General features: G+C 62.5%; 51 protein-coding genes and 2 tRNA genes. 32 read left to right on the top strand and 21 right to left on the bottom strand.

What is annotated here, in order from left to right:
• Positions 1-29 precede the first annotated feature (29 nt).
• Positions 30-656 carry a hypothetical protein gene (locus tag V5B44_RS09465; protein ID WP_332358812.1) on the bottom strand — a complete coding sequence of 209 codons (627 nt, stop codon included), beginning with the start codon at positions 654-656 and terminating at the stop codon, positions 30-32.
• On the bottom strand, positions 640-1287 hold the full coding sequence (pyrE, locus tag V5B44_RS09460; RefSeq protein WP_332358811.1) for an orotate phosphoribosyltransferase: 648 nt from the start codon (positions 1285-1287) through the stop codon (positions 640-642). Before pyrE ends, V5B44_RS09465 begins: the two co-directional genes overlap by 17 nt.
• A gap of 42 nt (positions 1288-1329) precedes the next feature.
• Here pyrE and V5B44_RS09455 point away from each other — a divergent pair, with 42 nt between their 5' ends.
• The gene (locus V5B44_RS09455) at positions 1330-2130 is read left to right on the top strand and encodes an exodeoxyribonuclease III (protein ID WP_332358809.1); all 801 of its coding nucleotides are present in this window, start codon (positions 1330-1332) and stop codon (positions 2128-2130) included.
• A 319-nt stretch (positions 2131-2449) separates the two neighbouring features.
• Here the strand turns inward: V5B44_RS09455 and V5B44_RS09450 are convergent, their stop codons facing one another.
• The 8 genes from V5B44_RS09450 to V5B44_RS09415 all read right to left on the bottom strand — a co-directional run bounded on the left by V5B44_RS09450 (position 2450) and on the right by V5B44_RS09415 (position 10761).
• Complete coding sequence (locus tag V5B44_RS09450) at positions 2450-2902, bottom strand: TerB family tellurite resistance protein (protein ID WP_332358808.1); 453 nt, start codon at positions 2900-2902, stop codon at positions 2450-2452.
• Positions 2903-2912: 10 nt separating this feature from the next.
• Entirely contained in the window at positions 2913-4844 is a 1932-nt protein-coding gene (locus V5B44_RS09445; RefSeq protein ID WP_332358807.1) for an ATP-binding protein, read from the bottom strand.
• Positions 4845-4893: 49 nt separating this feature from the next.
• A complete protein-coding gene (locus V5B44_RS09440; RefSeq protein ID WP_332358806.1) occupies positions 4894-5604 on the bottom strand; it encodes a PspA/IM30 family protein in 711 nt (236 codons plus the stop codon).
• Between the two features lie 108 nt (positions 5605-5712).
• On the bottom strand, positions 5713-6597 hold the full coding sequence (locus V5B44_RS09435) for a hypothetical protein (RefSeq protein WP_332358804.1): 885 nt from the start codon (positions 6595-6597) through the stop codon (positions 5713-5715).
• A 2-nt stretch (positions 6598-6599) separates the two neighbouring features.
• Positions 6600-7463, bottom strand: coding sequence for an ABC transporter ATP-binding protein (locus tag V5B44_RS09430; protein WP_332358803.1), 864 nt, complete (start codon positions 7461-7463; stop codon positions 6600-6602).
• A gap of 8 nt (positions 7464-7471) precedes the next feature.
• Positions 7472-8269, bottom strand: a complete 798-nt coding sequence (locus V5B44_RS09425) for an ABC transporter permease (protein ID WP_332358802.1) — start codon at positions 8267-8269, stop codon at positions 7472-7474.
• Between the two features lie 20 nt (positions 8270-8289).
• On the bottom strand, positions 8290-9981 hold the full coding sequence (locus tag V5B44_RS09420) for a phosphate ABC transporter substrate-binding/OmpA family protein (protein WP_332358801.1): 1692 nt from the start codon (positions 9979-9981) through the stop codon (positions 8290-8292).
• A gap of 24 nt (positions 9982-10005) precedes the next feature.
• Positions 10006-10761, bottom strand: coding sequence for a hypothetical protein (locus tag V5B44_RS09415; RefSeq protein ID WP_332358800.1), 756 nt, complete (start codon positions 10759-10761; stop codon positions 10006-10008).
• A 91-nt stretch (positions 10762-10852) separates the two neighbouring features.
• Here V5B44_RS09415 and V5B44_RS09410 point away from each other — a divergent pair, with 91 nt between their 5' ends.
• Positions 10853-11596 carry a M50 family metallopeptidase gene (locus V5B44_RS09410; protein ID WP_332358799.1) on the top strand — a complete coding sequence of 248 codons (744 nt, stop codon included), beginning with the start codon at positions 10853-10855 and terminating at the stop codon, positions 11594-11596.
• Positions 11597-11712: 116 nt separating this feature from the next.
• Here V5B44_RS09410 and V5B44_RS09405 read toward each other — a convergent pair whose 3' ends face one another.
• Both V5B44_RS09405 and nhaR read right to left on the bottom strand, forming a co-directional pair.
• Positions 11713-12624, bottom strand: coding sequence for a Tim44 domain-containing protein (locus V5B44_RS09405; RefSeq protein ID WP_332358798.1), 912 nt, complete (start codon positions 12622-12624; stop codon positions 11713-11715).
• Positions 12625-12742: 118 nt separating this feature from the next.
• Positions 12743-13768 carry a transcriptional activator NhaR gene (nhaR, locus tag V5B44_RS09400; RefSeq protein ID WP_332358797.1) on the bottom strand — a complete coding sequence of 342 codons (1026 nt, stop codon included), beginning with the start codon at positions 13766-13768 and terminating at the stop codon, positions 12743-12745.
• 112 nt (positions 13769-13880) lie between these two features.
• Here nhaR and V5B44_RS09395 point away from each other — a divergent pair, with 112 nt between their 5' ends.
• Both V5B44_RS09395 and htpX read left to right on the top strand, forming a co-directional pair.
• Entirely contained in the window at positions 13881-14276 is a 396-nt protein-coding gene (locus tag V5B44_RS09395) for an HPF/RaiA family ribosome-associated protein (protein ID WP_332358796.1), read from the top strand.
• Between the two features lie 184 nt (positions 14277-14460).
• Positions 14461-15339 carry a protease HtpX gene (htpX, locus tag V5B44_RS09390; protein WP_332358795.1) on the top strand — a complete coding sequence of 293 codons (879 nt, stop codon included), beginning with the start codon at positions 14461-14463 and terminating at the stop codon, positions 15337-15339.
• Positions 15340-15415: 76 nt separating this feature from the next.
• On the opposite strand, the gene V5B44_RS09385 is transcribed toward htpX, so the two are convergent.
• A complete protein-coding gene (locus V5B44_RS09385; RefSeq protein ID WP_332358794.1) occupies positions 15416-16417 on the bottom strand; it encodes a DUF389 domain-containing protein in 1002 nt (333 codons plus the stop codon).
• Positions 16418-17010: 593 nt separating this feature from the next.
• Between V5B44_RS09385 and lpxD the strand changes: the two genes are divergently transcribed.
• Positions 17011-18027, top strand: a complete 1017-nt coding sequence (gene lpxD / locus V5B44_RS09380; protein ID WP_332358793.1) for a UDP-3-O-(3-hydroxymyristoyl)glucosamine N-acyltransferase — start codon at positions 17011-17013, stop codon at positions 18025-18027.
• A gap of 93 nt (positions 18028-18120) precedes the next feature.
• Here the strand turns inward: lpxD and V5B44_RS09375 are convergent, their stop codons facing one another.
• Positions 18121-18396 (bottom strand): hypothetical protein, encoded by a 276-nt coding sequence (locus V5B44_RS09375; protein WP_332358792.1) that lies wholly within the window; start codon positions 18394-18396, stop codon positions 18121-18123.
• A 362-nt stretch (positions 18397-18758) separates the two neighbouring features.
• Between V5B44_RS09375 and V5B44_RS09370 the strand changes: the two genes are divergently transcribed.
• The 15 genes from V5B44_RS09370 (at position 18759) to nagZ (ending at position 32919) form a co-directional block, all read left to right on the top strand.
• Positions 18759-22121: a thiamine pyrophosphate-dependent enzyme gene (locus tag V5B44_RS09370; RefSeq protein WP_332358791.1), complete on the top strand. Its 3363-nt coding sequence runs from the start codon at positions 18759-18761 to the stop codon at positions 22119-22121.
• Between the two features lie 78 nt (positions 22122-22199).
• Positions 22200-22379 carry a hypothetical protein gene (locus tag V5B44_RS09365; protein WP_332358790.1) on the top strand — a complete coding sequence of 60 codons (180 nt, stop codon included), beginning with the start codon at positions 22200-22202 and terminating at the stop codon, positions 22377-22379.
• Between the two features lie 179 nt (positions 22380-22558).
• Positions 22559-23158 (top strand): RNA polymerase sigma factor RpoE, encoded by a 600-nt coding sequence (rpoE, locus tag V5B44_RS09360; protein WP_332358789.1) that lies wholly within the window; start codon positions 22559-22561, stop codon positions 23156-23158.
• Between the two features lie 2 nt (positions 23159-23160).
• Positions 23161-23613, top strand: coding sequence for a SoxR reducing system RseC family protein (locus V5B44_RS09355; RefSeq protein WP_332358788.1), 453 nt, complete (start codon positions 23161-23163; stop codon positions 23611-23613).
• An 80-nt stretch (positions 23614-23693) separates the two neighbouring features.
• Positions 23694-25136, top strand: coding sequence for a DegQ family serine endoprotease (locus tag V5B44_RS09350; protein WP_332358787.1), 1443 nt, complete (start codon positions 23694-23696; stop codon positions 25134-25136).
• Entirely contained in the window at positions 25133-25384 is a 252-nt protein-coding gene (locus V5B44_RS09345; protein WP_332358786.1) for a glutaredoxin family protein, read from the top strand. Before V5B44_RS09350 ends, V5B44_RS09345 begins: the two co-directional genes overlap by 4 nt.
• Before the next feature lie 92 nt (positions 25385-25476).
• The gene (gene lepA / locus V5B44_RS09340; RefSeq protein WP_332359105.1) at positions 25477-27267 is read left to right on the top strand and encodes a translation elongation factor 4; all 1791 of its coding nucleotides are present in this window, start codon (positions 25477-25479) and stop codon (positions 27265-27267) included.
• 12 nt (positions 27268-27279) lie between these two features.
• Positions 27280-28068 (top strand): signal peptidase I, encoded by a 789-nt coding sequence (gene lepB, locus V5B44_RS09335; protein ID WP_332358785.1) that lies wholly within the window; start codon positions 27280-27282, stop codon positions 28066-28068.
• 12 nt (positions 28069-28080) lie between these two features.
• Positions 28081-28446 (top strand): DUF4845 domain-containing protein, encoded by a 366-nt coding sequence (locus V5B44_RS09330; protein WP_332358784.1) that lies wholly within the window; start codon positions 28081-28083, stop codon positions 28444-28446.
• Positions 28443-29114, top strand: a complete 672-nt coding sequence (gene rnc / locus V5B44_RS09325) for a ribonuclease III (RefSeq protein WP_332358783.1) — start codon at positions 28443-28445, stop codon at positions 29112-29114. Before V5B44_RS09330 ends, rnc begins: the two co-directional genes overlap by 4 nt.
• Complete coding sequence (era, locus tag V5B44_RS09320; protein ID WP_332358782.1) at positions 29111-29995, top strand: GTPase Era; 885 nt, start codon at positions 29111-29113, stop codon at positions 29993-29995. The genes rnc and era overlap by 4 nt, the downstream gene beginning before the upstream one ends.
• Before the next feature lie 38 nt (positions 29996-30033).
• Positions 30034-30750 carry a DNA repair protein RecO gene (recO, locus tag V5B44_RS09315; protein ID WP_332358781.1) on the top strand — a complete coding sequence of 239 codons (717 nt, stop codon included), beginning with the start codon at positions 30034-30036 and terminating at the stop codon, positions 30748-30750.
• Positions 30747-31520, top strand: a complete 774-nt coding sequence (locus tag V5B44_RS09310; RefSeq protein ID WP_332358780.1) for a pyridoxine 5'-phosphate synthase — start codon at positions 30747-30749, stop codon at positions 31518-31520. Before recO ends, V5B44_RS09310 begins: the two co-directional genes overlap by 4 nt.
• Positions 31517-31894 (top strand): holo-ACP synthase, encoded by a 378-nt coding sequence (gene acpS, locus V5B44_RS09305; protein ID WP_332358779.1) that lies wholly within the window; start codon positions 31517-31519, stop codon positions 31892-31894. Before V5B44_RS09310 ends, acpS begins: the two co-directional genes overlap by 4 nt.
• Positions 31891-32919 (top strand): beta-N-acetylhexosaminidase, encoded by a 1029-nt coding sequence (gene nagZ / locus V5B44_RS09300; protein ID WP_332358778.1) that lies wholly within the window; start codon positions 31891-31893, stop codon positions 32917-32919. The genes acpS and nagZ overlap by 4 nt, the downstream gene beginning before the upstream one ends.
• Positions 32920-33077: 158 nt before the next feature.
• On the opposite strand, the gene efp is transcribed toward nagZ, so the two are convergent.
• Positions 33078-33635, bottom strand: coding sequence for an elongation factor P (gene efp, locus V5B44_RS09295; protein WP_332358777.1), 558 nt, complete (start codon positions 33633-33635; stop codon positions 33078-33080).
• Between the two features lie 37 nt (positions 33636-33672).
• On the bottom strand, positions 33673-34824 hold the full coding sequence (earP, locus tag V5B44_RS09290; RefSeq protein WP_332358776.1) for an elongation factor P maturation arginine rhamnosyltransferase EarP: 1152 nt from the start codon (positions 34822-34824) through the stop codon (positions 33673-33675).
• A 71-nt stretch (positions 34825-34895) separates the two neighbouring features.
• Between earP and uvrC the strand changes: the two genes are divergently transcribed.
• The 4 genes from uvrC (at position 34896) to V5B44_RS09270 (ending at position 37584) form a co-directional block, all read left to right on the top strand.
• Positions 34896-36722 carry an excinuclease ABC subunit UvrC gene (gene uvrC, locus V5B44_RS09285; RefSeq protein ID WP_332358775.1) on the top strand — a complete coding sequence of 609 codons (1827 nt, stop codon included), beginning with the start codon at positions 34896-34898 and terminating at the stop codon, positions 36720-36722.
• Positions 36722-37300: a CDP-diacylglycerol--glycerol-3-phosphate 3-phosphatidyltransferase gene (pgsA, locus tag V5B44_RS09280; RefSeq protein ID WP_332358774.1), complete on the top strand. Its 579-nt coding sequence runs from the start codon at positions 36722-36724 to the stop codon at positions 37298-37300. The genes uvrC and pgsA overlap by 1 nt, the downstream gene beginning before the upstream one ends.
• A 70-nt stretch (positions 37301-37370) precedes the next feature.
• A tRNA-Gly gene (locus V5B44_RS09275) sits at positions 37371-37446 on the top strand.
• A 64-nt stretch (positions 37447-37510) separates the two neighbouring features.
• Positions 37511-37584: transfer RNA gene (locus V5B44_RS09270), tRNA-Cys, on the top strand.
• 1265 nt (positions 37585-38849) lie between these two features.
• On the opposite strand, the gene V5B44_RS09265 is transcribed toward V5B44_RS09270, so the two are convergent.
• Positions 38850-41036, bottom strand: coding sequence for a 3'-5' exonuclease (locus V5B44_RS09265; protein WP_332358773.1), 2187 nt, complete (start codon positions 41034-41036; stop codon positions 38850-38852).
• A gap of 481 nt (positions 41037-41517) precedes the next feature.
• Between V5B44_RS09265 and V5B44_RS09260 the strand changes: the two genes are divergently transcribed.
• From V5B44_RS09260 to V5B44_RS09240, 5 genes are read left to right on the top strand one after another with little or no spacing between them, the layout of a single operon-like run.
• Positions 41518-42744, top strand: coding sequence for a TolC family protein (locus V5B44_RS09260; RefSeq protein WP_332358772.1), 1227 nt, complete (start codon positions 41518-41520; stop codon positions 42742-42744).
• On the top strand, positions 42741-43313 hold the full coding sequence (locus tag V5B44_RS09255) for a hypothetical protein (RefSeq protein WP_332358771.1): 573 nt from the start codon (positions 42741-42743) through the stop codon (positions 43311-43313). Before V5B44_RS09260 ends, V5B44_RS09255 begins: the two co-directional genes overlap by 4 nt.
• Positions 43306-44490: an efflux RND transporter periplasmic adaptor subunit gene (locus V5B44_RS09250; RefSeq protein ID WP_332358769.1), complete on the top strand. Its 1185-nt coding sequence runs from the start codon at positions 43306-43308 to the stop codon at positions 44488-44490. The genes V5B44_RS09255 and V5B44_RS09250 overlap by 8 nt, the downstream gene beginning before the upstream one ends.
• Positions 44491-44499: 9 nt before the next feature.
• Entirely contained in the window at positions 44500-47604 is a 3105-nt protein-coding gene (locus tag V5B44_RS09245) for an efflux RND transporter permease subunit (RefSeq protein ID WP_332358768.1), read from the top strand.
• A gap of 23 nt (positions 47605-47627) precedes the next feature.
• Positions 47628-48089, top strand: coding sequence for a hypothetical protein (locus tag V5B44_RS09240; protein ID WP_332358767.1), 462 nt, complete (start codon positions 47628-47630; stop codon positions 48087-48089).
• Here the strand turns inward: V5B44_RS09240 and V5B44_RS09235 are convergent.
• Positions 48077-49519, bottom strand: a complete 1443-nt coding sequence (locus tag V5B44_RS09235; protein WP_332358766.1) for a heavy metal sensor histidine kinase — start codon at positions 49517-49519, stop codon at positions 48077-48079. The two genes, V5B44_RS09240 and V5B44_RS09235, sit on opposite strands and share 13 nt — an antisense overlap.
• Positions 49510-50193: a heavy metal response regulator transcription factor gene (locus V5B44_RS09230; RefSeq protein WP_332358765.1), complete on the bottom strand. Its 684-nt coding sequence runs from the start codon at positions 50191-50193 to the stop codon at positions 49510-49512. The genes V5B44_RS09235 and V5B44_RS09230 overlap by 10 nt, the downstream gene beginning before the upstream one ends.
• 515 nt (positions 50194-50708) lie before the next feature.
• Between V5B44_RS09230 and V5B44_RS09225 the strand changes: the two genes are divergently transcribed.
• Genes V5B44_RS09225 through V5B44_RS09215 form a run of 3 tightly spaced genes read left to right on the top strand, consistent with a single transcriptional unit; the run spans position 50709 to position 56775 of the window.
• On the top strand, positions 50709-51980 hold the full coding sequence (locus V5B44_RS09225) for a TolC family protein (protein ID WP_332358764.1): 1272 nt from the start codon (positions 50709-50711) through the stop codon (positions 51978-51980).
• Positions 51977-53605: an efflux RND transporter periplasmic adaptor subunit gene (locus tag V5B44_RS09220; RefSeq protein ID WP_332358763.1), complete on the top strand. Its 1629-nt coding sequence runs from the start codon at positions 51977-51979 to the stop codon at positions 53603-53605. Before V5B44_RS09225 ends, V5B44_RS09220 begins: the two co-directional genes overlap by 4 nt.
• Before the next feature lie 35 nt (positions 53606-53640).
• Positions 53641-56775: an efflux RND transporter permease subunit gene (locus V5B44_RS09215; protein ID WP_332358762.1), complete on the top strand. Its 3135-nt coding sequence runs from the start codon at positions 53641-53643 to the stop codon at positions 56773-56775.
• Positions 56776-56817: 42 nt separating this feature from the next.
• On the opposite strand, the gene V5B44_RS09210 is transcribed toward V5B44_RS09215, so the two are convergent.
• Both V5B44_RS09210 and V5B44_RS09205 read right to left on the bottom strand, forming a co-directional pair.
• On the bottom strand, positions 56818-57075 hold the full coding sequence (locus tag V5B44_RS09210; RefSeq protein WP_332358761.1) for a hypothetical protein: 258 nt from the start codon (positions 57073-57075) through the stop codon (positions 56818-56820).
• Complete coding sequence (locus V5B44_RS09205; protein ID WP_332358760.1) at positions 57062-57334, bottom strand: BrnT family toxin; 273 nt, start codon at positions 57332-57334, stop codon at positions 57062-57064. Before V5B44_RS09205 ends, V5B44_RS09210 begins: the two co-directional genes overlap by 14 nt.
• Position 57335: the final 1 nt, after the last annotated feature.

Below are 57335 nucleotides of genomic sequence, written 5' to 3'. Positions count from 1 at the left end.
CCGGCTTGGCGCAGATCAGAGGGTCATTCTCAGGGCCGCGCGGGTGGCCGTTTCGACAGCTCGACAAAGCGACGCAAATCCTCGTCGTACTTCAGTCGAATGGCCTCCAGATCTTTTTTCTTGGACTCGATCACCGACTCCTGGGCCCTGATCTCCTGATCGGCATCGCGCAAGCCTTTTGCCACATCGGCCGGTAACTGTCGCTTCTTGTAAAACTCCGCCTCATCCTCAAATTTCTTGCGCTGTCTACGGATTTCGGCAATTCTCTCTTCAGCCGCCTTGATTGCCGTAGCAAGATCACGCTCGGCACGGCTACGCATAATCTCGATATCCTTCTCACTACCATAGGTATTGAGGAGCGCCTGATCTTTCCGCCGCTGCTCGTTGAGCAGCCGTTCCTGTTCGCTACGCCGCTGTTCTTCAGCTGCTCGCTGGACTCGCTGCTCACCAGTCAGCGGTGCCTCGACGGTCCTAGCCGTCCGGCCGGTATAACCAAGCTCACGGTAGGCACGGCCATAACAGGCAGACGGCAGGACGTCACCACACACCTGCCTGCCAGCTTCATTGTTGCAGCAAAAGATCGAGGGGGCCGCAAGGCTCGACGCAGGGCCCACCAGCGCCAACAGCAGCAGACCGCACTTAGCCGCCGTACGCAAGGCCATACTCCTGCCGATAGTGAGCCACGGCTGCCTCGTTCTGCTTGAAATCCGGGCACTGACGGAGGAAGCTCAGCAGGTCATCAAGACTGGCAACGGCGAGTACCGGGATACCGTAATCCCGCTCAACCTCCTGCACCGCAGACAGCTGTCCGCTGCCTCGCTCCATGCGATCAAGGGCGATCACGACACCGCAGGGCGTAGCGCCCGCGGCACGAATCAGCTCCACCGACTCGCGCACCGAGGTACCAGCGGTAATCACATCATCAATGATCAGCACGCGACCCGCCAATGGAGCGCCGACGATACTCCCCCCTTCGCCGTGATCCTTGGCTTCCTTGCGATTGAACGAGAACGGCAGATTGCGCCCGGCCCGCGCCAGCGCAATGGCAATCGCGGCGACCAGCGGGATGCCCTTGTAGGCCGGACCGAACAATGCGTCGACCTCGATCCCACTGGCGGCAATCGCCTTGGCGTAGAATTCCGCCAGCCGGCCCAGTGCCGCACCGTCATTGAACAGGCCCGCGTTGAAGAAATACGGCGACAAACGCCCGCCCTTGGTCCTGAACTCGCCAAAGCGGAGAACGTCCTGAGCGACCGCAAACTCGATGAATTCCTGCCGAAAGTCCATGCAACCTGCTTCCTTCAAAACCGTTTCCGGCACCGGGGCCCTATGTTACGCATCATTACGCTGAACCTCAATGGTATTCGCTCAGCATGGCGCAAGGGGCTGCTCTCCTGGGCCAGGGCGCAGAATCCGGACGTCGTCTGCGTCCAGGAATTGAAAGCCCAGCATGCAGATCTCGATGAAGAAATGAAGACGCCGGCTGGTCTCTATGCTTACTACCGCTGCGCCGAGAGAAGAGGCTACAGTGGCGTCGGCCTGTGGTGCCGTGTGAAGCCGGACAGACTTGTCAACCTGCTCGGAGACACGGAGTTCGACCTCGAAGGACGCTACCTGCGCGCCGACTTCGGCAATCTGTCGGTAGTGTCGCTCTATCAGCCGTCTGGCTCGAGTTCCGAGCTACGGCAGGAAGCCAAGTTCCGCTTCATGGACCTGATCTATCCCCATCTCCTTGAACTCGCCTCGAGTGGTCGTGACGTGATCGTCTGCGGCGACTGGAACATCGCCCATCAGGAGATTGACCTCAAGAACTCGCGGAGCAACCGCAAGAATTCGGGTTTTCTGCCCGAGGAACGCGCCTGGGTAAGCCGACTGCTCAACGAGGGCGGCTGGTGCGACGTTTACCGAAAACTACATCCCGTCGCCACCGAAGACGCCTACACCTGGTGGTCAAATCGTGGTCAAGCCTGGGCCAACAACGTCGGCTGGCGGCTGGACTATCAGCTTGCCACCCCGCTCATCAGTAGCCAGGCGAAGCGAGCGGCGGTCTTTAAGGGACAGCGGTTCAGCGATCACGCCCCCCTGACCATCGACTACGAATACCCACTGCGGGCCGAGCGGATGGATTGAAAACCGCATCCCGACGCATCGTCAAGCCGTAAGGTTCGCAGGTGAACGGCAGGTAGGCAAGCGCGAACGTCTGCCCCTGCCCCCTGACCAGCGCCGTTGTGACCAGCACGGCGCGATCCACGGCGTAGGCTGGTGGCGTCTTGCCGTTCGCCGCCTTCAACGCTCCGTCGAGGTCAGGAACCTTGTTTGCTGCGGGGCTGCTTGTCGTCACCGACGAAGGAAGACGGTATCGAATTCTCGCGGTAGCCAAGCTTCAAGGCCCCGCTCTGCTTGGTTTTTGCCAGAACTGATGCCGAGGCCATGGCAGGGAGAGCAAACGTCAGCCAAGCTCGCGCGCCACCACCGCCACCGAACCGGCGTCGGGAAGCCGCGCCAGCTGCGCCAGCATGTAGTCCTTGACCAGCGCCAGAAGCTCGTCGACGCGGCCTGTCGGAGTGCCGATTTCCTCTGCCACGCCACGCACGGCAGCCAGTTCCTCGGCAGTCAGCGCACCGTCGGCATAGGCGACCATCAGGCAGGTGGCAAGCACCAGGTCGCGCTGCCCGGACTCGCTGAAGGTCTCGGCAAGATCGTCTCCCTGCCCGGTCGCCTGCAGGGTGTCAAAGGCCGGCCAGTCGACACTGGCGCCGCGGCCGCTGTCGTGAAACCAGCGAATCAGCGCCACTTCCTCCGCGGTCCTGGCGCCATCGACATGCGCGATACGCAACAAGAGGCGCGTCGCAGCAAGGCTCTGGTCGGCATTGAGGGATACGTTTTCGAGCAGGGGGAACATACGAACTCCTTCAAGAGTGGATCTGGCGGCGCAGTTCGGCAAGCTGTTCCTGAACCTCGCCTGCGGAGAGCGACCGGAAACGTTGCGGCAGCAACGAGCGCCGTGATGTTTCCGCCACCGCCAGCATCTCCATGTAGCGCACCATGGTCGTTTCCTGCGGTGGCATGAAATCGTCGATGGCGCGGGCGAGAATCGCCGCGTTGACGGCCGGGATGACGGCCGAACTCGCGGCCGCCACGGGTGCTGCAGTTTCTCCCGCGCGCGTGCGCGAATCGACCGTCTCAGGCAGCGGCGTAGCGGAACCCTCCCTATGCTCCATACGCTCGGCAAACTCGGCGGCGAGCAAGGCAAGCGCTTCGAGGTCGGCGTTCGAATAGCCTGCGAGCGCCTCACAGGCGGCGACCAGGCTGTCTTCCGGGAGGTCGACCGGAACGTCGTAGCGCCGAAAGACCGCGCTGACGACGGCGGCGCGCTCGGCCGCGGTCTCGGCGTAAAAGAAGGGAATCTTCCGGTCAAGGCGACCTGGGCGTTTGATGTCGGTATCGAGCTTGTCGGGACGGTTGGTCATCAGGATGAACAGCACCTGGCCGCGATTCTCCGGATCGGACATGAACTCCTTGAGTCGGGCAATGACGCGCGAACTGGTGCCGCCGTCGGCATCGTCGCCTTGCTTGCCGAAGCTGCGATCGCCTTCGTCAATGACCAGGGCGATCGGTCCCATCGCCTTCACCGTCGCCAGGACGCGGTCGAGATTGGCCTCGGTCGAGCCAACCCATTTCGAGCGAAAGTTCTTCAAGGCGATACCGGATAGCCCCGCCTCCTTGAGGAAGGCCTTGATGACGAAGGTCTTGCCGGCGCCCATCGGGCCTACCGCGAGCAGCCCCATTGGCGCCCGGGCACGGTCGCCGCTGACGATCAGGCGCGCGATGTCGAGCAATTCGCCCTTTATGTGCGCATTACCGCCCACCGTCTCGAGGCCATGGCGCGGTTCGATGAATTCGATCAGACCGGCGCATTCCTTTTCGATCAGCTCGCGTTTGCGCTGGCGAACCACAGCCATCATCTCGCTCGCCGGATCGCTGTTCTCGGGCAGTGCACGCGTTGGATCGACGAGTTGACGGATTTCGCCAGGGGTCATGCCGGCGGTGATCGCAGCCAGCTTCTCGGCGCGCTCGGCGGCCTGCGGGCTACCCTGCAGCAGGCCGGCAATCAGCGTCCGCCGCTGCGCCTGACTCATAGCCTGCGGCGCCTCGCTGGCGACGATGCTGGCCAGTTGTATCAGGCGCAGGCCGGCGGTCTGGTCGGCCAGCTGTGCAGTCTCAGCCGCCTGCATGCCTGGCGCGTAGTGCCGGATGGCCGCGTGCCGGTTGGCACGATCGGGCATCGGCAGCTCGATCGCCACGACGCGCGGATGCGTCAGCAATGCCGGGCTGACATCGGCCAGCGATTCGCTGACCAGGATGACGACGTTGTCGCGATCGGCAAACTGCTCGTCAAGCGACCAGCGATGCAGCGCCGTGAAGGCACCGCGTTCCTCCAGCGAGAGGAAGTGCAACTCCGCCGCGGGGAAGATAGTGCCGGCATAGGGAATCAGCAGCGCGCTGGAACGTTGCTCGCGCATCTGGCGTTCGAGCGACTCGAAGATCCCGGTCAGTCCCTTGCCTTCGAGATGGCGATAGAGTTCGGCCTTTTCTTCCGCACTCCCGCCCTGAATGACGCGCACGCCGCGGTCGATGCTCAGCTCGAAGATGTGCTGCTTGTTGTCCTTGAGCAGCACCCCGCTGAGGAAGGGCAGCAGCGTGTAGTAGCGTTCGCCCACCTGATAGCGGTCAAAGACGTTGCGGTACAGCACGAACACCGACGCCTCGCCAGCCAGATATTTCTGGCGCAGGGTTTCGGCCCATGCCGGCAGCGCCGGGCGGCCGTTGCTCTCAGGGCTCACGCACAGACCCGGGCGGGGGAGCCGCCTACATCCCGTATCAAACAACACATCACATCGACTTGCCGGCGCTATCGGTCTGCGCGCTGCGCGCGCGCTTCATCTCTTCGAGCTGCTGGCGGGCAGTGATCGCGCCGCTGCTCTGCCGCAGCTTGGCAAGCTTGACATCGAGGTCGGAGTCGCGCAGTTCGCTGCCCATCTTGGCCTCGGCGACGGTGTTCTTGATGTGTTCTCGGACGTTGTCGAGCGCCCGCACCTCGGCATCGACCGACAGGCCGTCGAGCTGGTTCTGAATCTTCAGCCGCGCCTGCGCGCTGTGCATCTGGGCCAGCATGCGATCCTTTTCGTCCTTCAGCTTCTGGATTTCGGCCTTGACCTGAATCAGCGAATCCTTCGCCTCCTGCGCGTCACCGCGGGCCTGTTCCATTTCCTGCTCCAGCGTCTTGAGACTGGCCTCGAGTGCGTTCTTCTTCTGGATCAGCACGATGCCGAGTTCGTCCTGGCCGGTGGCCAGCGCCGCATTGAGGTCGGCCGAGATCGCGGCGAGTTCCGATCGCTCGCTTTCTAGCCGCGCCGAGATCTCCTCGCGTCGGCGCATGATCGCGGCAGTGGCGCTCTTCAGCTTGCCGTACTTCTCGATCATCGAGTCTATGGCGTTCTGGTAAGCGATTTCGGGATGCCGCTTCTCGACATCGGTGATCCATAGCGAGACAAAACCCGACCATAAATTGGACAGGCGTCCGAGAAAATTGATGTCAGCCATCGCGTTCTTCCTTTCGTCAGCCGGTCCGCCGGCCATACTTGTTTACCCAATGAAGCTGAGCCTCTTCAAATCGCTGGCCATCGCTGGCGAATCGGCAGGATCGCCCTGCTAGCCCGCCCGGCTGCTGCTGCCTACGGCCACCAGACGCCGTTGCCGCGCAACGGCTGCTGGGGTCGGCATCGCGACACCCGGCACGGCATCGGCAAGATCACTGGCCAGGTCAGCCTCGATGTCTTCCTGCAGCCGCAACTTGCCAATCGCCTCCTCGAGCCGCGTGCCGACGTCTTCCGTCACCGGCAGCGTCATGATCGTCTGATAGATCTCGTCGAGCTGGTCAGGCATCGACAGCATCGCCGCCTCGAGTGCTCGCCGGCGGCTGAGCATACGGTTGTGCCGCTCGATGATCGCCACGTAATCGGCACGCGCCTTCTGCAATTGCCGCAGATCGGTGCCGGGACGCGGGGCCGCCAGTTCCCTTTCCAGCGCCGCCACCTTGAGTTCGACCTCGCGTAGATTGACCGACTCGGCGCGGTCGTCCATGACCAGGAGCGCCAGCCACAGCGCCAGGTACTCGAGTGTCACATCGTCCAGCTGCTCGACATCACGGTAGGCCAGACGGCCATGCCCGGTGTCGGCACGCTGGTAGAGCGACTGCACGCGTTCGTACATGCGCTGGTACGTGCGCAAGTTCGCCGAGGGAAGCGTCCGCTTGCCGGAACGCTTCTGAATCTCCATCATCAACTGCTCGCGCGAAGCTTGGCGAACCCTCGCCCGCCAGCGACGATCCACTTTGTCGCGAAAGGTCGGCAGCGACGGAATGTGCACTGCGGCGAGGATATCGCCGGCAGCAAACGCGATAAGCGGCACCACGCCAACGCCGAAACCAAAGGGAATGGAGAGTACCGCACCCACCGCCAGCGAACCGAGAAAGGCGTAGAGATTGGTCTGACTGGTCAGAACTTCCCTGACATAGGAGGGCTTCTCCTCGGCCACGGTTACACCGTCACCCTGACCTGACCCTTGCCGGGACTGGCTTGATGAAGTTGTTCGAGTATCCGCTCCTCGAGCGCCTGCGCTTCGCGCGAGCGCTGCCAACTGGCTGAGCGCGGCCTCGCTTCGCTGATCACGAAATCGTCGGCGACGCGGGCTGGTTGGGTGGACAGGACGATGACACGGTCACCGAGCACCAGCGCCTCGGTCACATCGTGCGTTACGAAGACCACCAGACACGGCCAGGACTGGTACAACTCGATCAACAGCCGCTGCATTTCATCACGCGTTTGCGCATCCAGCGCCCCGAAGGGTTCGTCCATCAGCAGAATGCGTGGTCGCAGAACGAGCGCACGCGCCAGCGCCACGCGCTGGTTCTGGCCACCCGAGAGCTGCGCCGGACGCAGACCCAGCTTGTCGGAAAGACCAACCGCCTTGAGGATTTCAGCGACGCGCTGGCGCCACTCCACTTCCGGCACAAGCGATTTCCAGAGCTTGAGCCGAAACGGAAAGGCCACGTTGTCGAACACCGTCAGATCCGGCCGATTGGCATAGCGCTGAAAGACCATCACCGCATCGTCGTGCGGACCTTGACACTCGACACCATCGATCAACACTGCCCCCGCAGTCGGCGTATCGACGCCCATCGGCCGCACCCCGCCGAGCATGTGAAGCAGGGTGCTCTTGCCGCAGCCGGAGGGCCCGAGCAGCATGTTGATGCCCGGCTGGTCGAAGCTGAGGGAAACCCTGTCGATGACGCGCGTCAGGTCCCCGCCAGCCGTCGGGTACTCCTGCACGATGTCCCTGAGAACCACCGACAAGGACTTGGCCGCAGCCCCCGTGCCCGCAGCAGCAGCTGGTTTCTCCATGCCCGAGCTCACTGCTGGGTCTCCCATGGATAGAGGCGGCGCTTGAGCCAGACCATGAACTGATAGGTTGCCAGGGCCAGCGCGATGATCACAATGATGCCGGCGAACACCTGATCCCAGGCGCTAAAGCGCCGGGCATTCTGGATCAACTGCCCGAGCCCCTGGCGCGCATTGACGTATTCGGCAACGGTGATGTAGGTCCACATCACGGAAAAAGCAACGATGACGGCATCGGCGATGCGCGGCATGGCCATCGGAATGACCGCCCTGTAGATACATTCCCACGGTGTCGCGCCGAGGTCGCGGGCGCCAATCCAGTAGCTCTGCGGCACCGCCTGGATGGCGTCACGGACCATGGGAATCAGATAGACCACCGCGCCGATGAACAGAAAGGCGATCTTCATTGTCTCGCCGATACCCAGCCACATCACCAGGATGGGCAGCAGCGCGACCACCGGCGCCGAACGGAAAGGGTCGACCAGTGGCGACAGGGCGGCGTTCACTTGCGGCGCAGCGCCCATGACAATACCGACGGGAATGCCGATGACGATCACCAGCATGCCGGCAACAAGCAACCGGCCGACCGACCACAGCGTCGCCGTTAACAGCATGCTGTCGCCTTCGTGCCAGCTCAGGTACGACAGCGCGGCGAGCACATCCCAGGGTGCCGGCAGCTTGGTTGGACTGACCAGTCCCGACGCCGCCACCAGGCTCCACGCGAGCAACAGCGCCAGCACCGAACCGACGCCGAGCAAGCGCCGCTGCCGGCTAGCCAGCGGCGCGTACGGGTTCCAGAAGTCGATCATCAGTCAGATCCAGGCGATGCTCAGCGACCGCCGAACACAGCCACCCGCGTCGTCCGGTTCATTGCCCGGCAATCTTCGATCGACAGCCCTTCATTGGCCGCGTCGGCCTCGACGCAAAGCGGACGGTCCGGGCCGTTGCCGACGATCTTGAAGCGCTCGCGCGGGAACTCCCATTGCGTCACGAGGTAGTCCACCACTGCCCGCGCGCGCGCTGCCGACAACCGGAGGTTCACCTCGCGAGCACCGGTCGCATCAGAATTGCCGCTGACTTCAAAGTAGGCCTTGCCGTTGTTCTCGATGAACGGCACCATTTCCGTGTCGACTGTCTTCTGCGCCCGTTTGGTCAACTCCGCGCTGCCCGAGGCGAAACCAACCGTCACCGGCTTGGTGACCATCGCCTGTTGCTGCGTCGCCTCCTTCAGCGCCGACTGGGTGAAGGTCTCCTGCGGCTTCGCCGCCGCCTCCGCCGCCGCCTTGTTCTGCCCGAGCATGGCCTTGATGAAGCGGTAGTCGAAACTGTCCTGCGGCGCGATCACCGGCGACTTGGGATTGGCTAGCGCACCCGCCTTGCGATAGATCTCGTCGAAGCGCTTGTAGACCCGCTCGTAGTGGTTGGTACCACCGGCCAGACCGAGAATGCGCGCGTTGTCCTCGACGCCGGTCCACACCAGATTGGAGAACAGGCTCTTGACGAACGGCCGGCCCTCCTTGTCGGCCAGCAGCTTGAAGAACTCCTGCGTCCTGACCAGCGCTTCCACTGCGTTGTCGGGGTTGGCACGCGCTACCTGCACGCCTTCCATCCACCCCTGCACAAACTTCTGCACCACCGCCTGCCCTTCCGGCTTGGCCAGCAAACGTGCGTCGCAGACCATGACGTCAAAGATCAGGTTGGTTGCCGTCTTGGTCGAGTAGACGACATGCGCCCCCTTGACGTTGCGCAAGGCCAGAGCCAGATCCGGATCCCACAGCACGGCCGCTTCAACGGCGCCGGACTCGAGGGCAGCGCGCACGCCGGCGGTGCCCTCCTCGGCATTGATGAACACAAGCTTGACGCTGTCCTTCCTGCGCGCGGTCAGCGAAGAGTTGTCGAGGGCGTCGATCAGCATGCCGTGCGAGGGCGTGAACTGGAGCAGCGCCACCGAGCGACCCGCCAGATCCTCGACCGCTTTCACCGCGGGCTCACGGGCGATCACCGCGTCGCCGCCCTGGGTGTTGTCAACGATCATCACCGCCTTGCCATCAAGGCCGGCGTTACGCAGGTTGGGCTGCTCCTGCGCCCAGAAATCCGAAGTCCGCCAGGCGCAGTGTGCGGCGCCGGATTCAAAGATGGTAGCCAGCGTCGGGATGTCGTCCTGAATCACGAAGCGGACATTGACCCCCAGTTTGCCGTAGATCGACCCCGGCTGCGTGTTGAGATCGTTGCCGTTGGCCACCAGCGCCGGGGCGTAGCCATGAAAACTGACCAGACTGACCTTGAGCGGATTGGCGGCACTGCCGAGCGGCGCATTCCTGTCTTCCGCCGTCGCCGCCTTGGGTGGCGGTGTCGGCTTGCTCCCGGTGGCAGTTTCGGGCGTGGCAGCCACCGGCTTCGTTGCCGTGGGCTCGCCACCGGCAAAGCGCTCCTTGAGCCCGAAATTCCAGGCCAGCGAACCGGCGACGCCAAGAACGATGACGGTGATCAGCCCCTTGGCCAGCGGCGTGAGTTGAGCCATGTGTTTTTCTCCTTGCTCGGAATTTCAGTGAGCGGCGCCAGGCGCCTTGAAAGTGGTCGGGATTTCACGCAGGCGCTCGATCTCGGCATCCATGCGGCGTGTCTCGCGCGACGCGGCCTCCCGCGCCGCACGCAGACCTGCCTCGACGCTGGTCATTTCCTGAGCGGCGCGGGTCACTTCGCGCTCCAGTAACTGCTCGAGTTCGGCAATCTGCTTCCGGATCGCCACTGTCGCGTCCTCGAGCACCCGCTTGATCTGGTTGACAAGTTCGGCCGACTGCTGCTCGCGGTTCTGCATCTGCGCCGTCAACTGCCTCTTGTGGTCTTCCAGCGCCACGATCTTCAGTTCCGCGTCGCGCAGGCAATCGCCCATCTCCCAGTTGTCGTCGGCCGCATCCATCGCCAGCACTGCCGCCTTGCGGGTGCCGGCGTCCATGGCGCGCAAGCCTTCAAGAAGGCGCAGCAGCTTCTCAGCCGGATAGGGCGATACGGGAACGCCAGCCGCCGCGAAAATGTCCTCAAAGGCACGGCCTTCCTCGGCATGGTCAGCCAGGGTCGGGCTATCCTGCTCCGGGCAGGCGTCCGCCAGCGATGGAAGCTCGCGCGGCGGTGGCGCGGCATTCGGCGAGATCCCTTCTTCCGGAGGACTCGGTCGCTCGGCCAAAGTCTCTACCTTTGCCGCCAGCGCCGCCCGAGGGAGCTCGCTTGACGCCGCCAGTCGCTCTTCTTCCGACAGGTCAATCAGCTTTGCTTTCGCCAGCAGATTCAAGATACCCTTCATGCCAACTCCCGGAATGCTTGCCGCGTCGCAGGACCCGGCAGAGTCAGGGATTATACGAACGAAAGCTTGCAATGCAAGGATTTACCGAACAATGAGCCCCCTGCCCGGCATCCCGCCGCGTCTGCCGGTTGCTGCAGCAGCCGAGCATCCCTTGCGCGCCTTGCTCTGGGTATTGCTGCTCATCGTCGTCATCTGGCAACTTCCGTACGGGCAGGCGATTCTCTATCCGCTCTCACTGCTGGCGACCTGCGCCCACGAACTCGGCCATGGGTTCGCCGCCCTGCTGGTCGGCGCCGAATTCCACAGCTTTGTCCTTCACGCCGACGGCACCGGCATGGCGACCTGGCAGGGTTCGCCGGGCCGTCTCGCAACCGCACTGGTGGCAACTGGCGGCCTGCTGGGGCCCAGCATTGCCGGTAGCCTGCTGCTCATTCTGGCCCGCTCGACCCGGCAAAGCCGGCTGCTGCTCTGGCTGGTTGCCAGCAGTCTGCTGGTCGTCGTCGCGTCGTGGACGCGCAATCCCTTCGGCGTCATCTTCCTGCTTGCCTGCGCCGTCTTCTTTGCCGTCGCGGCGCTGTGGCTCAACGACCGCAGCGCGACTTTCGTCGTGCGCCTTACCGGCGCCGTCCTCTGCCTGAGCTGGTTTCAGCATCTCGACTACATGTTCTCCGCCAGTGCCAGTGTCGGCGGAGTGGATCACCCCTCCGACACCGCCGTCATCGCTCGGGTGCTCTGGCTGCCATACTGGTTCTGGGGCGGCGTCATCGCCACAATGTCGCTTGCCGTCCTGACCTTGGGCCTGTGGATAGCCACGCGGCCGCGATCATCGGGGTAAGCACGGCGGCCAGGCTCTCCCTGAAGGCCCGGCAAGAAAAACCCCTGCCGGGACCACCGGACAGGGGTTGAACGATACGAGCGGCTGTTGGCTTTGTCCGCCGGAGCGGTTCCGGCTTACTGAACCTGTTGAATACCTGCCAGCACCCAGCCGCCTCGACCATCGCGCGGCTTTACCATGTGCCAGATCTCGTCCACCGGCTCCGCTGCGGCGTCCCTTTCTTCCCGGATCAGACCGGTGAAGCGTACGCTGACCACGTAGCGGGCAGCTTCCTCGGCGACATCGAGAACCTGGGCGTCAATGCTGACCACGTCGGTTTCCTGGGTCACGCTGCCGCGTTCGGAAATGTTCATCCTGATTTCCGCGAACATCTCCGGCGTTGTGAAGTCGCGGATGTCGTCCAGATTGCCGGCATCGTTGGCGGCCTGCAGGCGGATGAAGCTGACTTTGGCGTTGCGCACGAATCCGGCGGCATCGAAGTCCGCGGGGATGTTGCCAACCCCGGCACCGCTGACCGTACTGATAGCACCGGCAACCGGTTCAGCGGCGCCCGCGGCTGGCAGCAAGGGCTCGGCCATGGCACGCCGGCCCGGCGCGCTGTCGGGACCGGCCGCTGCGTACTGCAGACCGCCGGTGCCGCTGGCCGCTTGCGCCGCGGCGCGACGGCGCATGATCAGACCGACGACGACCAACACCGCCATCACCAGGAGGCCGATCATGAGCATGGAAGCGAGTTCCTCGCCGAAGCCGAAGTGGGAAGCCAGCGCGGCCAGGCCGAGACCGGCGGCAAGACCGGCCAGCGGGCCCATCCACGAACGCTTCGGCTGCGCCTGCGGAGCGCCTGCAGCCGGCTGCGACCTGGCAGCATTCGGCGCCATCGCGGGAGAGGCGGACTTGTCGGCGGTGACGGACTCGCGCTGCATGCCGGAGGACTTGCCCGCGCCCAGCCGTTTGGCCGCTTCTGCATCGCCAACTGTCAGCGTCAGGCCGAGCGCCAGAACGGCGGCCAGCAGAGAAAGAGTTTTCATCGGTGTCTCCTGTAAATATGAGGATCGAGAAGCGCACGATAGACGCTCCCCAGGAAAGAGAAAAGCAGAATTATCCGTAACAATACTTCCAGAAAATCAGAGTTTGCACAGCATCCGGTCAGGGCCGGTCATCGCTCATGTTACGGGGCGTCTTCGTCGATCGGGAGCGCGTCCGCGGTGAACGCGCCGGCTTCCCCGGCTCGCCGCTGTCGGTCTGCGCATCAGAGCGCGAGACTGCGGCCGGAGTGGTGAACACTTCATCTCGCGCCGCCTGGCTGATGGCAACGATGGCCGGATGGCTCAACCGGCGCTCGGTGGTAATGGCAAACAGCTGTTCACTGATGGATTCGATTCGACCGACCGGGCTGACGCGATACTCTTCGCAAACGTAGGCAGCGATCGCCGTCGGCGCCACGAACAGTCCGGCGCCTGCTTGCCCGAAGGCCTTCAGCAACGCGCTATCGTCAAATTCGCCGACGATGCGCAGATGCAGCCGTCGGGCCTCCAACCATTGCTCGAGCCGGGGCCGGATGGCCACGTCGTCGCCCGGCATGAGAAAGGGAGCACCCTGGAGCAGGGCTGGAAATGTCCCATCCAATGTCTTGAGCAAGGTCGCCGCGCCGAAGACCGTCAAGTCGCTTTCGCCAAGCAGGTGACTGTAGCCGCGTACGTTCAAATTGGACGGCATCGGCCGGTCGGCGATCACCATGTCCAGCCGATGTACGGCCAGTTCGGCAAGCAATGCCGTCAGGCGACCTTCGCGACAGACCAGTCGCACCGCTTCCGGCAGGCGCAGGGCCGGCTCGACCAGGCGATGGGCAACCGACTTCGGCACCGAATCGGCGATGCCGACGGTGAACAACAGGCTTTTCCTCGTCGTCTGGTCGCGCGCCACCTCGAGCAACTCGTCGCCGAGGGCGAAGATTTCCTCGGCATAGCTCAGGATGCGCCGGCCGGCGTCGGTGACCTCGAGGCCGCGACCCGCCCGACGGAACAACTCCACCCCCAGGGCGTCTTCCAGTTCACGCAACTGGCCGCTGATCGCCTGCGGCGTGAGGTGCAGTTGCTCGCCAGCGCGCGCGATGGCACCGGACTTGGCGACCATCCAAAAATAGCGCAGGTGCTTGTAGTTGAGCGTGGCCATGAACTCGTTATACTCCATAAAATCGGAACTGTTAGTAAATTATATTCGATTTGGCAGATGTCTTTCGATGCCCTAGACTGACTTCTCCATCCAACACAGCTGGAGCACTGCCATGCAGATCGTCATTCAAGCCAGAGGCTTTGACCTCTCTCCGGGCCTGCGCGAGCACGTCGAACGACGCTTGCGTTTTGCCCTCGACTGGGCCCATCACCATGTCAGGAGGGTTTCCGTCGGCCTTTCCGACCTCAACGGGCCGCGCGGTGGCGAGGACAAGTGCTGCCGCGTCCAGGTGACCATGGCCGGAGCGGCAGACGTGGTCGTACAGGATATCGAGACCGATCTCTACGTCGCCATCGATCGCGCCGTCGATCGCGCCGGACGGACGCTGGCACGCCGGGTCGCGCGACTGCGAGAGAATCGCCACGTGGGCCCGCGCGACACGCGCGGCGTGCAGGTGGCTACTGCCGCGGCAGCAGCGGGCGCCACGTCACTGGTTGCCATCCCTTGAAAACAGCCTCTTGAATCCGATCTTGAAAAAGTTCAGCATCAACAACCCTGGACACGACAACGCGGGGATGTCGGCAGTCAAGCTGGTCGTCGCCCGCTGCAACCGTTTTGCCCGCTGACTCAGTTGCTCGGCTTGATGAACCGCCGCGACTGACCCGGCCTACAGTTTTCACGGAGATCGAATCATGAAACGCATCATGTTGCTCATCGGCACCAACCTGGCCATCATGCTCGTGCTGGGTATCGTCAGCACGCTCACCGGCGCTCACAGGTTCTTTACCGGCAGCGGCCTCGACCTCGGCAAGCTGCTGTTTTTTGCCCTGCTCATGGGCTTCGGTGGATCCTTCATTTCATTGTGGATGTCCAAGACCATCGCCAAGTGGAGCACCGGCGCAAGGGTGATCGAAACGCCCGGCAACTCAACCGAGTTCTGGCTAGTCGACACCGTGCGCCGCTTTGCCGACAAAGCCGGCCTGTCAATGCCGGAAGTGGCGATCTATGAGGGCGAACCCAACGCCTTCGCCACCGGCGCCAGCCGCAACAACTCGCTGGTCGCTGTCTCCACCGGCTTGCTGCAGACGATGACGCGCGAAGAGGCCGAGGCGGTGATCGCCCACGAGGTCGCTCACATCGCCAATGGCGACATGGTGACCTTGACCCTGATCCAGGGCGTGGTCAACACCTTCGTAATCTTCATTGCCCGCGTCGTGGGTTGGCTAGTCGATTCGGCGCTGCGCCGGGGCAGCGATGAACACTCGGGGCCGGGAATCGGCTACACCATTACCGTCGTCATCTGCGACATCGTCTTCGGCATTCTGGCCAGCATCATCGTCATGCATTTCTCGCGGCAGCGAGAATTCCGCGCTGACGCCGGCGCCGCGCAGTTGATCGGCTCGCCGCGACCGATGATGGCGGCGCTGCGCCGCCTTGGCGGCATGGAAGCTGGAGAACTGCCGCAGAACGTCGCCACAGCCGGCATCAACGGACGCCCCGGCTGGATGGAACTGTTCTCCAGCCATCCGCCGATTGAGCAGCGCATCGCTGCCCTGCAACGCGGTTCTTGACGCCTGACGGCAAACTCGGCCACAAGTTCGCCAACCGGCTGGGCAGTGGAGTGCCGTGTGGGCATCCTCCGGATCCCTACCGGGTGGCGAACTCGAGAATCTGCGCCGGAATCGCGGTCACGCGCACACGCATCCCGTAGATCTGCCCGTCCAGCTGCGCCTCCAAACCTTCCTGGGGAGGAACTGCGCCAGTACCGGTGACAACGACGCTGACCTTTTCGTCGCTCGCCGTTACCGACATCAAGCGGTAGCCCGTGCCCGCAGTCCAGGACTTGGTCACTTCGGTGACTCGGCTTTCAACCAGATTGTCACGAATCACACCGCGACTTGCGAGCCCGAGGGGGACGGCGATGAGGACGATCATCACAAGAACGGTGGCTATTGCGAAGTGCCTGGCGCGTCGCGTTGCCCCCGACAGCGCAGCCGCCGGGAATCCCATGAGGCCGAACACGAACGATCCCGTCAGCAGAATGGCAACGTAGTTGGTCACGAACAGCAGCACGCTCCCGAGCGCCAGGTCGTGCCGGCCGGCGCCCAACAGGATGCCCGCGTTGGCCAGCGGGGGGACCAGCGAGATGGCAATGGCCACGCCCGGCAACGTGTCCGAGACATCCCTGCGGCCGATGGCGAAGGCCCCTGCGAGGCCCGTGGCGAGCGCCGCAAGCAGGTCGATCAGGCGCGGGGTGGTGCGGACCATGATTTGTCCGACGTTCGTTGGGTCGAAGGAACTCGGCATCAGCAGCGCGATGAGGTAGCCAACGCCGATAGCGGTTGCGATCCCACCTATGCCGACGACGAGGGAACTCCGGATCGCGCGCAGATCGCCGATGCTGATGGCGAATGCCAGGCCCATGATTGGAAGCATGAGTGGCGCGACGATCATGGCGCCGATCACGGCCGCCACCGAATCCCCGTACAAGCCGAAGGTCGCGATCGCCGATGCCAGGGTAAGCAGCGCCCCGAAGCGCACGAGTCTCTCGCGCAGAGCCGGCTCCTCGAACAGGATAACCTCGCGCACGCGCGCAATCTCGACCGCGTCTACCGGCCCCCCATGCAACAACTCGCTGAACTGTCCCATACCTTTCTCCTTCAGGGCCACTGCTACACCCCTGCTACACCCTGCTCTGTGCACGCCCCTCACACGGTGCGCCCATAGCCCAGAAGAGCCACAGGTGGCAAGCGGGAGCGTGCGCCGCCAGGGCAATCGCACCAATGCCGGGCAGAGCACGGAACGTGCCCGCGCAGTCAGCATCAACGAACAGCTCGTGTAGGCCGAAGGCGACGAGAGCATCACGGGAGAACAAGAAATCCAACGGTACCAATCAGAGTATATGAGCCCTCAGCAAACGGCGTCAATCTGGCATCTTGGCGCGGGAGCCCGTGAAAGAACCGTGAAAGAACGATATGAATTCGCTCCGCTCCGTGCCTGCGGCCAGCGCACGCCGGGCGGTGACAGCTCGCCTTGCCTCAGTCTCGACCCTTGCGCGTTGACAACCACCAGGCACTGCTCTGGTCGGGCTTCCACCAAGGGGAACCTGGCTCGTCTCATCGATGCCTCGGAGGATGCGCGCCTTGCGCTCGTGGACAAAGGCGACGCCTCGTTCACGCCCACACCACGCTGGAAAAGGCTTTGCCTATCCCCGGCAGCCTGTCTCGTGCGAAAATACGCCCATGTACATGCGCGATCTCCAGAAAATACTCGGCGGCGACGCGGTGGGTGAAGTCAATCAGCCGCTCACCGGCGTCGGAACAATCCGTTCGGCTACTTCGACACAAATAACGTTCCTGGCGAATCAACGATACCGCTCCGATTTGTCGTCTTCCCGGGCCGGCGCGGTCATTCTCGGCAACGCAGACCGGGATCTGACGCCGCTGCCGCGCCTGGTGGTAGCCAATCCGTATGCCTGTTTCGCGCGCGCGGCCCAACTTTTCAATCCGCCAGCACTCTACGCTAGAGGAATTCATCCGTCCGCCATCATCCACGCCAACGCACAGGTGGCTGAAAGCGCGTCCGTCGCAGAATATGTTTCGATTGGTCGCGGTACCGTGATTGGTGAGGGTGCGCGCATCGGGCCGGGATGCATCCTCAGTGACGATGTGTGGGTCGGTGCCCATACCTGTCTCGTCGCGCGCGTCACAATCTATGCGCGCTGCACGATTGGCGCGCGCGGGATCGTCCATGCCGGTGCGGTGATCGGGGCCGACGGCTTCGGGTTTGCACCGGATTTTTCAGCGGGCGATGGTGGCTGGGTGAAAATCCCGCAGGTCGGGCGCGTCGTCATTGGGGATGACTGCGAAATCGGTGCCAATACGTCCATCGATCGCGGTGCGATCGACGACACCGTGGTCGGCAACGACGTCAAGATCGACAATCAGGTTCAGGTTGGCCACAACTGCGTGATCGGTGATCACACAATCATCTCCGGTTGCGTCGGGATTGCCGGCACCACCACAATCGGCCGCCGCGTCATGATGGGCGGCGGCTCCGGTGTCATTGGCCATCTCGAAATTTGCGACGATGCCATCGTCTCGGCGATGACGCTGGTGACCAAGTCGATTACCGAGCCGGGAATGTACACCGGGTCGATGCCGTTGATGAAGCACGGTGACTGGCTGAGAAACGTCGTGCATGTGCGGCGCTTGGGTGCTCTCGCCGAGGCGATCAAGAACGCGGCAATCCCGAAATGAGCCATGGACATCCACCCTCCGGGCACGACCGGATTCCCCGAGGAATGGCTGCCGTGGCAATTCTCGATGAACGACAGCCGCCCGGATGGCGCCCTACGGCTGTAGCGCCCGGGCTGCGGCCACCGCCAAGAGCCACTCGAGTCCTGAGAGCGCATCGATGGCCGAATGGGCAAGCGGCAGTCGCGAGATCCTGATTTCCCGGTGTTCTGGAGAGCGAGTGAGCGTGGCACGCGCGGGGTGGCCATCCTTGCCAAACGAGACCACCGCCAGGAGCGTCACCTGATTCTCCCTGCCGCGCGTCGCCTTCCCACCGGTGCTGCATTCGCTCCCTCGCTGCAGCGGCGGCAGGCAAAGCCGTTCGGCCGCCACGCCGCCTTGAGTGGTGGTGCCTCCTGCGGCTCGGTTGCGGCGCGCTGGGTGAACTCAGGGGTCGACAAACCGGGTTTGCAACGAGTGCCGATTCTCTGCCTTGATGCTGCCCGCGGTGTGCTTACAGACGGCAGAATACGCCGTGCCGGCCTCACCAGAACTGTTCCGCTGACGATCGTTGCCAGTCGGGACGGTTTCTTATACCTTCGGAACGTCTGCGCGAAAACAGGACGAAAGAGAATAACCAGCCTGTCAGGAAGTCGGCAAGGACGTCTTTCATTCCTGGTTCTTGCAGCCTTTCAGATGCCCCGGGATCGCCTTGCCTGATCCGTTTGATGCTGGTTGGAGTCATAGGAGAACCGATGGCAATCAATGCCTCAACACGTCTGGATATCCTCAAAGCCCTTTACCTGACCATGGTGATGTCGCGCGAGGTCGATCTGGTGGAACAAGAATACACGGCTCGAGGGGAAGCCGTTTTTCACGTTTCCGGAGCAGGCCATGAAGCGTCTGCAGCCCTGAATCCCTTCCTGGGACCTCAGGACTGGCTGCACTGCCATTACCGAGACAAAGCTCTGATGATGGCCCGCGGCATTTCCCCACAGCAGTTCTTTCTTTCGCTTTTCAACAAAGACGGCTCCCACAGCCGTGGTCGTCAAATGAACGCCCACATGAGTTCCCCGCAGCTCAAGATTCTTTCCTTGGTGGGACCGGTGGGCAACTCGGCTCTCCAGGCCGTCGGCATTGCCAACGCGGTGAAGGGTGACGCCGACCAGCCGGTGGTACTGTGTTCGCTCGGGGATGGAATGACTCAGCAGGGAGAGGTTCTCGAAGCCCTGGCGCACGCCGTCAGAGAAACCCTTCCCGTGCTTTTTCTTGTCCAGGATAACAAGCTGGCCATCTCCACCTCCACCACCGGAAAAACCTTCTACCAGACGCCGGCCGGAGATGCTTCGGAGTTCTATGGAATTCCTATTCGCCGGATCAATGGCCGATATCCGCAAGCCTGTCTGGAGACCTTCGAAACCGTGGTCGCTGCCATGAGAAAGGACCGGAGCCCCGCCATTGTCGTCATGGACGTGGACCGACTACATAGTCACACCAATGCCGACGACCAGAGAATCTATCGCAGTGTCGGCGAACTCGAGCAAGTGAAAGAATCCGGGGACCCGATTGTGAACCTGGAAATCTGGCTCAAGGCGCGGGGCGTACAGGAAGACTTTTTCGCTGGGCTGGTGGACTCCTTTCGCACAGACCTCAAGACGCAGGCTTTTCTGGCCCAAAGAAGTCCGGAGCCGTCGCCCACCCATACGGCGCTGAAGCCTTTACCATCAATGCTCGAGGACCCCTCGTCTGAATATCGAGGCTCCCCTTCTGCCGCCGGTGAGAACAATCTGGTCATGCTCGAGGCGATCCGCGAAGTCCTGAGACAACGAATGTCGGAGAACGAAAAGATTACTCTTTTCGGCGAAGATCTCGAGGATCCCAAGGGAGACGTTTTCGGGCTGACCAAAGGCCTTTCCACCACCTATCCGGGCCGGGTAAAGAACTCTCCACTGGCCGAATCCACCATTGTCGGTGTCAGCATCGGAGAAGCCCTGGCGGGAAGGCGCCCGGTAGCCTTCCTGCAATTCGCCGACTTTCTTCCCATCGCCTACAATCAGATCGTTTCGGAACTGGGGTCGATGCATTGGCGAACCGACGGGGGTTGGGAAGCGCCAGTGATTGTCATGGTCACCTGTGGCGGCTACAAACCAGGCTTGGGTCCTTTCCACGCCTCGAGCTACGAAGCCTTGGCAGTTCACACGCCCGGCGTGGACGTTTTCATGCCTTCGACAGCTGGAGACGCCGCAGGTCTTCTCAACGCGGCCTTCGAAAGCGGACGTCCAACCCTCTTCTTCTATCCCAAGAGCTGCCTCAACGACCGGGAAAACGCCACCAGTTCCGACGTGGAAAAACAGCTCGTTCCCCTGGGAAGAGCGAGAACAGTCCGGCAGGGCAAGGATGTTACCCTGGTTGGCTACGGGAACACGGTGAGACTTTGCCTCCAGGCAGCTGCAGCCTTGTCTTCCCAGGGTGCGCAGGCAGAGGTTATCGATCTCAGAACTCTGCAGCCCTGGGACAAGAAGACTGTGGCCGCTTCGGTGGAAAAAACCGGGCGCCTTGTCGTCGTGCACGAGGATAACGAGAGCGCGGGCATGGGCTCGGAAATCATAGCGGTCATGGCAGAGACGGTAACGAGGCCCTTCCGCGTCCGCCGGGTGGCGAGGGCAGACACCTATGTGCCCTGTAACTTTGCCAACCAGCTGGAGGTTCTCCCCAGCTACAAACGTATACTTGAAACAGCGGTGGAAATGCTCGGCGGTCATGTTGGCTGGAAACGTCCGCCCACCGCACAAAGGGGCTACTTCCTGGTGGAGGCAATTGGTTCCAGCCCATCTGATGAAGCCGTCACGGTGGCCAGATGGTTGGTAAAACCCGGCGATACCATCGTTGAAGGCGACTATATCGGCGATTTGGAAGCCGACAAGGCCGCCGTGGAGCTAAGATCGCCGGCCTCCGGACTACTGGAAGAAATTCTGGTCCCAGAAGGGGCCATGGTCAAGGTGGGTACACCTGTCCTAAAGGTAAAGATCGGTGAAGGCGAGGAAGGCTTCAAGCCCCTCACAAAAGAAAATCCGGGAGAACCCCGGATATCCGACCTGAGGCTCGAACCCGTCACACAGACCACCCCGTTGGCGTCGCCCCGGGATCCCGATGGACTGGTGGGCATTCAAGCCGTAGCCAGTGTCAGGGGAAGTCGGCTTGTCACCAACCTCGACATTTCCAGGATGTGTCCGGAATGGGAGACCGATGAGATCTTCAAACGCATTGGCATTGAAACGAGACCCTGGATTGCCGACGGAGAAACGGTATTGCTCCTGGCAACGTCGGCAGCAAGAAAGCTCCTCAAGCAAACGGGTCTGACACTGGCGGATATTGATCTGATTCTGGTAGCGACGGGTACGCCGCCAGCCCATACCCCGTCCCTCGCTGCCATGATCCAGATGAACCTGAACCAGGATGAACCTGAAGACATCCTGGTTCCCGCCTATGACTTCTCGTCTGCTTGTTCTGGATATATTTTCGGACTGAAACAAGCGTCCGATCACTTGCAACTCCGGCCAAAGGATCGGGTGCTGCTCATTACCGCAGAAGTCCTCTCGCCCCAGATCGATATGGCTGATTACGGGACGGCTCCCGTCTTCGCCGACGCTGCCACGGCCACTCTGCTGGTCGGGTCGGGGAGAGCCGGCGTCATGAAGCTCAAGGTATTGGAAACAGCCATAGGAACGTATGGGGAGTCGGGCGAAATATTGAAGCTCCCTGCCAATCCCGGCGACAAGATTTCCATGGATGGTCCCAAGGTTTACCTGGGTGCGGTCAAGTACATGCGACAGGCCTTGATGAACGCTTGTCGCCAAACAGGTATCGAACCGCACAACCTGGACCTCGTCGTTCCGCATCAAGCGAACCAGAGGATCATCAATGCCCTCCGTCAGAGAATGAGGCTGGCGGAAGACCAGGTCTACTCCAACATCAGCCACAGTGGAAACACCTCCAGTTCGACCATTCCTCTTTGCCTTGAAGAACTTCTCCCCTTGGCTACAGGTGGTCAGAAATGGGGTCTTACGGCTTTTGGGGGAGGCTTTACCTTCGGTGGGGCGGTGCTGGAAGTGGTGTGAACGACCGGCGAAGCAGGCCGGGGAAATGGCAAAGACGGTAGGTTGCGCTCGTCGCCTGTTGCCCTTATGCCATGCATCATGGCGGTCGATATCTCGTTCGTCCAGATTGCCGAGAGTGTACTCCTCTGTCGCGGCATTAGCTGTGGCGCCGGCGTCCTGACCCAGGTCATCATGTTGTCCGCCCGCGGCAGTGTCGCCAGAAGCAAGAGCGCCAGTGTGAAAGGACAATTGTCGGGTGGCCACCCCGCGCAGGCATGACCACACCTTGCCGGTTCGCTGCCTGGCCAGCAACCCAGACTGAGCTGCAGGCCTCTTGCGCCATCGCATGAGCCAGCATGAAGACGCCGGTCATGCACTGTTACGATGGCGGTTCGATGCTTGCGCTATACTTCGGCGCAAAAACACCATACCCGCAGGCCACAGGAAAGCCATAGAGCATGAGCGAACGCGAAATTGACCAGCAGCTGGTCGAACGCGCACAGGCAGGTGACAAGCACGCTTTCGAGCTGCTGGTGATCAAGTACCAGCGCAAGGTCGGGCGTTTGCTGTCGCGCTTCGTGCGCGATCCGGCGGAAGTCGATGACGTGGCGCAAGAGGCATTCATCAAGGCTTATCGGGCGCTGCCGGCGTTTCGCGGCGACAGTGCGTTCTATACCTGGCTCTACCGGATCGCGATCAACACCGCCAAGAACTATCTCGTCGCTCAAGGTCGCCGTGCGCCGACTTCGACGGAGTTTGATGCCGAAGAAGCCGAAGGATTTGAGGATGCCGGTCAGCTGCGCGACATCAATACCCCGGAGAGCCTCCTGCAATCCAGGCAGATCGGTGAAACCATCAATGCGGCGATGGACGCACTGCCGGACGAACTGCGCAGCGCAATCGTCCTGCGCGAGATCGAGGGCTTGACCTATGAGGAAATTGCCGCGGCGATGTGTTGTCCAATCGGTACGGTGCGCTCGCGGATATTCCGTGCGCGTGAAGCCGTGGCGGAGAAGTTGCGACCCTTGCTCGACACCTCTGCCGATCGTCGGTGGTAACCATGGGTGAACCAATGTCCGCATTGGCTGGCGGGGTGACAACTGACGCCTGGGGCACGATCATCGCCAGCGATGAGCAACAGGCAACGGTTCGCATGGACGAGGGCGGTTGCGGCCGCTGCGGAGAACCCGGAGGATGCGCTGGCAACCATGCTGGCAAACTATTCTGCAGCACGCCCCGGACCTTTCGGATACCGAATGCTGAGCATCGTTCGGTGGGCGAGCGCGTGCGCATCAGCATTGTCAACGGATCGGTTGGCCGCAGCGCACTGCACGCCTATGTTTTTCCCTTGCTGATGCTTCTTGCCGGTGCCCTGTCCGGGTCGGCTCTTGGCGACGAGGCTGGCGCAATTGGCGGCTCTATTGCCGGGCTGCTCATCGGCTGGCTGGGATTGCGGCAGGCGCAGCGGCGCAGCAGGCGCGACCCGCGGCTGCAACCATCGATCGGGCCTTGATATTCCGTCGCCAGGTCCCCACTTTCCGATCTGTTTTTGCCGTTCCGCCATTGAAAGACACGCAGGAGGGTTTTGCTGCCATGAAACAGTTGCTCGTCGCTTTCCTTTTCGTGCTGTTCTCGCTGCCGGCGCAGGCGCAGAACCGGGGCCTCCCCGATTTCACCGAACTGGTTGAAAAGCAGGGGCCGGCGGTGGTCAACATCAGCACGACCCAGTCGGCCCGCAGCAACGGTCGGGGTGCCCAGCCTTTCCCGTTCGATGAGAACGATCCGATGTACGAATTCTTCCGCCGCTTTATCCCCCGCCAGCCGGGGATGCCGGGCGCGCCTGGAGCGCCGCGTGAATTCGAGAGCAGGTCGCTTGGTTCCGGCTTCGTCGTAAGTACCGACGGCTATATCCTGACCAATGCCCACGTGATCGATGGGGCTGACGAGATTCTGGTTCGTCTGACCGACAAGCGTGAGTTCAAGGCCCGGGTCATTGGTGCTGACAAGCGAACCGATGTCGCGCTGATCAAGATCGAGGCAGCCGGCTTGCCAACGGTTCGTTTCGGCGATCCAGGCGTCCTCAAGGTTGGCGAATGGGTAGTCGCGATCGGTTCGCCGTTTGGCTTCGAAAACAGTGTGACGGCAGGCATCGTCAGCGCCAAGGGACGCGCCTTGCCGCAGGAGAACTACGTGCCGTTCATTCAGACCGATGTCGCCGTCAATCCCGGCAATTCAGGTGGGCCCCTGTTCAACCTGAAGGGCGAGGTGGTCGGCATCAACTCGCAAATCTACAGCCGTTCGGGTGGCTTCATGGGCATCTCCTTTGCCATTCCGATCGATGTCGCCATGGAGGTCCAAAGCCAGTTGCGCGCCAACGGCAAGGTCAGCCGGGGTCGAATCGGCGTCGTCATCCAGGAGGTGACCAAGGAACTGGCTGAGTCCTTTGGTCTGAGCAAGGCCCAGGGAGCGGCGGTCAACGCGGTGGAGAAAGGCGGCCCGGCAGAGAAGGCGGGCATCGAGCCCGGCGATGTGATCCTCAAGTTCGAAGGCAAGACCATCACCAGTTCGAGCGACCTGCCACGCCTCGTCGGCAGTACCAAGCCGGGAAGCAAGGTGACGATTCAGGTCTGGCGGAAAGGGGCAACCAGGGAACTGCCACTGGTGGTCGGAGAAGTCGCCGACGAGAAGGTAGCGACGCGAAGCTCACGCGGTGCGAAGCCGGCCGAGCGGGCTGCGAATCGCCTCGGACTGGTGGTATCCGAGCTCTCTGCAGAGCAAAAGCGCGAATTCAAGGTCAATGGCGGTTTGCTCATTGAGGATGTTCGCGGCAGCACGGGTCGTGTCGATCTGCGTCCAGGCGATGTCATCCTGGCGCTGATTACGCGTGGCGAGAGCATCGAACTCAGGACGACCGAACAGTTCAACAAGTTGCTCGCGCAGTTCGACAAGTCGGCGAACGTGACTCTGCTCGTCCGGCGCGGCGAACTGCAGACCTTCGTCACCATCAAGGGTCTGCCCGACAGGCGGACGGAGTGAGCCAGGCAACGAAGCTGACGCTGGTTTCGCGTCGCTACTGTCATCTGTGCCAGGAGATGGAGCAGGCGCTCGCGGTGCTGCTGGCTGAGTTCTGCGTCGACCTTGAGGTGCTCGACTGCGATGCCGATCCAGCGCTGGAAGCCCTCTACGATGAACTGGTCCCGGTGCTGCTGCACGACGGCAGGGAACTCTGTCACTACTTCCTCGACGTCAGCAAAGTCCGTGATTATTTGAGCAAAATCGGCTAGAATCCGCGCCTTCCGGCAGTTCGACCAAGGGTGCTCGCTGGCACCCTTTTTTTCAGGGGCGGCTCGCTAGCGCCAGAGCCCACGCCATGTTCATGCAACACATCCGCAATTTTTCCATCATCGCACACATCGATCACGGCAAGTCGACGCTTGCCGACCGCATCATCCATCTCTGCGGCGGCCTGTCCGATCGTGAGATGGAGGCGCAGGTGCTGGACTCGATGGATATCGAGCGCGAACGGGGCATCACCATCAAGGCGCAAACCGCAGCCCTGCAATACCGGGCGCGCAGCGGCGACGTCTATAACCTGAACCTGATCGATACGCCCGGGCACGTCGATTTTTCCTATGAGGTGTCGCGTTCGCTCTCGGCCTGTGAGGGGGCCTTGCTGGTCGTCGATGCTTCGCAGGGGGTGGAAGCTCAGACCGTTGCCAACTGCTACACTGCGATTGAACTGGGCGTCGATGTGCTGCCTGTCCTGAACAAGATCGATCTGCCCTCGGCGACACCGGACAATGCACGCCAGGAGATCGAGGACGTGATCGGCATCGATGCCTCGGAGGCGGTGCTCGCCTCGGCGAAAACCGGCCTTGGCGTCGAGGACATCCTGGAAGCGATCATCACGCGCATTCCGGCACCCCAGGGTGACCCCGATGCGCCGCTCAAGGCCTTGCTGGTCGACGCGTGGTTCGACAACTACGTCGGCGTGGTCATGCTCGTCCGGGTCTTTGACGGTACGCTGCGACCGAAGGACAGGCTTCGCCTGATGGCCACCGGCTCGACGCATCTCTGCGAACAGGTCGGCGTGTTCACGCCCAAGGCCGTGCCTCGCGATGCCCTGCGCGCCGGCGAGGTCGGCTACGTCATCTCGGGCATCAAGGAGCTGCAGGCGGCCAAGGTTGGCGATACCCTGACCCTGCTGGAGCGGCCGGCAAGCGAGGCCTTGCCAGGGTTCAAGGAAATCAAGTCGCAGGTCTTCGCCGGTCTCTATCCGGTCGAGTCGAACCAGTACGATTCCCTGCGCGAGTCGCTCGAGAAACTGAAGCTCAACGATGCGTCGCTGCGTTACGAGCCCGAGGTTTCGCAGGCGCTCGGCTTCGGCTTCCGCTGCGGCTTTCTCGGTCTGCTGCATATGGAGATCGTCCAGGAGCGTCTCGAGCGCGAGTTCGATCAGGACTTGATCACTACCGCACCGACCGTCGTCTATGAAGTCCTGCTGCGCGACGGCACGCTGGTCAATGTCGAAAACCCGGCCAAACTGCCGGAACTGTCGAAGATCGAGGAGATCCGCGAACCAATCATCACCACCACGGTTTTCGTGCCCCAGGATTATCTTGGCAACGTCATCACGCTCTGCAACCAGAAGCGCGGTAACCAGGTCGACATGACCTATCACGGTCGCCAGGTACAACTGGTCTATGAGATGCCCATGGCCGAGGTGGTGATGGATTTTTTTGATCGCCTGAAATCGGTCTCGCGTGGGTACGCCTCGCTCGATTACGAGTTCAAGGAATATCGGGCGGCGGATGTCGTCAAGCTAGACGTGCTGATCAACGGCGAGCGCGTCGATGCCCTTTCGATCATCCTGCATCGCGCCAACTCGGTCTATCGCGGCCGCGAACTGGCTGCCAAGATGCGCGAATTGATCCCGCGCCAGATGTACGATGTCGCGATACAGGCCGCGATCGGCGCCAACATCATCGCCCGCGAGAACGTCAAGGCGATGCGCAAGGACGTGCTGGCCAAGTGTTACGGCGGGGACATCACGCGCAAGAAGAAGCTGCTCGAAAAGCAGAAGGCAGGCAAGAAGCGCATGAAACAGGTTGGGTCGGTCGAGATTCCACAGGAGGCTTTCCTTGCTGTGTTGCGCGTCGGCAAGTAAAGGAGTGAGTAAGTGAACTTCGCATTGATCCTCTTGATCCTGTTGCTGGTCAGCGGCGCGATCTGGGCGGCGGACGCCCTCGTCCTGCGCAAGCGTCGTCCGGCTGACGCCAAGGACCCGTGGTGGGTCGAGTACGGGGCAAGTTTCTTCCCCGTCATCCTGATTGTTTTCATGCTCCGTTCGTTCCTTGTCGAGCCGTTCAAGATTCCCTCGGGCTCGATGATTCCAACCTTGCAGGTTGGCGACTTCATTCTCGTCAACAAGTACACTTACGGTATCCGCTTGCCCGTGGTCAACAGGAAAGTGATCGATATCAACAGCCCGCAGCGCGGTGACGTGATGGTCTTCCGCTATCCAGAGGATCCGTCACTGGACTACATCAAGCGGGTGATCGGCGTACCAGGCGACGTCATCGCCTACCAGAACAAGAAACTGACGATCAACGGCGAGCCGGTCGCGACCAGGCGCATCGACGATTACCTGCACCCGGAGCGCCTGTACTATTCGCGTCAATTCACCGAGAAGATCGACGCGGCGGAGTATCAGACGCTCAACGATGCCGATGCCCCACCCTATATTCCGGGCCCAGCGCAATTCCCCAATCGCGAGCTTTGTTCATACAATGCCGCAGGTGTGATATGTACGGTACCACCAGGCCACTACTTCGTCATGGGTGACAATCGCGACAACAGCCGTGACAGCCGCTTCTGGGGTTTCGTTCCCGAGCAGAACATTGTCGGGAAGGCTTTTTTCATCTGGTTGAATTTCAGTGACTTCTCAAGGATTGGCTCATTCAGGTAAGGAGCGGCGCTTATGAATCGTCAACGTGGTTTGGCGCTCTCGGGCTTGATCGTCTGGGGCGTTGTGATTTCCCTCGTGGCTATTCTCGGGATCAGGGTTCTACCTGAGTTCATGGACTACTACAAGATCAGGCAGGCGGTCAAGGCGGTGGCTGCCGAGTCCGGCGGCAAGACCGTTCCCGAGCTTCGGCAGGCCTTCAGCAAGTACGCCGAAGTCGAGCATATCAAGACCATCGGGCCAGCTGATCTGGATATCTTCAAGGAAGACAGTCAGGTGATCATATCCTTTGCCTACGAGAAGCGCGTTCCGCTGGCGGCCAATGTCAGTCTCCTGATCGACTTCAAGGGCTCATCCTCAGGGCGCGGTTACGGCCAATGACGGCTTCTCGCCTCGAGCAGGCGCTTTCGTATACCTTTCGAGATCAGGCGCTGTTGGAACTGGCGCTTACTCATCGCAGTTTCACCTCTCCGCACAACGAGCGGCTCGAGTTTCTCGGCGACGCCATTCTGAACGCAGTCATCGCCCACAGCCTGTTCGATCGCTTCCCAATGCTTCCCGAAGGCGACCTGTCGCGATTGCGAGCCAACCTGGTGCGCCAGGATAGCCTGCACCAGCAGGCTCTGGCGCTCTCGCTGGGCGACTTTCTCAGGCTTGGAGAGGGCGAGCAGAAAAGCGGTGGACAGCAACGCCCGTCGATCCTCGCCGACGCTCTTGAAGCGCTGTTCGGTGCCCTGTGGCTGGACGCCGGTTTTGACGCGGCGGGCAAGATCATCGTTCGATTGTATGACAAAGAGCTTAGCCAGATGACCCCTGGACAGGGGATCAAGGACGCCAAGACGCGTCTGCAGGAGTATCTCCAGGGGATACGACTGGCCCTGCCGCAGTACGTGCTGGCTGGCACCGAGGGGGAAGCGCATGTGCAGCAGTTCAGGGTGGCCTGTGTCATCGATTCCCTGAAGATCCGCACTGAGGGTCGCGGGGGAAGTCGGCGCGCAGCCGAACAGGTCGCCGCTGAACGCGCCCTGGCGACCCTGTACAAACAATGAGCGAAGTCCGCTCCGGACAGATAGCGATCGTCGGACGCCCGAACGTCGGCAAGTCGACCTTGCTCAACGCTCTGATCGGCGAGAAAATCAGCATCGTCTCGCGACGGGCGCAGACCACCCGTCACCGCATCATGGGCATCCTCACCAGACCTGATGCACAATACGTTTTTGTTGATACGCCAGGCTTTCAGACCCGCTATGGCAATGCCCTGAATCGGGTGATGAACCGTGGCGTCAGGCAGGCGCTGGCCGAGGTTGATGTGGTCCTCTTCGTGGTTGAGGCCGGACGCTTTGACGAGCGCGATCGGGCGGTACGCAAACTGGTGCCGGTCGAGTGTCCGCTGATCATTGTCGCGAACAAGATCGATCAGTTGCCGGACAAGGCGCAACTACTGCCGTATCTTGCCCGACTTGCCGCCGAAGGTGAATTCGCGGCGATCGTCCCGGTCAGCGCCATGCGCGGCGCCCAGCTTGAAGCCTTGCTCACGGAGACGCGCAAGTACCTGCCGAACAGTGAACTGCTGTTTCCCGAGGACGATATCACTGACCGGAGTGAGCGGTTCCTCGCGGCCGAATTCATTCGGGAAAAGCTTTTCCGCCTGATTGGCGATGAGTTGCCCTACACCGCCGCCGTCGAGATCGAGAAATTCGTTGTCGACGGTGCCTTGCGTCGCATCAGCGCAGCGATTCTGGTCGATCGCGAGGGACACAAGTCGATCATCATTGGCCGGGGCGGCGAGATCATCAAGCGGATTGCCTCCGAAGCGCGCCAGGACATGGAACGTCTGTTCGACGGCCGGGTGTTCCTGGAAGTCTTTGTCAAGGTCAAGTCGGGCTGGGCGGATGATGAGCGAATGCTCAAGACGCTCGGCTACGAATAGGCAGTGGATTCGCTGATGGCTGGCGAACGAGTCGGGAAGTGAATCAGCGGCACAAGGTCGATGGTCAGCCGGCTTTCGTACTGCACGCTTACCCTTACAGTGAAACCAGCCTGATTGTCGATGTCTTCTCCCGCGACCATGGCCGCGTCGCCCTGCTCGCGCGCGGCGCGCGGCGACCGCGATCGGTCTTGCGCGGCCTCCTGCTGGCCTTTCAGCCGCTTGAAATCGGTTGGGCAGGCCGCGGTGAGGTGCAGACGCTGCTCAAGGCAGAGTGGCAGGGGGGGCAGCCGCTGCTGGCCGGGAAATCCTTGTTCTGTGGCTACTACCTCAACGAGCTGCTGATGCACCTGCTGCCGCGCGAGGATGCCCACTCGCGGCTTTTTTCGGTCTATGCAGATACTCTGCGCCGCTTTGCCGCGGGTGCGCGGGAGTCTGATCTGCGCTGCTTCGAGCGCGCCCTGCTGCAGGAGCTCGGTTACGGACTGACGCTCGAAACGGATGCCAGCGGCCTCGCCGTTGACCTCGATGCGCATTACGCTTACGAGATCGAACGTGGGCCCGTGCGACTGCCGGCACCCGGCAGCTCGACTCTCTCGGTCAGCGGCAGGACCCTGATCGACCTGGCACGCGAGGATTTTTCCGATCCGCGCTCGCTGGCGGAGGCCAAGCAACTGATGCGGACGCTGATCGGCCACTACACCGGCGGCAAGACCCTGGCCAGCCGCCGGATCTTCAGGGAGTTACGGGAACTATGATCGAACTTGGCGTCAATATTGACCATGTGGCGACGATCCGCCAGGCACGCTGTACCTACGAGCCCGATCCGGTGTGGGCGGCGGTTGAGGCACACCTCGGCGGTGCCGACGGCATCACCATCCACCTGCGGGAGGACCGGCGACACATCCAGGACGCCGACGTCGAGAAGCTTCGCGACTTGGCGCAGATCAAGCTCAATCTCGAGATGGCGGCCACCGACGAGATGGTTGCGATCGCCTGCCGGATCAAGCCGCAAATGGCGATGCTGGTGCCCGAAGGTCGCCATGAGGTGACGACCGAGGGCGGGCTGGACATCGTGGCCCAAGAAGCCAGGCTTCGCCAGTCGGTGGCTCGGCTCAGCGAGGCGGGCATTGTCACCAGCGTGTTCATCGATGCGGACCCGGCGCAGGTGGAAGCCGCCGCACGCATTGGCGCGCGCGTATGCGAAATCCATACCGGTCCCTATGCCCATGCCTTCTATACCCAGGGACGGGATGCCGAAAGTCGGGCGGTGGTAGCCGAACTCGAGAGTATCCGCCTTGCCGGCCAACTTATCCGTCAGCTCGGCATGCGTTTCAATGCCGGCCACGCGCTCAACTACTTCAACGTACAGCCGGTTGCGCAACTGACGGGCATCCGGGAGCTGCACATCGGCCATGCGATCATCAGCCGGGCCATCTTTGTCGGCTTGCGCGAAGCCGTGCGCGAAATGAAGCGCCTGCTGCGTGAGGCTCAGGCACAGTCGCTGGCACGGCCTGCACGGCAATGATTGCCGGTATCGGAACCGATATTGTCGCCGTCGCACGCCTCGGCGGCCTGTACGAACGGCATGGTCAGCGGGCGCTGGCAAGAATTCTGTCGCCGAGGGAATGTGCCGAGTTTGTCGGCGTACGTGACCCGGCACGCTTTCTCGCCAAGCGTTTCGCTGCCAAGGAAGCGTTGGGCAAGGCGATGGGCATTGGTCTCGTCGCACCTGCCACCCTGCCGAACATCGGTGTCAGGCACGATTCCCTCGGCCGGCCGTTGTTCGAGTACGCAGGCCCACTCGCCACCCATCTTGCCCAACGCCGTCTCGTCGCCCACCTCTCGATCAGCGACGAGCACGACTTCGCAGTCGCCTTCGTCATTCTGGAACAGACATGAACATTCGCCGGAAGCTCCCCCTCGGCCCGCTGATGATCGACATCGCGGGGCTCGCGTTGTCCGATCTCGAACGCGGGCGCTTGTGCCACCCGTTGATCGGCGGTCTGATCCTTTTCGGGCGCAACTTCGAGTCGCCGCAGCAACTCGAGGATCTGACGGCCGAAGTGCATGCGCTGCGTTCTCCGGCTCTGCCGATTGCCATCGACCACGAGGGGGGTCGGGTCCAGCGCTGCCGGACGGGTTTCACGCGCCTGCCGGCAATGCGTCGCCTCGGCGAGTTGTGGGACCAGCAACCGGTGGTGGCACTGCTTGCCGCGCGCCGGATCGGTTACGTCCTGGCCGCCGAACTGCGCGCCTGCGGCGTTGATCTGTCGTTCACACCGGTGCTCGATCTCGACTGGGGACGCAGCAGCGTTATCGGCGACCGTTCGTTTCACGGCGATCCGCTGGCGGTCATCCAGTTGGCAGGCGCGCTGATCGAAGGCCTGCACAGCGCCGGCATGGCCGCTTGCGGCAAGCATTTCCCGGGGCATGGCTGGGTCGAAGCCGACTCGCACGTCGACCTGCCGGTGGACGAGCGCCGACTCGACGAACTGGCGCCAGACATCGAGCCCTACCGCCAGTTGAAGCTGGACGCAGTGATGCCGGCGCACGTGATCTACCGGCTGGTGGACGCCCGTCCAGCCGGCTTCTCCCGCTTCTGGCTGGACATGCTGCGGGCTGAACTGCACTTCGCTGGCGTCATCTTCAGCGACGATCTGTCGATGGCCGGCGCCGGTTTCGCCGGCGGCATCATCGAGCGCTGTACGGCATCGTGGGAAGCGGGGTGCGACCTGCTGCTGGTGTGCAACTCACCGGATGCGGTCGGCGAACTGCTGGCCAACTGGCAGCCGCTACTGGATCCGGCGCGCGCCAAGCGGGTCGAGCATCTGTCACTTTCCGCCCCGCCTCTCGACTGGAAATGTTTGCAACAGGACGCGAACTACCTGGATGGCGTGGCAGCAGCTACCCGCCTGCTCGCCTGAGCTACTTCGCCAGCCGATGGGAGCCGAGCCGGTTCGTCCCCGCTGAATACTGCGACAAGCCGACCTCAGAACCCGAGATCTGCAGTCAGGCCCAGATCGGCTACAGGCAGACAGGCAACGGTGGCTGAATGACGCAGACGCAGGCGGCTGCCGTTCAACTAGCGGACGCGACAGCGGTATTCGTTGCTGCGGGTATCGATTTCGATCCGGTCGCCCATTTCGATGAAGGCCGGGACAGGCAGCTCGAAACCGGTGGCCATGCGGGCCGGTTTCATGACCTTGCCAGAGGTGTCGCCCTTGACGGCGGGCTCGGTGTAGACCACCTCGCGCACGACGCTGGTCGGCAACTCGATCGAGATCGCCTTGCCGTTGTAGAAGATCGCCTGGCAGGGCATGCCGTCTTCAAGGTAGTTGAGCGCGTCAGCCATACAGTCGGCTTCAATTTCGTGCGGGTTATAGTCGGCGTCCATGAAGACGTAGAGAGGGTCGGCGAAGTAGGAGTAGCTGACCTCCTTGCGCTCGAGCTGAATGACGTCGAACTTGTCGTCGGCACGATAGACCGCCTCTCCAGGCGAGTCGGTCAGAAGATTCTTCATCTTCATCCGGACCACCGAAGCGTTACGTCCGGATTTGACGTATTCGGACTTCAGAACCACCATCGGGTTGTGGCCGACCATGAAGACGTTTCCTGGGCGAAGCTCTTGTGCGGTTTTCATGTGGCTTTCGAGAAAACGGATTGCGATAAGTGGGAGATTATAGCTTGGAAGCGCTGAAGCCAAGCAGCCGGCTGAGCAGATCATCCTGCAGCGCGAGCTCCTCATCCCAGCGCATCGCGTGTTCGTGCAGCCCCGGCAGCCCGGCGGCCAGCCTTGTCCAAAGCGCCCTTTCGACCCTGCCGGCATTCCAGGCCTGCCAGAACTGCCGCAGCAGGCAGCCTGCCGTCGGCGGCAGCGCAGCGCAATAAAGATCCAGGAAGGCGTCGAGCTTGACCACGTGCGCGAAGTCCGCTTGCGGGTAAATCTGCCAGACCAGTGGCCGCGCCGCCCATTGAGCGCGGACGAAGGAATCCTCGCCGCGAACGAAGTTGAGATCGCAAAGCCACAGCATCCGGTCATAGCGGCTTTGTTCGACGAATGGCAGCAGGCGGATCTCCAGCGCCCCGCGGCGGACGACGTCGCCCACCTTGAGCGGTTGCCCGGCAAAAGCCTCGATTGCCGGCAGCCGGCATGGCCAGGGCACCAGACAACAGACGGGCCGATCGGAGACCTCCCAGGCGTGCAGCAGATCACTGATGGCCGGGTTCTCATAGGCGAACAAGGAGATCAGCAGCGTGCCGGGGAGCGGCCGCGCCAGGCCGATCTGGCGCCACCAGTCGCACTGCAGATCGGCGCTGGCAAGAAACGCTGCCCGACGATCGCGCAAATCCTGCTCGCGCAGCAGACCACCGGTATCGGTCGCGAAGCCCGGGAAGAAGAAATACTTGGTGAGCGGCAGGTAGGGGTGCGGCGAAGCCTGCGCATGAAAGCGGGCAACCCACCCCTCGGCGCTCAGGTAGTCCAGATTGATCCACACCGGGGGTGGCGTCAGGTGCGCCATCTGCTCGATGAAGGCATCCGGAATCCGGCAGGCAAAGGTTTCCAGCACGACCCAGGCCGGAGTTACCAGCGGGAAATGGTCATCCCAGTGGCGAACCTCGACTCCCTGCAGGCGCTGGATCGGCGGCGTCGGATCCAGTTGCGGGCAAAGCAGCCTGAAGCGATCGAGGTCGTCGACCCACAGGCGCACGCGCAACCCGTGCTCGGTCGCCAGTTGCCGGGCGATCCGCCAGCAGACCCCGATATCGCCGAGGTTGTCGATGACCTTGCAGAAGACATCCCAGTCGGGTCGGGGGACAGTGGCTGACACGGACAGTGTAGGTGGGCGTGATAAGATCGAAGTCCATATCCTACGTCAGCCTACGGCTGCCGCGAGCGCTGATGAGAGAACCCTTGAGCGAACCTTTCGACGCAAAATCCCTGCTTGCCACCCTGACCGAGTTGCCCGGGGTCTATCGCATGCTCGATGGCGACGACCAGGTGCTCTACGTCGGCAAGGCCAAGAACCTCAGGAAACGGCTCGCCTCATACTTTCGGGAAAGCCACCCGAGCCCGCGCATCGCGCTGATGGTGGCACAGATCGCCAGGGTCGAGACGACGGTGACGCGCTCCGAGGCCGAGGCGCTGCTGCTTGAAAACAATCTGATCAAGAGCCTGTCTCCGCGCTACAACATCCTCTTCCGCGATGACAAGTCCTACCCCTATATCGTCCTGACCCACGACAGCTACCCGCGGCTGGCTTTCTTCCGGGGCGCCACCGACCGACGGGCCGACTACTTCGGTCCGTTTCCATCATCGGTGGCGGTGCGCGAAAGCATCCATCTGCTGCAGAAGATGTTTCGTCTGCGCACCTGCGAGAACTCGGTATTCAACAACCGTTCGCGGCCGTGTCTGCTACACCAGATCAGGCGCTGCTCGGGACCCTGCGTTGGACTCATCGAGCCGGCACGCTATGCGCTGGATGTCGAGATGGCGATGATGTTTCTCCATGGCCGGCAGCAGGACGTGATTGGCAGCCTGACCGCCGCCATGGATCAGGCGGCAGAGAAACTCGCTTTCGAGCAGGCGGCCGTCTATCGCGACCAGATCCAGTCCTTGCGGCAGGTGCAGGAAAGGCAGTACGTCGAGAGCGACAAGGATGGCGATGTAGACATCGTGGCCGCGGTCGAAGATGGCGGCCTGCTCTGCGTTAACCTGGCAATGGTGCGCGGTGGCCGGCATCTCGGGGATCGACCACAGTTCCCTGCCAATGGTGCTGATTCGTCAGCGCTGGAAGCCTTATCGGCCTTTCTCTGTCAGCATTATCTCGCACACCCGATACCACCGCGGATCCTGGTCAATTTGCCGCTGGCTGATGGCGAGATCGCCGATGCGCTCAGCGTACTGGCTGCGCAGCCGGTCAAGGTCGGCGTGGCCCGGTTCACCATGCAGCGCATCTGGGTCGAGATGGCTGAACAGAACGCACGTCTGGCAATGACCGCACGGCGCAGTGCTCTGTCCCGGCAGGGCGAGCGAGTTGAAGCACTGTGCCACGCCCTCGAGCTCGAAATCGAGCCAGGCAAGGAGACGCGTATCGAGTGTTTCGACATCAGTCACACGCAAGGCGAGTCGACGGTGGCGGCTTGTGTGGTCTATCAGGGCGGCATGCGCAAGTCCGAGTATCGCCGGTTCAACATCCAGGACATCCAGCCAGGTGACGATTACGCCGCGATACGGCAGGCGGTCCTCCGCCGCTACGAAAAGCTGCTCACCGGTGAAGGCGTGGCGCCCACCCTGGTCCTGATCGATGGTGGCAGCGGCCAGGTGAGCGCGGCCGCTTCAGCGCTCAATGAACTGGGTCTCGCTCACCTGCCGCTCCTCGGCGTCGCCAAGGGAGAAGCGCGCAAACCGGGTCTGGAAACACTGTTTTTCGCGGATGACCGGGAGCCGTTACAATTGGGCCCGGAGGATCCCGCACTGCATCTCATACAGGAAGTTCGTGACGAGGCGCATCGCTTTGCCGTTTCCGGACATCGCGCCCGGCGTGGCAAGGCCGGGAGAAGCTCACGCCTGGAAGAGATCAGTGGCATCGGACCCAAGCGGCGCAAGGCGCTGATCTCGCGCTTTGGCGGTTTGCAGGGAATTTTGGATGCTGGCGTTGACCAACTGACAGCAGTTCCTGGAATCAGTCGGGAGCTGGCCGAAAACATTTATGCGGCTTTGCATTGATGCCACTGAACATACCGATTCTGTTGACCTGGCTGCGGATCATTCTGATCCCACTACTGATTGCCGTCTATTACCTCCCCGAAGCATGGGTTCAGGGCATCGGGCGCGACCTCGCGGCGACGGTGATTTTCGTCGTCGCTGCCATCACCGACTGGCTGGACGGCTATCTCGCGCGACGCTGGCAGCAGACGTCGGCTTTCGGGGCCTTTCTTGACCCGGTCGCTGACAAGCTGATGGTCGCCGCCGCACTGATCGTCCTGGTGCAGATCGGCCGGCTCGACGGCATTCTGGCCACCATCATCATCGGCCGGGAGATCACCATCTCTGCGTTGCGTGAATGGATGGCTCGCATTGGCGCCCACAAGAGCGTTGCGGTATCGATGATTGGCAAGATCAAGACCACGGCACAGATGATTGCCATCCCGATGCTGCTCTACTACGCACCGCTGAGTGGGGTCGACGTCTTTCAGGTCGGCACCTGGCTGATCTACGTGGCGGCCGTACTGACGCTATGGTCAATGGGCTACTACATGCGGATGGCCTGGCCCTACCTGATTGAAGAGGACCGCAAGCGCTGATAGGACGGTCCCGGGCACAGGAAGGCGTTGACAGCCATGGGCAGGCCTTTATAATGCGCACTCGCTTCACGCGGGAATAGCTCAGTTGGTAGAGCGATACCTTGCCAAGGTATAGGTCGAGAGTTCGAGACTCTTTTCCCGCTCCACCCTTTCTGCCGAGCCGCCCGGGCTTTGCGGAATCAGCAGCACTACCCGTCGTCAGGTAGGCGCGGCGCGATAGCAAAGCGGTTATGCACCGGATTGCAAATCCGTGTAGGTGGGTTCGACTCCCGCTCGCGCCTCCAATAAAGTACAGAAGTTAGCCACCACGGCGAAGACAGCGTTTTTCCGGGCTAGCTCCGCGCTCGCAGTAGCCGGTTTTCTCTTGGATTCGCAGCAGGATTTCGTCGCCCCTGTCGCAATTTCGCGGGCGTTCGCATGGCGAGTGGCAACGGTTTCCAGCCGACAAGGGCAGAGATTAGATGCCCCCTCTCGATACCGGCCAGACGATGCCGCCACCATACCGCAGCAAGCCATCGGCAACCCGACCAGTGATCTGCCGACCCCCGATACACTTTCTCCCCCACCACGCGACCGAAGCGCGCCCGGAGCGTCGCCGGTAACGGGTTGCCCTTGGCATGCCACCGTGCAGCGGACGCAAATTCCGAGCCATGATCGACTGCTGCCCGCTGAGTGTCGCCTGCGACAAGCTGAGGAATCGTTCCTGCGTGATGTGGGCATCGGCATTGTGTTGTGCACCCATAGCAAACCGGCAGCAACCAGAGCGCATACGTCAGGAAAGCCGAGCCATTCACATTCGTGGCGCCATATTGAGCGGATCGGAGAAGAACAGACCCCGGTTGCCGGCGGTGTCAGCGGCCACTCGCGGATTGCACGTACCCTCCCCTGGACGCCGCCCGTGCCTGCCACTGCTGGCGATACGGGCCGGCATTGGCTTCGATCCATGCCAGGGCGCGAAACTCCCGCTCATCCCAAGGAAATCGCTCCACATACGCCGCGATTACGGCAAGCTGCGTGTGAAGAAAGTCCGTCTCCGAGAAATCCGGATTCGAAAACCTACCTGCCGGGCTGGGGAAGCACCAGGGCGCAGGGTCATCTGACATATCCATGCTTACTCCCACCGAGGCGAGTGGCCGTGGCCCCGGCAGGCCAGAAAACGCACTGGCGACCGCTGTCGGACCACAATTCCTGAATGGACGATTGTGCCGGACCGCACGAGTTCCGCCGCAAGAATAGTTAAAAACAGATTTAACTACACCGGCTAACTTCATGTAAGGTCAAGCTATTGTTGTCTCCCTCGCCGGGGCGTTGTCAACCTTGATTGGCAACTTTCAGCGATTTCTCCTGGTCACCGATGCAAAACTGAGACACTCACCAGACGCAACCTGTCGGCGCGGACCATAATCCGCGCCGCGGCGAGCAGATCGAACTCGCTCCGGCCGAAGCGATCCGCCCTAACGAGTGCACCGCCGCCAAGCGGAGCAATTTGCGCGGAGGAGCTTTTTCAGTAGGCTCACGGCAGAGGCCATGGAGCGTGTAGCCTCAAGCCTCAGTACCTGATCCGCGCCTGGTAGCTCCTCTGACTTGCTTCGCGCGCCTGACGCAGAGTCTTCACCCCCATCTCGGCAAGTAGCGGCAGCATTTTCAGGAAGATCTCAGCAGTCACTATCGCGTCGCCGAGCGCCGTGTGCCGTCCAAGCACTGGCACCCCGAAGCGCTCGGCAATCGCTTCGAGCTGGTGCGTCGCCTGATTCGGGTGAAGGATGGAGGAAAGCAACAAGGTATCGAGCACCGGCTGCTCGAAACGCACGCCAGTCCGCTTCTCCTGGAGTTGCAGGAAGCGCATGTCGAAAGCCGCGTTGTGGCCGACCAGTACGGTATCGGCACAGAAGGCGTGGAATCTGGGCAGGACAGCGTCGATGCTCGGCTGGCCAGCCAGCAGTTCTCGCGTAAGGCCGTGCACCTCGATCGATCCTGGTGAAAGGCGCACCTGTGGCTTGACCAGTTGGTCGAAGCACTCGTACCGCAGGAGGCGGCGGTTGACGATTCGCGTCGCGCCGATCTGGATGATCTCGTCGCCTTGGGATGGGTGCAGACCGGTCGTCTCGGTATCGAAAACCGTGTAAGCGAGTTCGCTGAGTGGCCGGTCATCGAGCTCATGACTGCTAGCCGACCAACCAAACAGATCAAAATCGTAGAACTCCGGACGCTCTCCCGCCGTTGCCGCGATCATCGGCATGGGCAGATTCCCGGGTGCCACTGCCATCGGCAATACGCTCCTGAAAAAAGCGCGATGGGACACCCTTTCGCGCTGAAACCAGATGTCGCCATTGCAGCGCTCGATGACATCGCTCACACTCAGTGAAGCTGCCTTGCCCGGGACTTTCATCGGATCCTGCAACCAGCTCATCGCCGTTTCGTTGTTCATGAAGGTGCCGGGCCACGACAGGTCGAGTTGGGCCAGGTGTCCGCTGCGCGTCAGCGACAGACGCACTTCGCGAATCTGGTACTCGTCCTGCAGGCGGAGGGCCAGGTAACGCAGCGCCTGCAGCAAGGCGAAACTGTCCACGCGTAGCCACAGACCCTTTTCCACGTGCTCGGTCTTGACGGCCAGTGGCGGTCGCTCGCCACCGCGCTCCTCCTGGATACCGCCAGCCGTTGCCAGGAGAATTTCCGCACCGCTGATCTCCTCCAGCACCCAGCGCTCGCGCAGGTCGTTCGAGAACGCGCGGGCCGCCTGCTCGAACTGCGTCGACAGGGCGGTCGCTTCGTCGCGTATCGCGCGCATGAAGCGGTCCTTCTGTTCGCTCAACATGTCCGGGAAATCGCAGACCATCTCGGCCGCGGCGCGAACACTGCCCAACGGCCCGCGGCATCCTTCGATCAGTGACTGAATCACCGCGTCGCGACGCGTATGGCGCTCGTTGGTTGTCGTCACGTCATCGAGAACGAGGACGAAACCGGTCATCTGGAGCGCTTCGCATTCGGCAGGATGCCGACCCGGATCACCCAGGACCGGAGACATGTGAGCACGCAGCAAACGACCGGTGGCAGTCCCGGTAACAAAGTGCGTCGAGCCGACGACTCTCCTTGCTTGCCCGGAACCCGCTTCCGAGCGGGCTTGCTGCAGGCGGGCAATCGCATACCCGATGACCGCGCGATCAAAGACTCCATAAATAGAACGTCCAAGGCCGAGCGACTCGGTCTTTTCCCCGTTCGGCCCCGTTGCGAGTTCCTGCTTTGCCCGTTGATTGTAGAGGAGCACGCGACCATCCAGATTGCAGACGACGACACTCTGGCTGAGGTCAGCCATCAGCGCGCTCAACCGGCTGCGCTCCTCCTCGAGCGATGCCTGTGTTGCGCGGACGCGCTCGGCGACATCATCATGCTCCGCTTCGCGCTGGGCGAGCAGCTGATTGGCCGTCTGCGCCAACTGCTCGAGTTCGGGAGCCTCGTAGCGCCCCACTCTCAAGCCGGTGTGCGGCAGCGTTGCGGCAAGCTGTTCCGCCATGCGCAATGGCGCCTGAATATAAAGCGCATCGATTCTGACCAATACCCAGCACGCCGTTCCCGAGGCAATCAGGAGCACCGGTATCAGCTTGACCAATCTGTCCGCGAGAGCCCCGCCGCCAGCACCCCCGTCGGGCTCGCCGGCCAGCAACAGGGCGGCGACGGAAGCGACGACCGCGAGCATGAACAGGAACACCGCCAGCCCTGCCAGCAGGCGTTTGCGCATCGGTTGCATCCTTTGTATTCCTCCGTCTTTGTTCATTTTAGAGGATTGCGCACCGGCGTGCCCAGGGTGCGAGAGACGCCTACCTGCCTGTCCATGATCCCGTGGCCTATCCGTTATTGTCTAAACCGCTGTATGCGACTCCTGGAGTGGTTTGTACAGCAAGCGGTGTCGAGAATGGAGCGAGTTGCCGTACAGGACGGCAGTTTGTGGCTTGAGGCCGGGCGAATTGAGGTATCGCACGTGCGTCAAGCAGGATGACGGGTCGGAGCGGCGGGCGTATGAGGCGGAGATGGGGTTGAAATACCGGTTTGATCGAAGTCGAAGCTTCGGTCGATGGCAAGCCAGGGACCGACACCAGAGGAAGACCGCCGAGTCACCCCCAGGCGACGCGGATTACAAATTTGTAATTCTTCAGTCAGCTTTCTGTTGGTCAGTGTCGGGCAACATCGCGTCCATCAGTGATTCACGATGGGCGATTCCGATGCAATGCAATCCGCAGCGAATGTTGAAGGCACGGCTTGCAGTCAAGCTCCTGAGCGTGTTGCTTTGCGTTACGGCAGCTTCCGCGCGGGCGGAAACCTTGCGCGAGGTGTTCGAGAAAGCGTGGGCGAATTCCCCCCAGGGGCGGACGGCAGAGGCGAAACGGGACGAAGTCGCCGCCAGCCGATCGGTGGCCGAATCCTGGTTTCCTGCCGCCCCGAAAGTTGATGCTTTTCACCGGACCGACCGCTGGAACAGCGATCTCGGCAACCAGGAGAGCGAAATCGGCGTTTCCGTTCCGCTCTGGCTGCCCGGACAAAAGGCCGCGCGCCGAAGCCTGGCCGAGGCCGAAGGCGGCGAGAACGAAGGCGACATCCAGGCGGCACGATTGGCCGTGGCCGGTGAACTGCGCCGGGCGTTGTGGACGCTGATCATCGCCAGGAGTGAAGCCGAGGTTGCCGCAGAACGCCTGCAAACCGCGCTCGGACTCGAAGCCGATGTCGGCAGGCGGCTCAAGGTCGGAGAAATTGCCCGCTCCGACCTGCTGCTTGCCCGGCAGGAAACCGCCAGTGCGCGCGCCGCCGCTGCCGACGCGCAACTCGGGGTGGTACGCAGCCTGCAACGCTACCGGCTGCTGACCGGCAGCGACCGGCTGCCGGACGATCCGCAGGAGCCGGTCGCGAGGGCAGACAGTCGGCCGGTCGATCCCCGCGTCGCCGCCGGCCAGGCCGTTATCGAGCGCGCCCGCGCTGCCCGCAAACTGGCGCAGGAGTCACGCCGCGAGGCGCCGAGTGTCGGAGTGCTCTATCGCCGCGATCGTGAGCTGTCCGGTGCTACCCCGCGCGACAGCATTGGTTTTGCCATCAGCATCCCGCTCGCCGTCGAAGCGCGCCATGCGCCCCTGATGGCCAGCGCCAACACCGCCCTGATCGAGGCCGAGGCCCGCTACCGGCGGCTCGTCGCCGAAGTCGAGGCCGAGGTGCTCGAAGCCGAGGCGCAGCTCGAATCGGCGGTGCTCGGTGCGGCGCTGGCGGTCGAGCGCGAGCAAGCCGCGGCGGAGCGCCTGACACTCATGCGCCGCGCGTTCGAGCTTGGCGAAACCTCGCTCGTCGAGCTGCTGCGCGCCCAGTCCCAGACCACCGAGGCGCGCATCGAAGGGGTCCGCAGCCGTTCCCGACTTTCCGCCGCGCAGGCCAATCTGAACCAGGCTCGAGGAATCACGCCATGACCCAACCATTCTTCCTCCCGACCTGGGCCGCTCGTTGTGTTGCGGCCATTCTGCTTGCACTGTTTTCCCTGTCTGCGCCGGTCATCGCCCACGAAGGCCATGACCACGGGGCCGCCGCGAAACCCACGGATGTCCGGTTGGCGACACGCTTCGAGGTGCGCAACGAGGACGTGGAAATCGTCGGTCTGCTCGCCGACAAGAATCTGCTCATCTATGTCGACCGCGCCAGCGACAATGTGCCCGTTCAGGGCGCGCAGATCGAAGTCGATGGGTCAGGAATCAAGGGCGTTGCCACCGCGATGGCCGACGGGGTCTATCAATTGCCCGCCGCCGCCCTCGCCCAGGCCGGCAAACACCCCCTGACGCTGACGATTCAGGCAGGGGAAATCGTGGATCTGCTCTCCGTCACTCTGGAGGTGGGAGAAGTCCCGGCGGCAGCGTCCGCAAAGGAAAATACCAAACGCCCGTGGTGGCTCCTCGCAGGGATTTCGCTGCTACTGCTCTCCGGCGGCCTGGTCGCGCGTCGCCTGCGTCGCCGAGCAAGAGAAAGGGCCATTCACCATGTCTGATTACCCCACTTCAGGCCGTCACGCTCTTGTCCTGCTGTTGGTTGGTGTTCTCACGGTTCAGCAGGTCTGGGCGCACGCCGGCGAGGACCATGGCGACGAGAAGAAATCCACCCCGGCTCCGGCGGCGGTCGCCGCAGTCAACGCAGTCGACGCCCAGGGACAGGTGACCTTTGTCGAGCCCGCCTTGCGCTTGCCGGATGGCTCCGTTTTCGTGCCGAAATCGGCCCAACGGCAATTGGCGCTGCGCACCCAGGTGGCACGCACAGGGGAGTTTCCCCGCACCGTCGAACTCAATGGCCGCGTCGTCGGCGACCCCAATGCCGGCGGACGCGTGCAGACTTTCCAGAGCGGGCGCATCGAGGCCGGCCCGAAGGGACTCGCGGTACTCGGCCAGCGGGTCGGCAAAGGGCAAGTTCTCGCCTGGCTGCAGCCGGCGTCCAGCGCCATCGAACGTGGTTCGCAGCAGGCGGCGCTGGCCGAAATCGCCGCTCAGGAAGCCATCCTCGAACGCCGCGTCGCACGCCTCAGGCAACTGGAAGGCAGCGTTCCGCAGAAGGATGTCGAGCAGGCGCAGATCGAACTCGCCGCCTTCAAGAAGCGAAAAGCCGCGGTCATCGGCAGCCTCGGTCGTGAAGCGCTGGTGGCGCCGGTCAGCGGTGTCGTCAGCGCCGCCAACGCCGTCGTGGGTCAGGTCGTCGATGCGCGGGAGGTGGTCTTCGAGGTGATCGATCCACAGCGCCTGGCGGTCGAGGCACTGGCCTACGACCCGCTGCTGCTCGCCGGACTGGCCGGGGCCAGCGCGCCGGTGGCCGGCGGCGTTGTCGATCTGGCCTTCGTCGGCATCGGGCGCAGCCTCAGGGAGCAGGCGATGCCGGTCCTGTTCCGTGTCGAATTGCCGAAGAGCGGTGAGTTGCCGGCGCTTGCGGTCGGCCAGACACTCAAGGTACTGGCCCAGACTCGGGAGCGCCAGTCCGGCGTCGCCGTTCCCATCGGTGCCGTGGTGCGCAATGCGGCCAATGAATCGGTGGTTTGGCTGCATACCAGCGCCGAGCGCTTTGTCTCGCGCAAGGTCAGGATCGTGCCGGTGGACGGTCATACCGTGGCCGTGACCGAGGGGCTGAGCGGCGGCGAGCGGGTCGTCGTGCAGGGCGCCGCATCGCTTTCCCAGATTCGCTGAGGGGGCGCCGTGTTCGATTTCATCATCACGACCAGCCTCAGGCAACGCCTGATCGTGCTCGGCGTGGCGTTGCTGTTGATCATTTATGGCGCCCTGACCGTGCGCAAGATGCCGGTGGACGTCTTCCCCGACCTCAACAAGCCGATGGTCACGCTGATGACCGAAGCCGGCGGCATGGCGCCGGAAGAGGTCGAGCAGTTGATCACTTTCCCCATCGAGTCGGCGATGAACGGGATGTCCGGTGTGACGCGCGTGCGCTCCGTGTCCGGTATCGGCCTGTCGGTGGTGTATGTCGAGTTCGTTTGGGGAAGCGAGATTTACCGCAACCGCCAGCAGATCGCCGAACGTCTCAACTTGGTGCGCGAACAATTGCCCGAGGGCATCGTTCCACAGATGGGGCCGATCTCGTCGATCATGGGCGAGATCCTGCTCATCGCCCTGCCCGCCGACCCCGACAAAGTTAGCCCGATGCAGGTCCGGGAATACGCCGACTGGGTCATTCGCCCGCGCCTGCTGACCATTCCCGGCGTCGCGCAGGTCATTGCCATCGGTGGCCAGGTCAAGCAGTACCGCGTTGAACCCGATCCGGCGCGCCTGCAGGCGCTGGCAGTGACACTGAGCGAACTGGAAGCGGCGCTGAAAAACTTCGGCGGCAACACGGCCGGCGGCTTCGTCGATGCCGGCGGACGCGAATACCTGATCCGCAACATCGGCCGCAGCAGCCGGCTGGAAGACCTGCAGAACCAGCCGGTGGCGACGCGCAAGGGGCAAGTGATCCTGCTCCACCAGGTCGCCTCGGTGAGCTTCGCGCCGGCCATCAAGCGCGGCGATGGCAGTTTCCAGGGCAAGCCGGCAGTCATTCTCTCGGTACAGAAGCAACCGACGGCGGACTCGGTGACCTTGACGCGCGCCATCGAAGAAGCCCTGGCGGAGATGGGCAAGCGTCTGCCGCAAGGGGTCGAAAGACCGCAGTTCCTCTTCAAGCAGGCCAATTTCATCGAAGCGTCGGTCAATAACGTCGAGGAAGCGCTGCGCGACGGCGCGATCATCGTCGCCATCATCCTCTTCCTGTTCCTGGCCAATTTCCGCACGACCTTCATTTCGCTGACCGCCATCCCGGTCTCCCTGCTGATCACGGCGCTGGTCTTCCACTACTTCGGCCTGTCGATCAACACCATGACGCTTGGCGGTCTGGCCATCGCCATCGGCGAACTGGTTGATGATGCGGTGGTCGATGTCGAAAACGTCTTGCGTCGCCTGCGCGAAAACCGGAGTTTGCCCAATCCCCGGTCGGCGCTCGAAGTGATCGCTGCCGCCTCGAAGGAAGTCCGCACCGGGGTGGTCTATGCGACCTTGATCGTCGTGCTGGTGTTCATTCCGCTGTTCGCCCTGCCGGGTATCGAGGGCCGGCTGTTCACGCCGCTCGGCGTGGCCTATATCGTTTCCATCCTGGCCAGCATGGCGGTGGCAATGACCATCACCCCGGTGCTGTGCTACTACCTTTTGCCGAAAATGAAGCACATCGATCATGGCGACAGTGCCCTGGTCAAGAAACTCAAGGCGTGGGACGAACGCCTGCTCAACTGGTCCTTTGATCGTGGCCGAGTGCTGCTGGCCGGTGCGGCGATCACCGTCGCACTGGCGCTGGCATCGATCCCCTTCTTCCCGAAATCCTTCCTGCCGCCGTTCAACGAAGGCACCCTGACGGTCAGTGTGCTGCTCAACCCCGGCACCTCGCTCAGCGAGGCAAATCGCATCGGCACGCAGGCGGAGAAGCTCTTGCTGACAGTGCCGGAAGTCACCGAAGTTGGCCGCCGGACCGGTCGGGCCGAACTGGACGAACACGCCGAAGGCGTCCATTCTTCGGAGATCGAGGTCGACCTGAAAGCCTCGGAACGAGGCCGCGAGGTGATCATCGCCGACCTTCGCCAGCGCCTCTCCGGCCTGCCAGCGGTGGTCAGTGTGGGACAGCCGATTTCGCACCGCCTCGACCATCTGCTTTCGGGTGTGCGGGCGCAGATTGCGCTGAAGATCTTCGGTGACGACCTGGATACCCTGCGCGGGCTGGCCAGCGACTTCAGGGAGCGATTGGCCAGGATCCCCGGGATTACCGATCTGCAGATCGAAAAGCAGGTCCTGATCCCGCAGTACAAGATCCGCGTCGACTACGCCGCCGCCGCGCGCTACGGCGTCACCTCCGGCGAGCTGCTGCTACGGCTCGAACAGTTGCTGGCCGGCGAACGCGTTGGCCAGGTCCTGGAAGGCAATCGTCGCTTCGACCTCAGCCTACGCCTGCCGGACGAAGCCCGCGGCGAGCGCGGCCTGGAGAACCTGCTGATCGAGACACCGACCGGTCGGGTGCCGCTCTCCAGCCTCGCGACGATCGAGGATGGCGACGGCCCGAACCAGATCGGCCGGGAGAACACGCGCCGGCGCATCGTCATCTCGGCCAACAGCGATGGTTCCGACATGAGCCGCATCATTGCCGAGATCCGCGCGGAAATCGACCGCCAACCGATGCCGGAGGGCTATTTCCCTCTCCTGGAGGGGCAGTTCCAGGCGCAGGAGGAGGCCACCAGGCTGATTGCGGTACTGGCGCTGGTCTCGCTGGCCATGATCTACCTGGTCCTCTACAGCCGCTACCGTTCGGCAATCCTGACGGCCATCGTCATGGGCAACGTGCCACTGGCGCTGGTCGGGTCGGTCGTGGCCTTGTGGATCTCCGGCCAACCGCTGTCGGTGGCCGCGCTGGTCGGCTTTGTCACGCTGACCGGCATCGCCACCCGCAACGGCATTCTCAAGATCAGCCACTACATCAACCTGTGCGCCTTTGAGGACGAGGTATTCGGGCGAAAGATGATCGTGCGCGGCTCGCTGGAGCGGCTGACGCCGGTGTTGATGACCGCCCTGGTCGCCGCCTTCGCCCTGACGCCGCTACTGCTCGCCGCCGACGCGCCTGGCAAGGAGATCCTGCACCCGGTGGCGGTGGTGATTTTTGGCGGACTGATCAGTTCCACCCTGCTCGACACACTGCTGACGCCGGTCATGTTCTGGCTGTTCGGCGAAAAACCGCTGCAGCGCTTGTTGGCCGAGAAAGCGAAAGAGTCCTTTTGACCCTGTCCCGTGAGGAAAAACCCATGCAACGCACCCTGATTTCCCCCCTGACCCTGGTGGCGGCTCTAGTGTCCGTCGGTAACGGCGCTTTCGCCCATGACGATGCCATGCTCGACAAACTCGCCGGACCCAATGGCGGCCAAATGCGCATGGCCGGTGCTTACCACTTCGAACTGGTCGTCGCCAGGGACAGCAAGCAGGCCAGAGACCACCCGGTCAGCGTCTATCTCACTGACCATGACGGGAAAAAGGTTGCCGCGGCGGGCGCCAGCGGTACGGCAACGATCCTGGCTGAAAAAGCGAAGATATCGGTGCCGCTGGTGCCGGCCGGCGACAACCGGCTGACGGGTGTCGGGAAGTACGCGTCGGATCCGCAGATGAAGGTCGTCGTGTCAATCACCTTCGCCGACAGGAGAACAGAACAGGCGCGGTTTACGCCACTGACCCACGCTATCGCCGATGGGCACAACGCTCACAAGCCTTGAGAGCCTCCAGGATTCCTCTGCAGGAAGCTCAACGATCGGACGGGGAAGACCAGCTCACACACGGTCACGCCACGCTCGGAACGAATGACGGCATCCCCTCCGTGAGCGCGCAAGATGGAGCGCGTGATGGCCAGGCCAAGCCCGGCTCCCTCGCTCGACCTCTGCCGGGAAGAGTCCACCCGATAGAAGCGGTCGAACAGTCGAGGCAGGTGTTCGCGCGCAACGGTGTCACCGGAATTCTCTACCGACAAGGTCACAGCCGAATCGCCCGTATCATCGACACGGACGACTATGCGACCCCCCGCAGGCGTGTGGCGCAGAGCATTCGAAAGCAGATTGCTGATCGCCCGGCGCAACATCAGCCGGTCTCCCGAAACGACGCCCCTGCCGGAGCAGGTGAGCACGATCGATTTTTCTTCGGCAAGGGCCTCGTAAAACTCGAACAAGCCCTTTACTTCGTCAATCAGGTCGAGCGGTTTGCGATCGGGAATCACCAGATCGTTGTCGGACCTCGCAAGAAACAGCATATCGGCAATCATTCGCGACAGGCGCTCGAGTTCCTCCGCATTGGAAGCCAGCACGTCGCAGTACTCATCGGACGCCCTCGCCTTTGACAAGGTGACCTGGGTCTGCGTCAGCAAGTTGGTGACCGGGGTTCGCAATTCATGGGCAATGTCCGACGAAAAATCCGACAGCCGTCGGAACGAATCCTCCAGTCGAGCCAACATCTCGTTCAGCGTCTCGGCCAACTCCGCCAATTCGGCAGGAACAGAGTCGGCAGAAAGCCGGGAGTGCAGTCGATGCGCTGTAATTCCCGCCGCTTCACGTCTGATCGCCTGCAACGGTGCAAGTCCGCGGCGAACGGCAAGCCAGCCAAGGAAGCCGGTCAGCAGGGCGGCCAGGGCCACAAACGACCAGAGCGTCATCCTGAACGAGCTCATGAAATGCTCGTGGTGTGAAATGTCGGTGGCGACGGCCACGATGACCGGTTGAGCGTCCTTGATCCCCGTTCTGGCCAAGGCGGAAATCCCACGCAGAGGCTGCTTATCCCTAGTCGTCCAGACTGTGGGGCGTGCCGAAGCCACCCAAACGCGACTGTCGAGCAGCGACTGGGGGAATTCGGCGCCACTCGTGGCAAACAGGATCTGTCCTTCCGGCGCCACGACGACCAATTCCAGGCCATGGTGACCGACGAGGGAATCATCCAGTTGCTGTGTAAGAACCTCCAGATCCACTGCCGAACGAACCTTCTCGAGGGTGTGTTGAGCGAGTTTCAGTTTGCCCGTGAGCACTTCCATGTCCTGCTCTTCGAAATGTCGCTCCAGCGAACCGGCAATCAAATAGCCCAACAGCAGCAAAACCACCGTCGACGACAACGCAAAGAGCATCGTCAGCCGGAAGGTCATTGACTTGTGCCCGCTCAGTCGCACCCGGTCGCCTCCAGCACATAACCCATGCCGCGTACGGTACGGATCAGTTTCGGCTCGAAACCATCGTCCATTTTTGCTCGAAGACGCCGGACCGCGACCTCGATCACGTTGGTGTCACTATCGAAATTCATGTCCCAGATCTGCGAGGCGATCAGCGACCGGGGCAGTACCTCGCCCTGCCGGCGCAGCAGCAGTTCCAGCAGGGCGAACTCCTTGGCCGTGAGGTCGATGCGCTTGCCGGAACGGCTGACCCGTCGCCGCATCAGGTCGAGTTCAAGGTTGGCTGCCCGCAGGAATTCCGATTCCGTGCTCTTGCCGCCCCGTCGCAGCAGGGTCCGCACCCGCGCCAGCAGTTCAGAAAAGGCGAACGGCTTCACCAGATAGTCGTCGGCGCCCGATTCCAGGCCGCGCACCCGGTCTTCGACCTGATCGCGGGCGGTCAGGAACAGAACCGGCATGTCCCTGCCGGATTTACGGATGCCCTGAAGCACCGCCCAGCCGTCGATCCCGGGTAGCATCACGTCCAGAATCACCAGGTCGTAGGCATTGGTCAGTGCGTAGTGGAGGCCATCGTCGCCGTCCTGGACCAGATCAACGCCAAAACCCGCTTCAGCCAAACCCTGCTTCAGATAACTCCCGGTTTTCAGTTCATCCTCAACGATCAGGATTTTCATCAATGTGCTCCTTCGTCGGGCTTGTGGATTCGTGCAATTCTGCGCCGGCCCGATGGCCTTTCCTTGAAGATTACGAGAATGTAATGCGCAAGTCAGCTTCCCAGGGGTCTGGCGAGAGCATACAAACTGCGAAGAGGACGAGTCCGGCCATGCACGAGTCAGAGTTCTGCGCAGGCAGAGCAAAGGATTACAGAAATGTAATTTTTCAGTCAGCTTTCTGTTGGGCTATGCCATTCAAACTGTACCCATCCGATTCCCCAGGAAAAGCAGCCATGACACTCCGCCTTCATGCTCTCCTGCCCGACGGTACGAGCAAACTATTCGCCCAACACTAGTCTGCCCGGAGAGAAGAGATAGGTAATATGTACCGGGGAATGGCCGCCTGTGCGCTTGCGCGACATCAGCAATACCATCTGCGATCCCCGGCTGGATGATCTCTGTCGCCGGTATCGCGCGGCGCCAAACGTAGTAGGCTACGCTGCCAGAATACCTAATCTGCATTGTTAGGAGGTTGCATGCGAGGAGTCACACCCACGGGGAAGTTTGCCTTGTGGTTGATGCTGGGTCTGGCGGCACCCGCTCTGTCGCAGGAGCTTGCCATCGGCCGTACGGTTGAGAGCCTGCTCGAATTCGCCCGGGACCGCAATCCGGAATACGCCGCCATGCAGGCGGAAGCGGACGCGGCGGCCGAACGCGTGACGCCGGCGGGCGCCCTGCCCGATCCCAAGTTCAGGATGGAACTACGGGACATCACCAAGTCCGGAGACCAGAACGCGACGCTCTCGCCTAGCCGCGTCGGTAGCACGCGTTACCTGTTGTCGCAGGACATCCCATGGTTTGGCAAGCGCGACCTCAAGCGCGAAGTGGCCGAACTCGAAGGGGAAAGCGCCAGGGGCCGCGCCCTGGGCACCTGGTCGGACATCGCGGCCAGGATCAAGACGATCTACGCGCAGTGGTATTACGTCCATCGGAACGAGCGCCTGACGCGCGAAATACTCGACCTGATGCGGCGCCTCGAAAGGATCGCACAGGCACGCTACAGCGGCGGCCTCGCGGCCCTGCAGGACGTCATTCGTGCCCAGGTCGAGCAGACCCGGCTGCGCAGTGAACTGGTGACCCTTGAAACCGAGCAACATCACCTGCACACCCGCCTGAATGCCTTGCTGGCACGCCCCCCCGAGGCACCCCTGGCCGAACCGGAAAGGCTCCGTCCGCTACCAGCACCCGCGCGGCTCGACTACGCCACGCTGGCGGAGCGTGTGCGCGCCCGTAACCCGGTGCTGGCGTCTGAAGGCAGCAAACTCAAGGCGGCAGAAAAAAGCCGGGAACTCGCCTACCGGAACCGCTACCCCGATTTCACCATCGGCGCCGGGCCGATCCAGTACCAGAGTGCGGTCAGGGAATGGGAAGTGATGGTCGAAATGAACATCCCCCTGCAGCAGTCCGCGCGTCGTTCGCAGGAGCGCGAGTCGGAAGCCATGCTGGCCGCCGCCCGCTCGCGTCGGGAGGCAAGCAGCAACCAGGTGCTCGCCGAACTGGCAGAGAACCTTGTCGGCATCGACGCGGCGCGTCGTATCGAAGCCCTGGCCACCAACGATCTGCTCCCCGAGGCCGACCTGACTTACAAGGCCGCCCTCGCCGGCTATGAAAACGGCAAGCTGGACTTTGCGACGCTACTCGATGCCCAGCGGCAGATTCGCCAGGCCAGACAGGAGCAGATCAAGGCGCAGGCCGAAGGACAGGCGCGCCTGGCAGAAATTGAACGTCTCCTGGGAGAAGATCTATGAAGCTGGGTGCGCGAGTTGCAGTCGGCGCCTTGACTGTCGCTGTGCTGGCGGCCGCCGGTGGCTATTGGGCCGGCAAGCGGAATGCTCCAGGCCATGCCGACGCGACGCTGCAGGCTGCCGCCGCCGGGCCGGCAGCGAATGAGCGCAAGATCCTCTACTACCGCAACCCCATGGGCTTGCCTGACACTTCGACAACGCCAAAGAAGGACCCCATGGGCATGGATTACATCCCGGTCTACGAGGGCGAAGCGGGCGCGGCGGACGCCGCCACCAACCTTGTCAGGATCAGTCCGGAAAAGGTTCAGAAGCTTGGCGTCAGGACCGAGGCCGCCAGCCTGCGTTCGCTCGAGCGGATCGTTCGCGCCGCTGGACGCATAGAGCCGGATGAACGCCGCCAGTATGCGATCGCGCCGAAGTTCGAGGGCTACGTCGAACGACTGCTGGTGAACGTGACCGGCCAGTCGGTCACCAAGGGCCAGGCGCTGTTTGAAGTGTACAGCCCGGAACTGGTCTCCGCCCAGCGCGAATACGCGATTGCCATCCAGGGTGTCGAGTCGCTGAACAACGCCGGCAGTGGCACGCGAAGCGGCATGCAGCAGTTGGCCGAAGCGAGCCTCACGCGTCTCAGGAACTGGGACATCTCCGACGAGCAGATCCGCGACCTGGCGAGTTCCGGGGATGCCCGCCGCGCGCTGACCTTCCGCTCACCCGTCAGCGGCATCGTGACCGAGAAGAAGGCCGTTCAGGGCATGCGCTTCATGCCCGGTGAAACGCTCTACCAGGTCGCCGACCTGTCCACGGTGTGGGTGATCGCCGACGTCTTCGAGCAGGACATCGGACTGGTGAAGTCCGGTGCACGGGTACGGGTCAAGGTCAACGCCTATCCCGACAAGACTTTCGATGGAGCCATCACCTACGTTTATCCGATGTTGACGGCTGAAACCCGCACCATTCCGGTGAGAGTCGAACTGGCCAATCCCGGAACCTTGCTCAAACCCGGCATGTTTGCGCAGGTGGAACTGGCGGCGGCAACCGCGGGCAAGGTATTGGCCGTACCGGTATCGGCCGTCATCGACAGCGGTACCCGCCAGATCGTCCTGGTACAGGTCAAGGAGGGACGTTTCGAGCCGCGCGAAGTGAAGCTCGGGGCCCGCGGCGAAAACCAGGTCGAAGTGCGCGACGGCGTTCGTGAAGGCGAGGAAGTGGTGGTCGCCGCCAACTTCCTGATCGACGCCGAGAGTAACCTCAAGGCCGCAGTCGCCGGCTTCGGTCAGGCGGCGCCTACCGGCAGCCAGCCATCCGCTCAGGACGATGCTGCCACCAAGGCCGGGCCAGCGAGCACGGTACACCAGGCCGAAGGCAAGGTGGAGACGATCGACGCGGGCAGCGGTGTCGCAAGCATCAGCCATGGCCCGGTGGCCAGCCTCAAATGGCCGCCGATGACCATGGCGTTCAAGGTCGCCAACGAGTCGCTGCGGAAGGATCTCAAGCCCGGTGCAGCGATATCCTTCGAGTTCGTCGAGCGCGGACCGGGCGAGTGGGTGATCACTTCGGTCAAGCCGGCGCCCAGGCCGGCAGACAAGGGCGCAGGGGCTGCGCCGGCCAACCCGCACGCCGGTCACTGACCGACCGCTGCGGCCATCAACGGAGATTCGGCGCGATGCTCGCGACAATCATCGACTGGTCGGGCAGGAACCGCTTCCTGGTCCTGCTCGCCACCCTGTTCGTCACCATCGCCGGCATCTACGCCGTCCTGCGGACACCGATCGACGCCTTGCCCGACCTCTCGGACGTGCAGGTCATCGTCTATACCGAGTACCCCGGCCAGGCGCCGCAGGTGGTCGAGGATCAGGTCACCTACCCGCTGACCACCGCCATGCTGTCAGTGCCGAGGTCCAGGGTGGTGCGCGGCTTCTCCTTCTTCGGCGCGTCCTTTGTCTACATCATCTTTGAGGACGGTACCGACATCTACTGGGCACGCTCGCGTGTGCTCGAATACCTGAATTTTGCTTCCAGCCGCATGCCCAGGGGCGTCACGCCCTCGCTCGGGCCGGATGCCACCGGCGTCGGCTGGGTTTACCAGTACGCACTGCTCGCCAAGGACAAGACGCTGGCCGAGCTGCGGACCATCCAGGACTGGTACGTTCGCTATCAACTGAGCAAGGCGCACGGCGTCGCCGAAGTGGCTTCGATTGGCGGCTTCGTGCAGACCTATCAGGTCACCGTCGACCCGGTGAAGCTGCGCGCCTATGGCATCCCGCTGATGAAGGTCGCGCAGGTGATCCGCGATTCCAACCGCGACGTCGGCGGCCGCGTGGTGGAAATGGCCGAAACCGAGTACATGGTGCGCGGCAAGGGCTATTTGCGGGGCAAGAGCGATCTCGAAATGCTGGTCGTCAAGAGCGAGAAGGGAACCCCCGTCCTGATCCGCGACATCGCCCGCGTCGAGCTCGTGCCCGACGAACGACGAGGCCTCACCGAACTCAACGGCGAGGGCGAGGTGGTGTCGGGGATCGCCATGGCGCGCTATGGCCAGAACGCTCTCGAAGTCATCCATAACCTGAAAGCCAGGATCGCCGAGATCGGCCCCGGCCTGCCCGCGGGGGTGACGGTGGAAACCGTCTACGACCGTTCCGAACTGATTCACCGCGCCATCGAAACCCTGAAGCGAACCCTGCTCGAGGAATCGATCATCGTCGCCGTGGTGTGCATCGTTTTCCTGCTGCACGTGCGCAGCGCGCTGGTCGCCATCCTGATGTTGCCGGTCAGCATCCTCATCGCCTTCATCGCCATGCGTCTGCTTGGCATGAATTCCAACCTGATGAGCCTGGGTGGGATTGCCATCGCCATCGGCGCCATGATCGACGCGGCGATCGTGATGATCGAAAACGCCCACAAACACCTGGAACGTCTGCCCGCAGAGCATTCCAGCAGTGATCGTGCCGAAGCCATGCTCGTCGCGTGCAAGGAGGTCGGACCGGCGCTGTTCTTCTCGCTGCTGATCATCACCGTTTCCTTCCTGCCGGTCTTCAGCCTGGAAGGCCAGGAAGGCCGGCTGTTCTCGCCGCTCGCCTATACCAAGACCTTCGCGATGGCCGGCGCAGCGCTGCTGTCGATCACCCTGGTGCCGGTGCTGATGCTGTTGTTCATCCGCGGCCGGATCCTGCCGGAAGCGAAGAATCCCGTGAACCGCTTCCTGATCCGGGTCTATCGACCGATCATCGCCAGCGTCATGCGCTGGAAGAAACTGACCATCGTTCTCGCCGTCCTTGCCCTGGCCCTCTCGATCTATCCCGCCTCCCGGCTGGGCTCCGAGTTCATGCCGACGCTCAATGAGGGAACGCTGCTCTACATGCCGACCTCGCTGCCGGGGATGTCGATCACCAAGGCGGCCGAGCTGATGCAGACCCAGAACAGGATCATCAAGAGCTTCCCCGAGGTTGCCTCGGTCTATGGCAAGGCCGGGCGCGCCAACACCGCGACCGACCCGGCACCGACCGAGATGTTCGAGACGGTGATCAACCTCAAGCCGGAATCCGAATGGCGCGCCGGCCTGACCACCGACAAGCTGATCGCCGAACTCGACCAGGCCCTGCAGTTCCCCGGTGTCGCCAACGCCTGGACGATGCCGATCAAGGCGCGCATCGACATGCTGTCCACCGGTATCCGCACGCCAATCGGCATCAAGGTCTTCGGCAAGGATCTCGACGAGATGGAGAAGCTGGCCAAGGAGATCGAAGCGGTGGTGAAGGCCGTTCCCGGCACGACCAGCGCCTTCGCCGAGCGCATCACCGGTGGTTTCTACCTCAACATCGAACCCGACCGCGAGCAACTGGCGCGCTACGGGCTGGCTGTCGGCGAACTGCTGGACGTCATTGGCACCGCCCTCGGCGGTGAGATGGTGACCACCACGGTCGAGGGTCGCGAGCGCTTCGGCGTCAGCGTCCGCTATCCGCGCGAGCTGCGCTCCGACCCGCAGCAGATCGCCCGCGAGGTGCTGATCCCGACCATGGACGGGGCGATGATCCCCCTCGGGCAACTGGCCCGGGTGGTCGTCGCCAAGGGAGCGCCGAGCATCCGCACCGAAAACGCGCTGCTCTCGGCCTACATCTACGTCGACATTCGCGACCGCGACATCGGCGGCTACGTCGCCGATGCGATGAAGGCAGTGACCGAGCAGGTCAGCTTCCCGCCCGGCTATTACGTGACCTGGAGCGGCCAGTTCGAGTACATGGAGCGGGCGACCGAGAAGATGAAGATCGTCATTCCGGTGACGCTGCTGTCGATCTTCCTGCTGCTCTACCTCAACTTCAAGCGCCTCACCGAAACGCTGATCGTCATGCTCTCGGTGCCTTTCGCCCTGGTCGGCGGCATCTGGCTGCTGTGGCTGCTCGACTACAACCTTTCGGTGGCCGTGGTCATCGGCTTCATCGCGCTCGCCGGGGTGGCGGCCGAGACGGGCGTGATCATGCTGATCTATCTCGACCACGCCTGGGAAGCGGTCCAGGCGAAATGCCGCGCAGCGGGGCGCGCGCCAAACGTCGACGACCTCTACGCGGCGATCATGGAAGGCGCCGTCGAGCGCGTACGACCGAAGATGATGACCGTGGTGGCGATCATGGCCGGCCTGCTGCCAATCATGTGGGGCACCGGCACCGGTTCGGAAGTGATGAGCCGCATCGCCGCGCCGATGGTCGGCGGGATGATTTCGTCAACGGTGCTCACGCTGGCGGTGATTCCGGCGATCTACGCGCTGGTCAAGCAGTGGTCCCTGAGGCGGGGAAGTGAGGCATGACCCGGCAGGAAAACACGGATGAGAAAGCTACAACAAACACAGCTAACCAGCAGCTCGCTTGCGAGTGCCGCGGGTGGGACCCTTGGCCAGGCCGGTGGCTCTCGCCAACTCAAGAAGCCCCCGTAGGGCATCATTAACTGCCTGCGCATTGGGAAACGCTTTCTGCACATCAGGCGATATGACCACGACGTTGGATGCCTCCCGGCAACGCAGTGCATACTTGCCACGTACCATTTCGCCAAAGTCTTCGCGCCGATACTCGGGGCGAAGTTCGTCGCTTTCCGCCTTAGTCTTCTTCATACATTTTCCTTTCCATCCGCGTCGCAGGTCTCGCGCTGATAATCCGAATCACGTCGCCACGTTCCGCATGCGAAACGGCCAAAATACGGTTCGCGGCGGATACTCCAAAAGTGATGAACCGATGCTCGCCAACCGAATGGTCCAGATCGCGACCAGTCAGTGATAAATCATCCTCAAAAATGGTAGACGCCTCCTCAAACGTCACTTTGTGCTTGCGAAAATTTGCTGCGGCCTTCGCCTCGTCCCATTCAAAGTTCATC

This window comes from Candidatus Accumulibacter necessarius (assembly GCF_036625085.1).
The sequence above is the reverse complement of the archived record's forward strand: the minus strand, read 5'-3'. Positions and strand labels throughout refer to the sequence as shown.

What these genes read in the sequence shown, in the direction of transcription:
- pyrE (WP_332358811.1), bottom strand. Translation starts at nt 1,287, where the DNA reads ATGGACTTTCGGCAGGAATTCATCGAGTTTGCGGTCGCTCAGGACGTT.
- V5B44_RS09455 (WP_332358809.1), top strand. Translation starts at nt 1,330, where the DNA reads ATGTTACGCATCATTACGCTGAACCTCAATGGTATTCGCTCAGCATGG.
- V5B44_RS09450 (WP_332358808.1), bottom strand. Translation starts at nt 2,902, where the DNA reads ATGTTCCCCCTGCTCGAAAACGTATCCCTCAATGCCGACCAGAGCCTT.
- V5B44_RS09440 (WP_332358806.1), bottom strand. Translation starts at nt 5,604, where the DNA reads ATGGCTGACATCAATTTTCTCGGACGCCTGTCCAATTTATGGTCGGGT.
- V5B44_RS09430 (WP_332358803.1), bottom strand. Translation starts at nt 7,463, where the DNA reads ATGGAGAAACCAGCTGCTGCTGCGGGCACGGGGGCTGCGGCCAAGTCC.
- V5B44_RS09425 (WP_332358802.1), bottom strand. Translation starts at nt 8,269, where the DNA reads ATGATCGACTTCTGGAACCCGTACGCGCCGCTGGCTAGCCGGCAGCGG.
- V5B44_RS09420 (WP_332358801.1), bottom strand. Translation starts at nt 9,981, where the DNA reads ATGGCTCAACTCACGCCGCTGGCCAAGGGGCTGATCACCGTCATCGTT.
- V5B44_RS09415 (WP_332358800.1), bottom strand. Translation starts at nt 10,761, where the DNA reads ATGAAGGGTATCTTGAATCTGCTGGCGAAAGCAAAGCTGATTGACCTG.
- V5B44_RS09410 (WP_332358799.1), top strand. Translation starts at nt 10,853, where the DNA reads ATGAGCCCCCTGCCCGGCATCCCGCCGCGTCTGCCGGTTGCTGCAGCA.
- V5B44_RS09405 (WP_332358798.1), bottom strand. Translation starts at nt 12,624, where the DNA reads ATGAAAACTCTTTCTCTGCTGGCCGCCGTTCTGGCGCTCGGCCTGACG.
- nhaR (WP_332358797.1), bottom strand. Translation starts at nt 13,768, where the DNA reads ATGGCCACGCTCAACTACAAGCACCTGCGCTATTTTTGGATGGTCGCC.
- V5B44_RS09395 (WP_332358796.1), top strand. Translation starts at nt 13,881, where the DNA reads ATGCAGATCGTCATTCAAGCCAGAGGCTTTGACCTCTCTCCGGGCCTG.
- htpX (WP_332358795.1), top strand. Translation starts at nt 14,461, where the DNA reads ATGAAACGCATCATGTTGCTCATCGGCACCAACCTGGCCATCATGCTC.
- V5B44_RS09385 (WP_332358794.1), bottom strand. Translation starts at nt 16,417, where the DNA reads ATGGGACAGTTCAGCGAGTTGTTGCATGGGGGGCCGGTAGACGCGGTC.
- lpxD (WP_332358793.1), top strand. Translation starts at nt 17,011, where the DNA reads ATGTACATGCGCGATCTCCAGAAAATACTCGGCGGCGACGCGGTGGGT.
- V5B44_RS09370 (WP_332358791.1), top strand. Translation starts at nt 18,759, where the DNA reads ATGGCAATCAATGCCTCAACACGTCTGGATATCCTCAAAGCCCTTTAC.
- V5B44_RS09365 (WP_332358790.1), top strand. Translation starts at nt 22,200, where the DNA reads ATGGCGGTCGATATCTCGTTCGTCCAGATTGCCGAGAGTGTACTCCTC.
- rpoE (WP_332358789.1), top strand. Translation starts at nt 22,559, where the DNA reads ATGAGCGAACGCGAAATTGACCAGCAGCTGGTCGAACGCGCACAGGCA.
- V5B44_RS09355 (WP_332358788.1), top strand. Translation starts at nt 23,161, where the DNA reads ATGGGTGAACCAATGTCCGCATTGGCTGGCGGGGTGACAACTGACGCC.
- V5B44_RS09350 (WP_332358787.1), top strand. Translation starts at nt 23,694, where the DNA reads ATGAAACAGTTGCTCGTCGCTTTCCTTTTCGTGCTGTTCTCGCTGCCG.
- lepA (WP_332359105.1), top strand. Translation starts at nt 25,477, where the DNA reads ATGCAACACATCCGCAATTTTTCCATCATCGCACACATCGATCACGGC.
- V5B44_RS09330 (WP_332358784.1), top strand. Translation starts at nt 28,081, where the DNA reads ATGAATCGTCAACGTGGTTTGGCGCTCTCGGGCTTGATCGTCTGGGGC.
- rnc (WP_332358783.1), top strand. Translation starts at nt 28,443, where the DNA reads ATGACGGCTTCTCGCCTCGAGCAGGCGCTTTCGTATACCTTTCGAGAT.
- era (WP_332358782.1), top strand. Translation starts at nt 29,111, where the DNA reads ATGAGCGAAGTCCGCTCCGGACAGATAGCGATCGTCGGACGCCCGAAC.
- V5B44_RS09310 (WP_332358780.1), top strand. Translation starts at nt 30,747, where the DNA reads ATGATCGAACTTGGCGTCAATATTGACCATGTGGCGACGATCCGCCAG.
- acpS (WP_332358779.1), top strand. Translation starts at nt 31,517, where the DNA reads ATGATTGCCGGTATCGGAACCGATATTGTCGCCGTCGCACGCCTCGGC.
- nagZ (WP_332358778.1), top strand. Translation starts at nt 31,891, where the DNA reads ATGAACATTCGCCGGAAGCTCCCCCTCGGCCCGCTGATGATCGACATC.
- efp (WP_332358777.1), bottom strand. Translation starts at nt 33,635, where the DNA reads ATGAAAACCGCACAAGAGCTTCGCCCAGGAAACGTCTTCATGGTCGGC.
- uvrC (WP_332358775.1), top strand. Translation starts at nt 34,896, where the DNA reads ATGAGAGAACCCTTGAGCGAACCTTTCGACGCAAAATCCCTGCTTGCC.
- pgsA (WP_332358774.1), top strand. Translation starts at nt 36,722, where the DNA reads ATGCCACTGAACATACCGATTCTGTTGACCTGGCTGCGGATCATTCTG.
- V5B44_RS09265 (WP_332358773.1), bottom strand. Translation starts at nt 41,036, where the DNA reads ATGCGCAAACGCCTGCTGGCAGGGCTGGCGGTGTTCCTGTTCATGCTC.
- V5B44_RS09260 (WP_332358772.1), top strand. Translation starts at nt 41,518, where the DNA reads ATGCAATGCAATCCGCAGCGAATGTTGAAGGCACGGCTTGCAGTCAAG.
- V5B44_RS09255 (WP_332358771.1), top strand. Translation starts at nt 42,741, where the DNA reads ATGACCCAACCATTCTTCCTCCCGACCTGGGCCGCTCGTTGTGTTGCG.
- V5B44_RS09250 (WP_332358769.1), top strand. Translation starts at nt 43,306, where the DNA reads ATGTCTGATTACCCCACTTCAGGCCGTCACGCTCTTGTCCTGCTGTTG.
- V5B44_RS09240 (WP_332358767.1), top strand. Translation starts at nt 47,628, where the DNA reads ATGCAACGCACCCTGATTTCCCCCCTGACCCTGGTGGCGGCTCTAGTG.
- V5B44_RS09230 (WP_332358765.1), bottom strand. Translation starts at nt 50,193, where the DNA reads ATGAAAATCCTGATCGTTGAGGATGAACTGAAAACCGGGAGTTATCTG.
- V5B44_RS09225 (WP_332358764.1), top strand. Translation starts at nt 50,709, where the DNA reads ATGCGAGGAGTCACACCCACGGGGAAGTTTGCCTTGTGGTTGATGCTG.
- V5B44_RS09220 (WP_332358763.1), top strand. Translation starts at nt 51,977, where the DNA reads ATGAAGCTGGGTGCGCGAGTTGCAGTCGGCGCCTTGACTGTCGCTGTG.
- V5B44_RS09215 (WP_332358762.1), top strand. Translation starts at nt 53,641, where the DNA reads ATGCTCGCGACAATCATCGACTGGTCGGGCAGGAACCGCTTCCTGGTC.
- V5B44_RS09210 (WP_332358761.1), bottom strand. Translation starts at nt 57,075, where the DNA reads ATGAAGAAGACTAAGGCGGAAAGCGACGAACTTCGCCCCGAGTATCGG.
- V5B44_RS09205 (WP_332358760.1), bottom strand. Translation starts at nt 57,334, where the DNA reads ATGAACTTTGAATGGGACGAGGCGAAGGCCGCAGCAAATTTTCGCAAG.